The sequence below is a fragment of the Rhodococcus sp. IEGM 1318 genome, from assembly GCF_033142465.1.
GTDB lineage: Bacteria > Actinomycetota > Actinomycetes > Mycobacteriales > Mycobacteriaceae > Rhodococcus_F > Rhodococcus_F qingshengii_B.
Genome location: NZ_JAWLSC010000011.1, coordinates 230,687 through 275,250 on the forward strand (window position 1 = coordinate 230,687; position 44,564 = coordinate 275,250).

At 62.7% G+C, this 44,564-nt stretch carries 46 protein-coding genes and 1 pseudogene (1 of these 47 cut by a window edge); 20 read left to right on the forward strand and 27 right to left on the reverse strand.

Going from position 1 to position 44,564, the window contains the following annotated elements:
• Positions 1 to 285, reverse strand: the beginning of a protein-coding gene (locus tag R4P65_RS24400) for an isochorismate synthase (protein WP_317828451.1). The gene continues 804 nt to the left of window position 1, outside the view; 285 of the gene's 1,089 nt are visible here — the first part of the coding sequence; the start codon lies at positions 283 to 285; the stop codon falls past the left edge of the window.
• A 45-nt stretch (positions 286 to 330) separates the two neighbouring features.
• Positions 331 to 798: a universal stress protein gene (locus tag R4P65_RS24405; RefSeq protein WP_230815001.1), complete on the reverse strand. Its 468-nt coding sequence runs from the start codon at positions 796 to 798 to the stop codon at positions 331 to 333.
• 101 nt (positions 799 to 899) lie between these two features.
• On the opposite strand from R4P65_RS24405, the gene R4P65_RS24410 reads away from it, so the two are divergent.
• Together R4P65_RS24410 and R4P65_RS24415 are read left to right on the forward strand one after the other, a co-directional pair.
• Positions 900 to 2,084 (forward strand): glycoside hydrolase family 3 N-terminal domain-containing protein, encoded by a 1,185-nt coding sequence (locus tag R4P65_RS24410; protein ID WP_317828452.1) that lies wholly within the window; start codon positions 900 to 902, stop codon positions 2,082 to 2,084.
• 72 nt (positions 2,085 to 2,156) lie between these two features.
• Positions 2,157 to 2,756 (forward strand): TetR/AcrR family transcriptional regulator, encoded by a 600-nt coding sequence (locus R4P65_RS24415; RefSeq protein ID WP_230815003.1) that lies wholly within the window; start codon positions 2,157 to 2,159, stop codon positions 2,754 to 2,756.
• Positions 2,757 to 2,857: 101 nt separating this feature from the next.
• Here the strand turns inward: R4P65_RS24415 and R4P65_RS24420 are convergent, their stop codons facing one another.
• Together R4P65_RS24420 and R4P65_RS24425 are read right to left on the reverse strand one after the other, a co-directional pair.
• Positions 2,858 to 3,721: a MaoC/PaaZ C-terminal domain-containing protein gene (locus tag R4P65_RS24420; RefSeq protein WP_317828495.1), complete on the reverse strand. Its 864-nt coding sequence runs from the start codon at positions 3,719 to 3,721 to the stop codon at positions 2,858 to 2,860.
• Complete coding sequence (locus R4P65_RS24425; RefSeq protein WP_003945596.1) at positions 3,721 to 5,067, reverse strand: 3-oxoacyl-ACP reductase; 1,347 nt, start codon at positions 5,065 to 5,067, stop codon at positions 3,721 to 3,723. Before R4P65_RS24425 ends, R4P65_RS24420 begins: the two co-directional genes overlap by 1 nt.
• A gap of 130 nt (positions 5,068 to 5,197) precedes the next feature.
• Here R4P65_RS24425 and R4P65_RS24430 point away from each other — a divergent pair, with 130 nt between their 5' ends.
• Both R4P65_RS24430 and R4P65_RS24435 read left to right on the forward strand, forming a co-directional pair.
• Positions 5,198 to 6,553 (forward strand): acetyl-CoA C-acetyltransferase, encoded by a 1,356-nt coding sequence (locus R4P65_RS24430; protein WP_003945465.1) that lies wholly within the window; start codon positions 5,198 to 5,200, stop codon positions 6,551 to 6,553.
• Between the two features lie 293 nt (positions 6,554 to 6,846).
• Entirely contained in the window at positions 6,847 to 9,096 is a 2,250-nt protein-coding gene (locus R4P65_RS24435) for a VanW family protein (protein WP_317828453.1), read from the forward strand.
• Positions 9,097 to 9,100: 4 nt separating this feature from the next.
• On the opposite strand, the gene R4P65_RS24440 is transcribed toward R4P65_RS24435, so the two are convergent.
• The 3 genes from R4P65_RS24440 to R4P65_RS24450 form a co-directional block, all read right to left on the reverse strand.
• The gene (locus R4P65_RS24440) at positions 9,101 to 10,084 is read right to left on the reverse strand and encodes an LLM class F420-dependent oxidoreductase (protein WP_317828454.1); all 984 of its coding nucleotides are present in this window, start codon (positions 10,082 to 10,084) and stop codon (positions 9,101 to 9,103) included.
• A gap of 85 nt (positions 10,085 to 10,169) precedes the next feature.
• Entirely contained in the window at positions 10,170 to 10,658 is a 489-nt protein-coding gene (locus R4P65_RS24445) for a hypothetical protein (RefSeq protein WP_317828455.1), read from the reverse strand.
• Complete coding sequence (locus R4P65_RS24450) at positions 10,655 to 10,900, reverse strand: helix-turn-helix transcriptional regulator (protein WP_019747144.1); 246 nt, start codon at positions 10,898 to 10,900, stop codon at positions 10,655 to 10,657. The genes R4P65_RS24445 and R4P65_RS24450 overlap by 4 nt, the downstream gene beginning before the upstream one ends.
• Before the next feature lie 65 nt (positions 10,901 to 10,965).
• Here R4P65_RS24450 and R4P65_RS24455 point away from each other — a divergent pair, with 65 nt between their 5' ends.
• Positions 10,966 to 11,538, forward strand: coding sequence for a nucleotidyltransferase family protein (locus R4P65_RS24455; RefSeq protein ID WP_317828456.1), 573 nt, complete (start codon positions 10,966 to 10,968; stop codon positions 11,536 to 11,538).
• 2 nt (positions 11,539 to 11,540) lie between these two features.
• On the opposite strand, the gene R4P65_RS24460 is transcribed toward R4P65_RS24455, so the two are convergent.
• Together R4P65_RS24460 and R4P65_RS24465 are read right to left on the reverse strand one after the other, a co-directional pair.
• Positions 11,541 to 13,553, reverse strand: a complete 2,013-nt coding sequence (locus tag R4P65_RS24460; protein WP_317828457.1) for a YhgE/Pip domain-containing protein — start codon at positions 13,551 to 13,553, stop codon at positions 11,541 to 11,543.
• Between the two features lie 5 nt (positions 13,554 to 13,558).
• Positions 13,559 to 14,281, reverse strand: a complete 723-nt coding sequence (locus tag R4P65_RS24465; RefSeq protein WP_317828458.1) for an ATP-binding cassette domain-containing protein — start codon at positions 14,279 to 14,281, stop codon at positions 13,559 to 13,561.
• A 179-nt stretch (positions 14,282 to 14,460) separates the two neighbouring features.
• Between R4P65_RS24465 and R4P65_RS24470 the strand changes: the two genes are divergently transcribed.
• Entirely contained in the window at positions 14,461 to 15,081 is a 621-nt protein-coding gene (locus R4P65_RS24470; protein ID WP_317828459.1) for a hypothetical protein, read from the forward strand.
• A 69-nt stretch (positions 15,082 to 15,150) separates the two neighbouring features.
• Here the strand turns inward: R4P65_RS24470 and R4P65_RS24475 are convergent, their stop codons facing one another.
• From R4P65_RS24475 to R4P65_RS24490, 4 genes are all read right to left on the reverse strand, one after another.
• The gene (locus tag R4P65_RS24475; RefSeq protein WP_317828460.1) at positions 15,151 to 16,986 is read right to left on the reverse strand and encodes an acyl-CoA dehydrogenase; all 1,836 of its coding nucleotides are present in this window, start codon (positions 16,984 to 16,986) and stop codon (positions 15,151 to 15,153) included.
• 89 nt (positions 16,987 to 17,075) lie between these two features.
• Positions 17,076 to 17,708 carry a class I SAM-dependent methyltransferase gene (locus tag R4P65_RS24480; protein WP_230815012.1) on the reverse strand — a complete coding sequence of 211 codons (633 nt, stop codon included), beginning with the start codon at positions 17,706 to 17,708 and terminating at the stop codon, positions 17,076 to 17,078.
• Positions 17,709 to 17,729: 21 nt separating this feature from the next.
• On the reverse strand, positions 17,730 to 20,213 hold the full coding sequence (locus R4P65_RS24485) for an ABC transporter permease (protein WP_317828461.1): 2,484 nt from the start codon (positions 20,211 to 20,213) through the stop codon (positions 17,730 to 17,732).
• A complete protein-coding gene (locus R4P65_RS24490) occupies positions 20,213 to 20,995 on the reverse strand; it encodes an ABC transporter ATP-binding protein (RefSeq protein WP_317828462.1) in 783 nt (260 codons plus the stop codon). Before R4P65_RS24490 ends, R4P65_RS24485 begins: the two co-directional genes overlap by 1 nt.
• A gap of 109 nt (positions 20,996 to 21,104) precedes the next feature.
• On the opposite strand from R4P65_RS24490, the gene R4P65_RS24495 reads away from it, so the two are divergent.
• The 4 genes from R4P65_RS24495 (at position 21,105) to murJ (ending at position 25,896) form a co-directional block, all read left to right on the forward strand.
• Positions 21,105 to 22,343: a sensor histidine kinase gene (locus tag R4P65_RS24495; RefSeq protein WP_317828463.1), complete on the forward strand. Its 1,239-nt coding sequence runs from the start codon at positions 21,105 to 21,107 to the stop codon at positions 22,341 to 22,343.
• Positions 22,331 to 22,972: a response regulator transcription factor gene (locus R4P65_RS24500; RefSeq protein WP_003945784.1), complete on the forward strand. Its 642-nt coding sequence runs from the start codon at positions 22,331 to 22,333 to the stop codon at positions 22,970 to 22,972. The genes R4P65_RS24495 and R4P65_RS24500 overlap by 13 nt, the downstream gene beginning before the upstream one ends.
• A gap of 161 nt (positions 22,973 to 23,133) precedes the next feature.
• Positions 23,134 to 24,162 (forward strand): beta-ketoacyl-ACP synthase III, encoded by a 1,029-nt coding sequence (locus tag R4P65_RS24505; protein WP_317828464.1) that lies wholly within the window; start codon positions 23,134 to 23,136, stop codon positions 24,160 to 24,162.
• Between the two features lie 117 nt (positions 24,163 to 24,279).
• Positions 24,280 to 25,896: a murein biosynthesis integral membrane protein MurJ gene (murJ, locus tag R4P65_RS24510; protein WP_317828465.1), complete on the forward strand. Its 1,617-nt coding sequence runs from the start codon at positions 24,280 to 24,282 to the stop codon at positions 25,894 to 25,896.
• On the opposite strand, the gene R4P65_RS24515 is transcribed toward murJ, so the two are convergent.
• From R4P65_RS24515 to R4P65_RS24525, 3 genes are all read right to left on the reverse strand, one after another.
• Entirely contained in the window at positions 25,882 to 27,036 is a 1,155-nt protein-coding gene (locus R4P65_RS24515) for an alkaline phosphatase family protein (protein WP_317828466.1), read from the reverse strand. The two genes, murJ and R4P65_RS24515, sit on opposite strands and share 15 nt — an antisense overlap.
• Before the next feature lie 73 nt (positions 27,037 to 27,109).
• Positions 27,110 to 27,883 (reverse strand): VOC family protein, encoded by a 774-nt coding sequence (locus R4P65_RS24520; protein ID WP_317828467.1) that lies wholly within the window; start codon positions 27,881 to 27,883, stop codon positions 27,110 to 27,112.
• Positions 27,884 to 28,144: 261 nt separating this feature from the next.
• Complete coding sequence (locus R4P65_RS24525) at positions 28,145 to 29,089, reverse strand: alpha/beta hydrolase (protein ID WP_317828468.1); 945 nt, start codon at positions 29,087 to 29,089, stop codon at positions 28,145 to 28,147.
• Between the two features lie 65 nt (positions 29,090 to 29,154).
• Here R4P65_RS24525 and R4P65_RS24530 point away from each other — a divergent pair, with 65 nt between their 5' ends.
• Entirely contained in the window at positions 29,155 to 29,448 is a 294-nt protein-coding gene (locus tag R4P65_RS24530) for a hypothetical protein (RefSeq protein ID WP_230815021.1), read from the forward strand.
• Here R4P65_RS24530 and R4P65_RS24535 read toward each other — a convergent pair.
• On the reverse strand, positions 29,430 to 30,191 hold the full coding sequence (locus R4P65_RS24535; protein ID WP_230815022.1) for an SDR family NAD(P)-dependent oxidoreductase: 762 nt from the start codon (positions 30,189 to 30,191) through the stop codon (positions 29,430 to 29,432). The genes R4P65_RS24530 and R4P65_RS24535 overlap by 19 nt on opposite strands.
• A gap of 205 nt (positions 30,192 to 30,396) precedes the next feature.
• On the opposite strand from R4P65_RS24535, the gene R4P65_RS24540 reads away from it, so the two are divergent.
• Complete coding sequence (locus tag R4P65_RS24540; protein ID WP_003945944.1) at positions 30,397 to 30,525, forward strand: hypothetical protein; 129 nt, start codon at positions 30,397 to 30,399, stop codon at positions 30,523 to 30,525.
• A 114-nt stretch (positions 30,526 to 30,639) separates the two neighbouring features.
• Here R4P65_RS24540 and R4P65_RS24545 read toward each other — a convergent pair whose 3' ends face one another.
• The gene (locus R4P65_RS24545) at positions 30,640 to 31,011 is read right to left on the reverse strand and encodes a hypothetical protein (protein ID WP_317828469.1); all 372 of its coding nucleotides are present in this window, start codon (positions 31,009 to 31,011) and stop codon (positions 30,640 to 30,642) included.
• Between the two features lie 522 nt (positions 31,012 to 31,533).
• On the opposite strand from R4P65_RS24545, the gene R4P65_RS24550 reads away from it, so the two are divergent.
• Together R4P65_RS24550 and R4P65_RS24555 are read left to right on the forward strand one after the other, a co-directional pair.
• Positions 31,534 to 32,769 carry a cytochrome P450 gene (locus R4P65_RS24550; RefSeq protein WP_317828470.1) on the forward strand — a complete coding sequence of 412 codons (1,236 nt, stop codon included), beginning with the start codon at positions 31,534 to 31,536 and terminating at the stop codon, positions 32,767 to 32,769.
• Entirely contained in the window at positions 32,766 to 33,329 is a 564-nt protein-coding gene (locus tag R4P65_RS24555) for a helix-turn-helix domain-containing protein (protein WP_317828471.1), read from the forward strand. The genes R4P65_RS24550 and R4P65_RS24555 overlap by 4 nt, the downstream gene beginning before the upstream one ends.
• Before the next feature lie 117 nt (positions 33,330 to 33,446).
• Here the strand turns inward: R4P65_RS24555 and R4P65_RS24560 are convergent, their stop codons facing one another.
• The 4 genes from R4P65_RS24560 to R4P65_RS24575 form a co-directional block, all read right to left on the reverse strand.
• The gene (locus R4P65_RS24560) at positions 33,447 to 34,067 is read right to left on the reverse strand and encodes an L-threonylcarbamoyladenylate synthase (protein ID WP_019747165.1); all 621 of its coding nucleotides are present in this window, start codon (positions 34,065 to 34,067) and stop codon (positions 33,447 to 33,449) included.
• Between the two features lie 26 nt (positions 34,068 to 34,093).
• Positions 34,094 to 34,519, reverse strand: coding sequence for a MerR family transcriptional regulator (locus R4P65_RS24565; RefSeq protein ID WP_230815026.1), 426 nt, complete (start codon positions 34,517 to 34,519; stop codon positions 34,094 to 34,096).
• Positions 34,520 to 34,554: 35 nt separating this feature from the next.
• Positions 34,555 to 36,054, reverse strand: coding sequence for a SulP family inorganic anion transporter (locus R4P65_RS24570; protein WP_317828472.1), 1,500 nt, complete (start codon positions 36,052 to 36,054; stop codon positions 34,555 to 34,557).
• A 197-nt stretch (positions 36,055 to 36,251) separates the two neighbouring features.
• A complete protein-coding gene (locus tag R4P65_RS24575) occupies positions 36,252 to 36,545 on the reverse strand; it encodes a hypothetical protein (protein ID WP_317828473.1) in 294 nt (97 codons plus the stop codon).
• Between R4P65_RS24575 and R4P65_RS24580 the strand changes: the two genes are divergently transcribed.
• From R4P65_RS24580 to R4P65_RS24590, 3 genes are all read left to right on the forward strand, one after another.
• Entirely contained in the window at positions 36,539 to 36,730 is a 192-nt protein-coding gene (locus R4P65_RS24580; RefSeq protein WP_317828474.1) for a hypothetical protein, read from the forward strand. The two genes, R4P65_RS24575 and R4P65_RS24580, sit on opposite strands and share 7 nt — an antisense overlap.
• A gap of 83 nt (positions 36,731 to 36,813) precedes the next feature.
• A complete protein-coding gene (locus tag R4P65_RS24585; RefSeq protein ID WP_317828475.1) occupies positions 36,814 to 37,452 on the forward strand; it encodes a hypothetical protein in 639 nt (212 codons plus the stop codon).
• A 306-nt stretch (positions 37,453 to 37,758) separates the two neighbouring features.
• Entirely contained in the window at positions 37,759 to 37,929 is a 171-nt protein-coding gene (locus R4P65_RS24590) for a hypothetical protein (RefSeq protein ID WP_317828476.1), read from the forward strand.
• A 31-nt stretch (positions 37,930 to 37,960) separates the two neighbouring features.
• Here R4P65_RS24590 and R4P65_RS24595 read toward each other — a convergent pair.
• From R4P65_RS24595 to R4P65_RS24605, 3 genes and pseudogenes are all read right to left on the reverse strand, one after another.
• Positions 37,961 to 38,704 (reverse strand): annotated as a pseudogene (locus R4P65_RS24595) (HNH endonuclease family protein); the annotation flags it as partial.
• A gap of 45 nt (positions 38,705 to 38,749) precedes the next feature.
• A complete protein-coding gene (locus tag R4P65_RS24600; protein WP_317828477.1) occupies positions 38,750 to 39,148 on the reverse strand; it encodes a pyridoxamine 5'-phosphate oxidase family protein in 399 nt (132 codons plus the stop codon).
• 109 nt (positions 39,149 to 39,257) lie between these two features.
• Positions 39,258 to 39,626: a hypothetical protein gene (locus R4P65_RS24605; protein WP_230815032.1), complete on the reverse strand. Its 369-nt coding sequence runs from the start codon at positions 39,624 to 39,626 to the stop codon at positions 39,258 to 39,260.
• Between the two features lie 704 nt (positions 39,627 to 40,330).
• On the opposite strand from R4P65_RS24605, the gene R4P65_RS24610 reads away from it, so the two are divergent.
• Positions 40,331 to 40,813: a hypothetical protein gene (locus R4P65_RS24610; protein ID WP_317828478.1), complete on the forward strand. Its 483-nt coding sequence runs from the start codon at positions 40,331 to 40,333 to the stop codon at positions 40,811 to 40,813.
• Between the two features lie 7 nt (positions 40,814 to 40,820).
• Here R4P65_RS24610 and R4P65_RS24615 read toward each other — a convergent pair whose 3' ends face one another.
• Entirely contained in the window at positions 40,821 to 41,744 is a 924-nt protein-coding gene (locus R4P65_RS24615) for a DUF2797 domain-containing protein (RefSeq protein WP_317828479.1), read from the reverse strand.
• Positions 41,745 to 41,836: 92 nt separating this feature from the next.
• A complete protein-coding gene (locus R4P65_RS24620) occupies positions 41,837 to 42,499 on the reverse strand; it encodes a DUF305 domain-containing protein (RefSeq protein ID WP_317828480.1) in 663 nt (220 codons plus the stop codon).
• A gap of 145 nt (positions 42,500 to 42,644) precedes the next feature.
• Here R4P65_RS24620 and R4P65_RS24625 point away from each other — a divergent pair, with 145 nt between their 5' ends.
• Together R4P65_RS24625 and R4P65_RS24630 are read left to right on the forward strand one after the other, a co-directional pair.
• On the forward strand, positions 42,645 to 43,232 hold the full coding sequence (locus tag R4P65_RS24625) for a helix-turn-helix domain-containing protein (protein WP_317828481.1): 588 nt from the start codon (positions 42,645 to 42,647) through the stop codon (positions 43,230 to 43,232).
• A 45-nt stretch (positions 43,233 to 43,277) separates the two neighbouring features.
• On the forward strand, positions 43,278 to 44,414 hold the full coding sequence (locus R4P65_RS24630; RefSeq protein ID WP_317828482.1) for a GIY-YIG nuclease family protein: 1,137 nt from the start codon (positions 43,278 to 43,280) through the stop codon (positions 44,412 to 44,414).
• Positions 44,415 to 44,564: the final 150 nt, after the last annotated feature.

The window sequence follows — 44,564 nt, forward strand, 5'->3', positions numbered from 1 at the left end:
TTCCACCCGACGGAGATGCTCCGACGACGACGGGATCTCTCGGCCGACCCGGGTCGTGGGCAGTGCCTGGGGATCAACCGGTTGCCACGGACGGGGCGTGATCGTTGCCTCGGCAGGCTCGTACAACGCCGTGGCGGCAGCCGGGTCGAAAGGGAGAGCACCGACGATCAACTTTGCCGAACCCGCCGACAAAGCGTTGGCAGCCGCGTCGGAGCTGTCGAAGCTGCGTCGTACGCCGCGGGTGACCACGCTGTGATCGGGGCGCGAGAGAACAAAACCATCCATGGTGCATTCGACACTAGTCGGCCGCGGATCAGGAATGCGCGAAGGTCACTTACCGGGAGGGACGATCAACACCGGCCGATGACTGTGACGCAGAACATGATCCGCGACGCTGCTCTGCAGAAGCGACCGCAAACCCGTCGTACCGCGGGTGCCGGTCACGATGATGTCGACGTCCAATTCGTCTGCGGTTTCGACGATTGCAGACCAGATCGCGGATCGGCACTCGGCGCTTCTACCTTCGACGGTCAGGCCAGCGGCTTCGGCCAGCGCGACGCCCTCGGCGAGGGTGACTTTGGCGTCGGTGTACGCGATGTCCTCGACGTCGTCGTCGGGAACCCACTCCGGTTGCATCACCCCGGACAGGCCGGACATGCGAGCGGCCTGGCGAACCATCGGCTCCCAGGCGGTGACGAGAACAGCGCGATTGGCGGAGAGGAAACGCCCCGCATAGTTGACGGCGCGCTTGGCGTTGTCGGAACCGTCGTACGCGATGAGCATCAGACCTTGTGGCATCACGACCTCCTCGTCAGCGGGGGAATCGGTTCTCTTCCAGGCTACCGTCCCGATGTGCCCGTGAGGGAGTGTATGGGTACCGGGTCCGTTACGGTCGAGGTATGCGGATCAAGTTTCTGAAGGCTGCGACGACCATTGCTTTGTGCGGAGGGTTGGTTGCGGGGTGCTCAGGCGAAAACGGGACCGCTGATCCTGTTTCGAGCGCCACACCCAGCACCAGCACAAGCACCGAGATCACGTCGACGCCTGCGTCATCCAGCTCGGCGCCCGTCGCCGCGTCGTGCGGTAGCGACCTTCTGGCTTCGCTGTCCCTACGTCAGAAACTTGCCCAGCTGCTCAACGTCGGCGTCACCGGGACCGACGACGCGTTGTCGATCGTGCAGAACGAGGAGATCGGCGGTATCTTCGTCGGAAGCTGGACTGATCAGTCGATGCTCACCAATCGCGAAGTGCCGCAGGTTGCTTCGGCGTCGAAGTTGCCGTTGATGGTGACGATCGACGAGGAAGGCGGACGGGTTTCGCGCGTCGCGGACATCCTCGGTCCCGATCCGTCGGCCAGGGAAACTGCGCAGACCATGACAGTGGAACAGACGTACCAGATGGCACTCGAGCGTGGACGCGGTTTGAAGGATCTCGGGATCACGGTCAACTACGCGCCCGACGTCGACGTCAGCAGTCAACCCGACGACTCCGTGATCGGTGACCGCTCGTACTCCGACGACCCCGAGACCGTGGTTGCCTACGCCGGTGCGTACGCGCAAGGCATGCGCGACGCGGGAATCTTCCCGGTGATCAAGCACTTTCCCGGGCACGGCAGCGCGTCGGGTGACTCGCACCGAGGTGAGGTGACCACGCCGCCGCTGCAGGATCTGATCGCGTCGGACCTGATTCCCTTCCGTGAACTGTCGGGGACCGGAGTCGGCGTCATGATGGGCCATCTCGAGGTTCCCGGTCTGACTGAGCCTGGCACGCCTGCCAGCATCAGTCCCGCCGCCGTTGCGTTGCTTCGAGGCGGAGTGGGTTACGGCGCAGCGCCGTTCACCGGTCCGGTGTTCACCGACGACCTCAGCGGTATGCAGGCGATCACCGACCGATATGATATTGCCGACGCCGTTCAGGCTGCACTTGCGGCAGGAGTCGATCAGGCATTGTGGCTGACCACCGACGACGTACCGCGGGTTCTCGACCAACTCGAGCAGGCCGTCGCGTCGGGTGCGCTTCCGCAGGCCCGAGTCGATCAGGCCGTCGTCACGGTTGCCGCGGCCAAAGGTGTCGTGACCTGCTGAGTCGAAGCTGCGATTCGACGCACAATCTTACCGTAGAGTAAGATCGACATTTACCCTGTGGTTGGAGGAAGCATGGCCGGCGGTACCAAGCGACTGCCACGCGCAGTGCGTGAGCAGCAGATGCTCGACGCAGCTGTGGACGTGTTCTCCGACAGGGGGTTTCACGAAACTTCGATGGACGCCATCGCGGCCAAAGCCGAGATCTCGAAGCCGATGCTATACCTGTACTACGGCTCGAAGGAAGAGCTGTTCGCGGCGTGCATTCATCGTGAAGGACTTCGCTTCCTCGAGGCACTCGCCCCGGCCGGCGCGCCTAACCTGACTCCGCGCGAACAATTGCGCGCCGCTCTCGAGGGCTTCCTCGGGTTCGTGGGCGCAAACCGCAAGTCGTGGATGGTGCTCTACCGTCAGGCCGTCGGGCAGCAGGCTTTTGCGGGAACGGTGCAGTCCAGTCGCGATCGGTTGATCGAGTTGACCGCGCATCTGCTCGAGTCCAGCACCAAGGATCCTGATGCCGCGCACGATTACGGGATCATCGCCATCGCGCTCGTCGGTGCCGGTGAGGCGGTAGCCGACCGAGTCGCGGGTGGGGAAATCGAAGTGGATGCCGCAGCGGACCTACTCGAATCCCTCGCGTGGCGCGGTCTGTCGGGCAAGAAGAAGTCCGAGTAGCCCCCAAAACGAATCTGAGCGAACGTACCTTTCAGCGCATCCAAGGCGCCGAAAGGTACGTTCGCTGAATTGGGGTGGGTGGGAACCCGACAAAACCTAGGTCAGCGCAGCGTCGCAGTGACGTGCGGGTAACCCTTCTTCGGGTGACGCAGCGACAGATCCCAGCCGTCATCGGTGCGGTCGGCGTATGCATTCAGCGTCGCCGGTAGCAGAATCGGCTTGCCGAAGCGCACGCTGTACGTGACCTTGTCCGCGACAGAACCCTCGACGGTCCGCAGAAGGGCTGCAGCACTCCACATTCCGTGAGCAATGGTCTTCGGAAAACCGAAAGCCTTGGCGCCCAGGGACGAGACGTGAATCGGATTGCGGTCGCCGGAGACTGCGGCGTACTTGCTGATCGTGGTCTGGTCGACGCGGATGGTGCTCATCGGCATCGGCGGGACCTCGTCGGCCTTGGGCTCCGGTCCGGGCTGGCCGGACAGGGAGGTCTTCTGCTGGTTCAGGAAGCTCGAGGTCTGTCGCCAGACCAGTTCGCGTCCCACCCGAATTTCGGTGATCACGTCGATCAGCAGGCCCTTGCGGTGCTCACGCAGGTTCTCGGCATGCACCGAGAGGTCCAGCGGTTCGCTGACGGAGATGGGCCGCAGCGATTCGATGACGTTCTCGGCGTGAACGGAGCCGACGGCGGCGAAGGGGAAGTCCTTCGACACCATCAGCTTCATCACGGTCGGGAATGCCAAGGTGAAGGGGTAGGTGATCGGCAGAGTGTCGCCGAACCGCAGTCCGGTCACGCGGCAGTACGCCGCCAGGTTGTCGGTGTCGACTTTCAATCCGGTGAGGGTGAAGGTCTGCTGTGGCACCGAGCGTGAGTTGGACTTGTTCCACGGCAACAATCCGATTACCGCGCGGGAGTATATGTCGAGGGTCTTGGGCTGCTCGGTGAGCGCGACGGTCTTTGTTGCCATCATGCGCCCAGGAGGCTCTGGCCGCAGACGCGAACGACCTGTCCCGTAACGGCATTGGAGGCCGGGCTGGCGAAGTATGCGACGGTCTCGGCGACGTCGACGGTCTCGCCGCCCTGCAGGAGCGAGCTCATGCGGCGGCCGGCTTCGCGGGTGGCGAAGGGGATGGCTGCGGTCATGGCGGTCTCGATGAAGCCCGGTGCGACGGCGTTGATGGTGATGTTCTTCTTCGCCAGGACGGGAGCTTCGGCGTGTACGAGGCCGATGACGCCGGCCTTGGAGGTGCCGTAGTTGGTCTGGCCGCGGTTGCCCGCGATGCCGGCGATGGAGGAGACGTCGACGACGCGGCCGCCTTCCTTGAGGGCGCCCTTCTCGACGAGGTGCTCGGTGATCTTCTGCGGTGCAAGAAGATTGACGTTCATGACCATGTTCCAGCGGCCCTCGTCCATGTTGGCGAGGGTCTTGTCGCGGGTGATGCCGGCGTTGTGGACGATGATGTCCGCTCCACCGTGACGCTCGAGGAGGTGAGCTGCGAGGACCTCGGCTGCGTCGGCTGCCGTGACGTCGAGGGCGAGGGACGTGCCGCCGACCTTGTTCGCGGTCTCGGACAGCGCTTCGCCGGCGGCCGGGATGTCAGCGCAGACGACGTGCGCGCCGTCGCGGGCCAGGACCTCGGCGATGGTGGCGCCGATACCGCGGGCTGCGCCGGTGACGACGGCAACCTTGCCTTCGAGCGGCTTGTCCCAGCTTGCGGGCGCGACGGAATCTTCAGCGCCGACGACGATGACCTGGCCGTCGACGAAGGCGGACTTTGCCGAAAGGAGAAAGCGCAGAGTCGATTCCACGCCGGAGAGTCCGGTGGATGCCTTGGGGGAGACGTAGACCAGCTGAGCGGTGGAGCCGCGCTTGATCTCCTTGCCGACGCTGCGGGTGAAGCCTTCCAGAGCGCGCTGCGCGACATGCTCGTCGACGCTCGACGTTTCTTCCGGCGTCGTGCCGAGAACGACGACGCGAGCCGACGGTGCGAGGTTGCGGATTACGGGCTGGAAGAACTCGAACAGCTGCTCGAGCTCGCTGACCTGAGTGATTCCGGTGGCGTCGAACACGAGTCCACCGAAGCTGCTGTCGTGTGCCTGAGCCGCCGGGTAGTCGGAGAGCAGTACGCGAAGTGGTTCTGCGAGTCGACCCTTGCCGCCGATGAGGACAGGTCCGGCGAGTGCGGGTTCTCCTGCTTTGTATCGACGCAGGTTCTCGGGCCTGGGCAGGCCGGCCTTCGACGCGATGAATGCGCCGGGGGCGGACGAGAGGAACTGTGAATAGAGGTCGGGAGCTCCCTTGCTGGCTGCCACGGTCCTACCTTCTGTTGTGTTTCGGGTTGTCTCTCACCGGGCAATCGAAAGAATGCGGCGATAGACAAGTAACTTACTACTGAGTAAGAATAGTCTTCAACAGGTAATCGCACCATCCTTGGAGACGCAAGTGACAAGCAAAGCCCGTTCAAATGCAAAGCCCGCCGCACCGCGCACTGCACCGGCCGCAGCCGCTGCAAATTCTGCAGGTCAGCGCCGTCCGGTTGCGATCGTCGGCGGAAATCGCATTCCGTTCGCACGCTCGGACAAGGCGTACGCACAGGCGTCCAACCAGGACATGTTCACTGCGACGCTCGACGGTCTGGTGAGCCGATTCAATCTGCAGGGCGAGAAGCTCGGCATGGTCGTCGGCGGTGCGGTGCTCAAGCACAGCCGTGATTTCAATCTCATTCGCGAGTCCGTTCTCGGCAGCGCGCTGAGCCCGTACACGTCGGCGTACGACCTTCAGCAGGCGTGTGGCACGGGACTGCAGTCGATCATCGCCGTCGGCGACGCCATTTCGGCCGGCCGCATCGATTCGGGCATCGGCGGCGGCACGGACACCACGTCCGACGCCCCGATCGGCGTCAACGATCAGGCGCGCGAGTTCCTGCTCTCCCTCAATCGCGCGAAGTCCACGGGCGACCGCATCAAGCTGCTCGGCAACGTCCGTGCGGGCATGCTCGGCCTGGAAATTCCGCGCAACGGCGAGCCTCGCACCGGCAAGTCGATGGGTGACCACGCTGCGATCACCGCCAAGGAATTCGGCATCAAGCGCGAGGACCAGGACGAACTTGCCGCTGCCAGCCACAAGAACATGGCAGCTGCCTACGACCGCGGTTTCTTCGACGACCTCGTCACCCCGTTCCTCGGCCTGACCCGCGACGACAACCTCCGTCCCGGTTCGACCGTCGAGAAGCTGTCAACGCTCAAGCCGGTGTTCGGAACCAAGCTCGGCGACGCGACGATGACGGCCGGCAACTCGACGCCGCTCACCGACGGTGCTTCGGCAGTGCTCCTCTCCACCGACGAGTGGGCCGCCGAGCGCAATCTTCCGGTTCTGGCGCACCTCGTCGATTCCGAAACCGCTGCCGTCGACTACGTCCACGGCAAGGACGGGCTGCTCATGGCTCCCACGTACGCGATCCCGCGTTTGCTGGCCCGCAACGGCCTCACCTTGCAGGACTTCGATTACTACGAGATCCACGAAGCCTTCGCTTCGGTGGTTCTCGCAACCCTGCAGGCTTTCGAATCCGACGAGTACTGCAAGGAACGCCTCGGCCTCGACGGCGCACTGGGCTCGATCGACCGAAGCAAGCTCAATGTCAACGGATCGTCCTTGGCTGCAGGTCACCCGTTCGCGGCAACCGGCGGACGTATCGTCGCTTCCCTCGCCAAGATGCTCGCCGAAAAGGGTTCGGGCCGCGGCCTGATCTCGATCTGTGCCGCCGGCGGCCAGGGCGTCACGGCGATTATCGAGCGGTAACCGCTCCACAATCTCCCCTCGCGTGTGAAACTGCGCTCACCTGCAGTGATCGGTGCGAGGGGATGCGTAATCGGGGATCCGGCCACGAGGGGTGGCCGGATCCCCGAACCCTTTGCAAACTTTTTCACGAAGGCGTGTAACGCTGCAGAATAGCTACCGATATTCATGACAGCCCCGTGTTGCTGCCTGACCCCCGACCTGGCAGCAGCGCGGGGCTCTCGTATGTCCGGATATCCTGTATTGAGTTGTCGGTGAGCGCCGCAGCGACGGTTGATGCAGCGAGGAGCCAACAGGTGAGTGACGAAGAGGGTCCGTCCGTCGAGAAGACGAACAGCGAGGACTCGTCCCTCCCAGAGCAGGAACTCGAGTCGGTCGAGGAACCTCAGGCGGTCGAAGAGGACGAATCGGTCGAGGAAACCCAGACCCCTGAGGACACCGAGGCAGTTGTCGAAGCTGAAACAGTAAAGCCTGAACCGGTCGAAGCACCGAAGCCTGTCGACGAAGACGCAATCGATTCCACAGAAGCGACCGTCGACGAGCCAATCGTCGGCGAGCCGGCCCACTACCAACTGACCGATGACGAATCGGCAAACGAGGTCACCACCGTCATCCCTGTCGTCCCGGCGGACGACGCACCGCCGACGGAAGTTGTCGACTCGGCTCCGGCGACAGAAGCCATCGGCGAGCAGACACAGCAGTTCGAGCCCCCGGCAGTTGTGGTTCCCCCGAAGCCGCCGCGCCCCGAGTTCGTGCAGCAGTACGACACGCAGCAATTCGAACCCATCCAGCAGCAGTACGAGCCTGTTGTCCGCGAACCAGAGGTAGTTGCACCCCCGCCACCGCAACAACCGGTGGCGCCCGCTCCGGCGTCTTCCCGCAAGTGGGTCAAACCGGCGATAGCAGTCGGCGCCATCTTTGCCGTCGCAGTGATTGCCTACGGAGTGGACATCTTCACGTCGTCGGGGAAAACTCCCCGAGGCACGCAGGTCGCCGGGGTCGACATCGGTGATCTCACGCCCGCCGACGCGGAAACCACGCTGCGCTCCGAACTCGGCCCAAGGCTTGTCGAACCCGTAGCCGTCCATGCCGGCGGCGTCGACTCCGAGATCGTTCCTGCGTCTGCGGGTGTTGATGTCGACTGGTCGGCCACGTTGTCCGGTGTGAACGCTCAGCCCATCAACCCGATCACCCGCATCACGTCGTTCTTCGGCTCCCGCGAGGTTCCGGTCGTGTCGACCGTCGACCAGGGGGCGTTGGACGCCTCGATGTCGCAGCTTGCGGCAAACAGCGATCGTGCGCCCGTCGAAGGTGCAGTCGTGTTCGAGGACGGTAAGGCGACGGGTATTTCGCCCGCCGCCGGCCAGGCACTCGAAGCGCAGCAGGCGGGAGCCACGTTCGCCGCCGAGTGGTCTGACGGTGGCGTCGTCGATCTTCCAGTCGACGAAGTGCCGGTCACCGTCACTCAGGCCGGTGTCGATCGTGCACTGCAGGAGATCGCTATTCCGGCCGTCTCGGGTGACGTCGTGGTCAACGGCCGTGACGGCAAGGTCGCGACGCTCGGCGTCGACCAGATCGGCGAGGTGCTGACCTTCACACCCGACGGCTCGGGTGGGCTGACCCCGCAGTACAACACGGATGCCGCGATCAAGATTCTGACTCCGCAGTTGGTGTCGACGGAAGTGCAACCCAAGGATGCGTCGTTCACCTTCGCCGGTGGTAAGCCGACGGTTGTGCCTGGTGTTGTCGGAGATCTGATCAACTGGCCGGACACGGTCAAGGAACTTCCGGTTCTGCTGGGCAGCACGGCTTCTCGGGCAACCCCTGCCGTGTACGGTCCGGTTCCGCCGGCGCTGACCACCGAAGCCGCGAACGCACTCGGCATCAACGAGGTGATCGGCGAATTCACCACCGGTGGTTTCGAATACGCGTCCGGTGTGAACATCGGCCTGGCTGCGTCGGCGATCGACGGTGCGGTCATCAAGCCCGGGGATACGTTCTCGCTCAACGAATACACCGGTCCACGCGGTGCCGCTCAGGGGTACGTCGAGTCAGGGATCATCAACAACGGGCGCCCGGACAAGGCTGTCGGCGGCGGTATCAGTCAGCTTGCGACGACGCTCTACAACGCGACGTACTTCGCTGGCATGGACGACGTTGCACACACCGAGCACAGTTACTACATCTCGCGGTACCCGGAGGCTCGTGAGGCGACAATCTTCGATGGTGCGATCGACCTGCAGTTCCGTAATCCGGCGAAGACCGGCGTGATGATCGAGACGATTGCGACGTCGTCGAACATCACCGTTCGGATCTGGGGAACCAAAACCGTCGATGTCGCTTCGACGACCGGCCCGCGTACGTCGCCGACGTCGCCGAACACCGTGACGTTGCCGGAGGGGCCTGGCTGTGTGGCTTCGAGCGGTGCGCCCGGATTCACGGTCAGCGACACTCGCGTGATCACCGACCACGCGAGTGGTGCCGAGATTTCCTCGAACACCCGGACCGTCAAGTACGACCCGGTGCCGATCGTGAAGTGCGAGTAGGGAACTACTTGCCGACGAGTGGGCCGAGGGTGCGGCCCGCGAGGTCGACGATGCCTGGCTCTTCGCCGTTGGTGATCAGGTTGATCACGACGCCGTCGATGCCGTGGTCGAGGATGCGCGTCTGAACTTGCTCGGCGACGTCGTCCGGGCTGCCCACGAAATGACGTTCGGTGGCCTTGGCGACAACGTCCTCCGGCGCCGTGGTGATGTCGAGACCACGTTCCGCGAGGAATGTCCGCTGATGCGCGCGAGCTTTGTCACCGTCCTCGTCGATCATCATGAACGTCAGGAAGCTGGTCTCGAGGGTCGCGGGGTCGCGGCCGGCTTCGTCGCAGCGTGCCGCAAGTGCTTCCATCTTGCGCGGCAGTTCGGACGGGCCACAGATGATGTTGAGATGATCCGCGAAGCGAGCGGCGAGCCCGAACGTCTTCTTCTCTCCGCCGCCGCCGAGCAGGATCGGCAGGTCGTCGCGGACGCGAGGCTCGTTGATGGCGTCCTTGACGTGGTACCACTTGCCGTCGAAGGTGGGCCGCTCACCGCGGAGCATCGGCGCGATGATCTGCAGTGCTTCGTCGAGTCTCTGGAAGCGTTCGGTGAAAGTTCCGAACTCGTATCCGAACGAATTGTGTTCGAGTTCGAACCAACCGGCGCCGATACCCAGGATGGCCCGACCGCCGCTCACCACGTCGAGGGTGGTGACGGTCTTGGCGAGCATGGGCGGATTGCGGTAGGTGTTTCCCGTGACCAGTGCAGACAACTGGATGGTCTCGGTGGCCGTCGCCAGCGCGGAGAGCGCGGAGTAGGCCTCGAGCATTGGGGCGTCCGGCGCTCCGATTCCGGGGAGTTGGTAGAAGTGATCCATCACGAATGCAGTGTCGAAGCCTGCGGCTTCGGCTTCGCGGGCCTGCGCTATGACGGTGGGGAAGAGGTCCTTGACCGGACCGCCGTAGCTGAAGTTGGGCATCTGGTATCCGAGGCGAGTGCTCACCGTTTCGACGTTACTCGCGATCGGTTGACCTGGCACGATTTTACCAACTCTATGGATTCCGTTGTGCCGGGCAGACTTCCGGAAGTCAGAGAAGTTCTTCGGCCGCTTCGCGTCGCTTGGCGCGCTGTTGGTGGTGCTTTACGGCTAGGGCGGCTGCCGTGACGCCGACGAGTGCACCGACCCCAGCGCCGGCCCAGGTCGCGATTCCGTCGCCCGGACGAGTTACGAGTTGGGCGACGACGCCGATCAATGCGATCAGATAGACGGACCCAGCCACGAGAGATCGGGGCTGCAGACCTTTCATGCTCGCGTAGACGTCGACGTCGTGAGCCTGCGCGTAGCGGAGCACCACCATCGAACAGATAAACCATCCGATGACCAGTCCCAATGAAATCCATGCGCCGGTTCGGCCGGCAACCCACGGGAGAATCGCCGCTGCGATCAACGCAATCCAGTAGGCGAATTGGAAGCCCACCGCCGAGGCTTCGTTCCAGACGTCGCGCTGGCGCTCGTCCTTGTAGAAGTCGTCGTCCAGATCTCCGACGAACCGCATTGCCTTCATCATGGTGCTCATGCCGTCTCCTCTGGAATTTCTGCGGTGAGTGCCGATTCGGGTAGGGGAAAGAGCGCTTCGACGGTGGTCCCCAGCGCCAGTGCCAGACGAAGTGCCAGGTAGACGCTCGGTGCGTAGTCACCACGTTCGACGGAGACGATGCTCTGTCTGCTCACCTGACCTGCCGTGGCCAGTTGCGCCTGGGTGAGGCCGGCGAGGCGTCGGTGCTCCCGTACGTTGTTGTCGCCGGCCTTTCCAGTCATGGGAAAAGTAAAGAATACTTGTCAGGGAATGTCAAGTTTGCTTGTCATATGAGAGGCTGAAGAGCATGCGTGAACGATTTCTCGAGATCGCCCTGGCCAATCCAGTGGTCGCAACGATCGTGGATCGGGCGCCGAAGTTGGAGTTGGCTGAGTGGTACCTGACCGCAGGTGGGCTCTTCCAAACCGTCTGGAATCACATCGACGGCCGTGACCCCGGAGCCGGAATCAAGGACTACGACCTCTTCTATTTCGACGCCGGCGATCTGAGCTACGACGCGGAAGATCGCGTGATTCGTTCGGCCGCAAAACTGTTCGCCGATGTGGATGTCGATGTCGAAGTGCGCAACGAAGCCCGCGTGCACCTGTGGTACGAGCAGCACTTCGGGATTCCCGGCGTTCCGTTCACCAGTTGCCGCGACGCTATCGACCACTTCGCTTCCACAACTTGCTGTTTCGGGATCAGCAAGGCATCGGACGGCACCGTCGACGTGTATGCCCCGCATGGATACGACGATCTTTTCGGCATGATCGTCCGCCCCAATCCGGTGCTGGCGCCGAGAGAGGTTTACGAGGCCAAAGCGGCACGGTGGCGCAGGGAATGGCCTGCACTGACCGTGGAGCCTTGGCCTGAGACCTAAACCTAGACCTCGATCGGCGGATGCAACCTGTCCATGGTCCATTGCCGATTTCGGCGTGCAGCAAGTGAACTGGCGCCGAGTGAGGCGACGAGAAGGCCACCGAGGACGGCGATCGAGACCCACAGCCTCGAGTCGATTCCGCCGACGGTGAGTTGTCGTAGCCCGTTCACCGCGTAGGTCATGGGGTCGAACGGGTGGATGATCTGGAACGGTTTCGCAGTGGTTTCGACGGGATAGATGCCGCCGGCCGAAACCAGTTGCAGCATCAGGAACGCCAGGGTGATGACGCGTCCGACAGAGACTCCGAAGATGGCGTTGAACGCCTGGATCAACGCCATGTAGGTGGCAGTGATGAGCATCAGGAATCCGACAGTGCCGAGGGCGTGTGTGGGGTGCAGACCGACGGCAAAGTGCACGACCAGGTACATCACGATCACCTGGCAGATGCCGATGAGCAATGCCGGCCAGTACGAGGAGAGGACCACTCGCAGCGCACCGAGCCCGTTTGCGATGGGCCGGTTCTGGAGCGGCTTGAGCAGCATCCAGGTGATGATGCCGCCCACGAACAGCGCGAGGGGCAGGAAGAACGGAGCAAAACCGGTACCGAAGGTGCTGGCCCGGTTCTCGTACGTCTCCTGTAGTTCGACCGGGCTGGAGAGCGTTTGAGCGGTTGCGGTTCGCTGTTGATCGGTCCAACTGGGAATTTGGCCAGCACCCTCGGTGAGTTTGGTTGCAAGTTCGGAGGACCCGGCGCGAAGTTGCTCGGTGCCGTCGGCGAGTTTGGCCGCACCGTCGGAGAGTTGGACGCTACCGTCGGTGAGTTGAACCAGTCCACTACTGAGGGTTTGAGCGCCGTCGTTGACCTGTTGACCGCCGTCACGAAGCTGCACCAGACCGTTGCGGAGTTCACCGCCGCCGTTGGCCGCGGCATTCAGCCCGGCTCGGAAGGTGCTCGACGGATCGTCGAGTTGGTAAGCGAGTTGTTGTGCACCGCTCTTGAGTTCGCTCAGTTGGCCCATGGTCGCTTCACCGAAACCCTGAGTGCGCAGCATGTCCTGGGCAGGCGCTAGGGCATTGGCGATCTGTTGGCTGACCGGATCCGGGTTCAGTCGAAGACTGGCCACTGCCTGCCCGACCAGCTGTGCGACGTCTGATTGTGTGTTCCCGAGGACGCTCAATTGGTCGACGACCTGGGTGACGCCACCACTGAGTTGGCTTGCGCCGTCGCCAAGTTGAACAGCTCCGAGATCGAGTTGCCCCAAACCGTCGGTCAGTGCGAGGACACCGTCCGTGGCGGTGTTGATACCGGTCGAGAGTTGCGCTGTACCGCCGGCCAGAGTGGCTGCGCCGTCACGTGCGGTAACCATGTTGTCTGCCAGAGTTTTCGAGCCCGACGCCAATTCGCCGGCTCCGGCATTGGCAGTGTTCACTCCGGCCGAGAGCTGGAGTGCTCCGTCGGCGGCCTGCTTCAAACCTGCACCCGCATCGGTCAATCCGACCAGAACCGTCTCGACGGATTGCGCGCCGATCTTGTCGCTGACTTGACTGAGAACCTGCTGGGCGGCATTTTGGCCGATGATGGTGCCGAGGTAGTTGTTGACGTCGTTGAAGGTGAACTGCAACTGAGCTTTGTGGGGGTCCTTGGACGTCGGGGAGGCAACGGCCTCGCTGAAATTCTCGGGCAGGGTGAGAGAGAAGTAGTACGTGCCGTCCGAGACTCCCTGTTCGGCTTCCTGCTGTGAGACCAGGTGGAGATCGAGCTCACCGGAATCGAGAAGTGCTTTGCTGACTTCGTCGCCCGCCTTGAGCTCTTGACCCTGCACCATTGCGCCACGGTCGGTGTTGACCAGCGCTACGGGGACCTTGTTGACCTCACCGAATGGATTCCAGAAGGCCCACAGGTACATCGCGCCGTACAGGAGCGGCATCAAGATGATGGTGACGAGTGCAATTCTGGGCATCGCGCCGCGGGAGAACCGCTTGAGTTCGGTTCCGAGAGACATTCCAGCGAGCATCGCGGTTACCTAGCGCCTTCTTGGTCGGGATTGGTGACTTCTTGGAGCAGGGTGACGGCTTCGATGGGTGATCCGTCGGGCAGCGGGTTGACGGTCGACGCGATGATGGTCTGGTAGCTCCCCATCTCGACGAGTCGCTCGACGAGGTATGCGCGTTCGGAGTCGCGCCGCACCTGTTCGAGATCGTCGACGACAAGCAAGGCCGGCTTCTTCGTGTTCGCGACGGCGATACGCAGCAGGGTCGCCTCGAGTTCCCCGAGATCGCTGACGTACCGGCCGAGCACAGGTAACGGATGATCGCCGAAGACGGGAGCGCACACCGCTTCGAGTTCGCGGTCACCGGCACGTCCGATGAGCTTGTACCAGGGCGCATCCCAGCGAATTTGTTCGGTGATCAGATCTCGGACGGTGACGGACTCGGCAAGCTCGTCGATGTCCTCGAACCCGGCGACCCCGGCGATCTCGAAGATCTCTCGGGGACGCGTTCGACCGAAGACGGACAGAGATCCGGAACTGGCTTTCATTCGTCCGCTGAGTGTCAGAAGTAAGGACGTACGTCCTGAACCGGCCGAGCCTTCGAGGATGGTCACACCGCCCGCACGAATCTCGAGATTGACGGGTCCGAACACCGGCCCCCATGGGCCGTCGAGCGCCAGGTCCGTGGCGGTCAATGCCAGTTCTGGGGCGTAATCGAGTTGTGCGTGCTCTGGTGCGACCACCATGATCACCTATCTGTCGCTGTACTCGGTCCGATACCGAATCCGAGTGCCGGTTCAGTTGATGTTGTGCTCACCCAATCACATCGGTAGCGGGCGAGCGGTCCCATGAATGGGATGTGTCGGACACCTTCGGTAACTTGGAGACCGAACGGTATGTATTCTGTTGGAAATGGGACGGGGGAGTCGAGGTGCCGGTTCGTAGGCGCGGTATGTGCGCGGTACTAGTCATGGCCGCCCTCTCGGTTGCCTCCTGTGCCGGTGAGCGCGAGTCGCCCCCGTTCGTGTCCAGCGAAGAGCGTTTCGCGTTCACCGGACGCAATCCGGCTGCTGGTCCTCCGAATGTTCCGACCTTGCCTGCCGAAGATGCGCCATACGGAGCGATAAAGCTGTCGGGGGCTTGGACGGGCGCTGCCAAAGTCTCGGTGCCCGGATCTGTCACGTGTATCGAATCGGGTTCCGGCGATGCCACTCCAACTGGCTACCGTCAATGGACGTACGAGGTGCACACGAGTTCGTTCTACGAATACGACGGAGGCGGCGAGTATCCGGGACGCGATTTTCACTTGTACGTAATGGTGAACGAGAGTCCGGAGCAAGGGCGATCCGGAGCGATAGTGAAGTTCTCCGATCAAAGTGGAGAGTTCGTGTCTTTCGGTATCAGTGACGACTCGCCCTTCGAGATGACCGGTTCCTCGGACCGAACGCGTCTGGCAATCGCAATGACCGGAACGGCGGCGAGAGCCGGCGAACAACCGACGACGTCCGTACTGTCCGCACAGATCAGTTGCCCGACCGTCGAGCGCAGATGACCGCTGACAACAAAAATGCCGGCCCCGAAACATTCTCGGGACCGGCACTTTTCATGAATCAGGAACGAATCAGAATGCTGCTTCGTCGATCTCCATGATGTCGTTCTCGGTGTTCGCGACGATCTCGCGCGAAGCGGTGAGCTCCGGCAGGACGTTCTTGGCGAAGAAGGACGCGATGGCGACCTTGCCCTCGTAGAAGCTCTTGTCCTTGTCGGAAGCGCCGTTGTCGAGTGCTGCGAGAGCGATCTCGGACTGACGGAGCAGCTGCCAGCCGATGAGCAGGTCGCCCACGGACATCAGGAAGCGGACGGAGCCGAGGCCGACCTTGTACAGCTCGGTGGGCTGCTCCTGAGCTCCCATGAGGAAGCCGGTGAGCGTGGCAGCCATGGCCTGGACGTCTTCGAGTGCGGTGGCGAGCAGTGCGCGCTCCGCCTTCAGACGGCCGTTGCCGGCTTCGCTGTCGATGAAGGTCTTGATCTGTCCGGCAACGTGAGCGAGCGCGACGCCGCGGTCACGGGCGATCTTGCGGAAGAAGAAGTCCTGAGCCTGGATGGCCGTGGTGCCTTCGTACAGCGAGTCGATCTTGGAGTCGCGGATGTACTGCTCGATCGGGTAATCCTGCAGGAAGCCGGAGCCACCGAGGGTCTGCAGGCTGTCCGTCAGGTACTGGTACGCACGCTCGGAGCCGACGCCCTTGACGATCGGGAGCAGCAGGTCGTTGACGCGGAACGCGGTGTCCTTGTCTGCGCCCGAGACGAGCTTGGCGACAACCTCGTCCTGGTGTGCTGCGGTGTAGAGGTACACCGCGCGCAGGCCTTCGGCGTATGCCTTCTGCATTGCCAGGCTACGACGCACGTCGGGGTGGTGCGTGATGGTCACGCGCGGCGCGGCCTTGTTGGTCATCTGGGTCAGGTCTGCGCCCTGCACACGCTGCTTGGCGTAGTCGAGAGCATTGAGGTAACCGGTGGAGAGGGTGGCGATTGCCTTGGTGCCGACCATCATTCGAGCGTGCTCGATGACGTCGAACATCTGGGCGATGCCGTTGTGGACCTCGCCGACCAGCCAGCCCTGTGCGGGGATGCCGTGGCCGCCGAAGGTGACCTCACACGTGGCGGAGACCTTCAGGCCCATCTTGTGCTCGACGTTGGTGACGAAGGCGCCGTTGCGCTCGCCGAACTCTTCGGTCTCGAAGTTGAAGTGCGTCTTCGGGACGAAGAACAGGCTCAGGCCCTTGGTGCCGGGTCCGGCGCCTTCGGGGCGAGCGAGAACGAGGTGGAAGATGTTCTCGAACAGGTCGTCCGAGTCGGCCGAGGTGATGAAGCGCTTGACTCCCTCGATGTGCCAGGAGCCGTCGTCCTGCTTGACTGCCTTGGTGCGTCCGGCACCGACGTCGGAGCCGGCGTCGGGCTCGGTGAGGACCATCGTGGCGCCCCATCCGCGTTCGACGATGGTGGCGGCCCACTTCTTCTGCTCTTCGGTGCCGTTGTTGAACAGCACGTCCGCGAAGGCGGGTCCGGCCTGGTACATGTGCGCTGCGGGCTGTGCGCCCAGGATCAGCTCACCGATGGCCCACACGACGGAGCGGGGAACCGGCACGCCGCCGACCTCTTCGCTCAGTCCCATGCGGTACCACTCGGCATCCCACAGAGCCTTGAACGACTTCTTGAAGGATTCCGGAAGTGCAACGGTGTGCGTCTCGGGATCGAAGACAGGGGGGTTGCGGTCCGCGTCGGCGAAAGATTCGCCCAGCGGTCCCTCGGCCAGGCGTGCGACCTCTGCCAGCATGTTGCGGACAGTGTCGGCATCCAGGTCGCCCCAAGCGCCTTCGCTCAGTGGCTTCTCCAGTCCGAGAACCTCGAAGAGGTTGAACTCCAGGTCCCGAACGTTGCTCTTGTAATGGCCCATGTCTTCTGCTTCTCCCAGTGAGGTGGTGCGGTCCAGCACTCCTAGTACCGCCCGAAGTTTATTACTCGTCGGTAACTTAATACATGTTACTAGCCGTTCTTTGCATTGCCAACACCGGATTTGCGTCCGATGACCAGCGCGTCGATCGCGATTCCCGTTTCGGTGTGTCTGTGGGGATTTCCGGCGATCTCGAACTCGAGCTGTCCGCGGAACTCTTGCATCAATTCTTCTGGTGTGTAAAGGATTTCGGGATCTTGCGGCCCGCCGACGCCGTAGTCGATGTTGCTTCGGTCGTGACCCAAAATCATGAGGATTCCATCAGGTTTCAGAGAATTTATGGCACGGTTCACAACCAGGGTGCGTTGTGGTGCGGGCAGATGAAGGTAAAGAAGCAGGGTCAAGTCGTATGCCTGCCCGTTTCCGGGGGCGTAATCCGCGACGGTGACGTCGCCGCATCGGTAGTCGAGACGGTCGAGGACCGATCGGGGTGACCGGGCCGCGATCGTGCGGGCTTTCTCGATCGCGACGGCCGAATAGTCGACGCCGGTCACCTCCCAACCGCGAGTTGCGAGCCACAACGCGTTACGGCCCTCGCCACACGCCAGGTCCAGTGCCTGGCCGTGGGGGAGGGCCGTTGCGTATTCCACCAGTAATTCGTTGGGAGGAGCGCCCCAGACGAGCTCGGATTCTTCGTACTTCTTGTCCCAGGCGGCCGCATCCATAGATGACGACGGTAGTGGCACTCAGTTCTTGCGGACACCGTCCATCGGGTTCTTGCGCAGGGCGGCGCGAGTCGGGATCGCGATGGAGACAAACCCGAGAACCGCGGTCACGGCGACGATGGAACCGTAGATCACCGGTGAAATCGCCGGGATCGGCTGCCCGGACACCGCCACGGCGATGCCCATCAGCGGCGGCAGGGCGATCAGCGATCCGACCACGACGGCGATTCCCACCACCATCAACGATTCGATGCGCATCATCGCTCGGACCTGCTTCGTCCGCGAGCCCACCAGCTGCAGGAGCGCGAACTCGCGGGAACGCTCGGCAGTGGCGGCGACCAGAGTGTTCACGACGGCGACGGCCAGATAACCGAGTAGGACGAGGACGGCGAGGATGCTGACCCACGACTGCATACGCCGCTGATCTTCGCCTGCGGCGCCGAACTGGTCCTGGTTCATCGCGGCGATCGAGGAGAAGGACTGCAACGACCGCTGTACTTCAGTCGACCGTCCGGGTTCGGCAGTAACCAGAACGGTGTCGATCAGGGCGTCGGTGGAGTGCTGACGCAAAGTCTCGATCGGCATGGTCACGTCCCCGAATCCGAGGCCGCGACCGTATTTCGCGACGACCATCGGATGCACCAGCGTTCCGTCACCCAGATAGAGGTCGACGCGCTGGCCAACCTTGGCTCCGAGTGTGAAGGCGCCGTCTTCGCTCACGGCAACGGTATCGCCGGTCAGAGCGCTCAGGTCGCCTTCGGTCACCGCGAGATCGAGGGTCGCGTCGGCACTGGCGGCGTCGATGCCCTGGGCCGCGATCGCGCTGTCGGCTGAGCCGCCTTCCTCGCCACTCGGTACCGGTAAGACCTGGCTGCGCACCACGGGGTTTGCCGCACTCACACCGGGCACCGCTGCAATCGAGTCGAGGAGCGAGGGAGCTATACCGGCCGGAGCGCCGACGATCAGGTCTGCGGTGACGCCCTTGATCGACTGATTGGTCGCCTCGGCTGCGACGGTGCTCTGGCTGAAGAACTGCACCGAGCCCAGCGCGATTGCGAGAGCCAAGGGAACAACGGCCGACGAGAGTCGCCTCGAGTTGGATTCGGCGTTGGCGGCAGCAAGAACTTTCGACGCCGATCGGCTACGGCGCAGCGGGCCGCCGAGGACCCTGATGATGCCGCGCACCAACAACGGGCCGAGCAGCGCGACCGAGAAGATCAAGAGCAGCGCGCTCGAACCGGCTCCGGCGGCTGCCACGCTGCCGGGCAGGAAAGCTGGGAGGATGCACGCGCTGAGGCCGGCGGCGCCGAAGATCAGCCCGGTGATGATGCGTCCGAGGCCCAGTTTCGCCGGGCCGCTTTCGGATTCGCGGAGTGCTTCGACAGGGTCGAGCTTTGCCGGCCGACGGGCAGCGATCGCAGCGGCAGCGCGGGCAGTGAGTACGCAGATCAGGAATGCCGCGATCGCCGGAAGGGGGCTGTAGGCCAACGCGAAATCTGTGGGCATGACCCCGGCTGCGGCGAACTGTGCGCCTAGAACTCGGGCGAGCAGATATCCGGGCACCGCGCCGAGGGCCGCAGCAGCTGCAGCAACGAGCAGCACTTCACGCCCGATCATGACGTGGACCTGCCGAGTGGTGGCTCCGATCGCACGCAGCAGAGCGAACTCTCGGCGCCTGGCGTTGATCGAGAGCGACAGCGTGCTGGAAACGACGAACATGCTGACCATCAATGCAAGGCCCGCAAACGTGGCGCAGAGCACGATCAACTGAGTCCGCGCAGCACCGGCGTCGAGGAATTCGATGCCTCCGCGCGCAGTGCCGGTCGAGACCTCCGCGCCGGTTCCGGCGAGTGCATCGCGGGCGAGAGCGGCAGCATCCACGCCTTCGGGAGCGATCAATCCGACTGCGGTGACAGCGTTCTGGTGCGGCCACAACCGTTCGGCCTCTGCGTCGTCGAGGAAGACGAGTGCCGGACGGTCGGGTGACGGCACCGAGGCCGAATCAGCTGTGCCGACGACGGTGTACTCGTCGGCTATCGCGCCGTGAGCCAGCGTGATTCGCTCGCCGAGCGCGGCGCCCGTGGTCGAGACCACCTCGTCTCGGCTCTGCGGAGCGCGACCTTCGGTGAGCGAGTACGGCGCCAATTGTGCTGTGTTCCAAGGATGTGCATCGAGTACGACGCCCTCGGCGGTGCTGACGGGGACGGAGATGTCGGGAACCACGGTGACATCGAGTGCGTCGAGCTTGCGGACCGTATCGCTGTCGAGGAGAACTCGCTCGGCAAAAGGCTGATCGGCGTCTTCCTTGACCTCGAGCGCCTGTGGCGCACTCACGACGGCGTCGGCACCGGCGTAGAGATGTGGTGAGACGCCGCCTCGCACTCCCGATTCCAGCAGCACACCCAGACCGCAGGTGAGGAGAGCCGCGCAGAATACGGAGACGAACACGGCGACGAAACCGGCCCGATGCGCTTTCAGGTGCGCAAAGGTGTGCGCTTTCATCATCACCAGTCCCCGAGGTGTGTCATGCGCTCGGCGATCTGCTGCGGCGTCGGTCGGTCGATGTGCCCGACCAGTTTCCCGTCGGCGAGGAACAGCACACGATCGGCGTACGACGCGGCCACCGGGTCGTGCGTGACCATGACGATGGTCTGATCGAACTCGGCGGCTGTCCGGCGCAACAACTCCAGAACCTGCTTGGCGCTGCGGGAGTCGAGGGCGCCGGTCGGTTCGTCGGCAAAGAGTGCGTCGGGGTGGGTGACGAGGGCGCGCGCGATGGCGACGCGTTGCTGCTGACCGCCGGACAGTTCGGAGGGTTTGCGCTTTCGGTGTGATCCGAGTCCGACGGATTCGAGGACGAAGGTCAGGTACTGCTTGTCGGCTCGTCGTCCGGCGAGCAGTAGCGGGAGCGTGACGTTCTGCTCGACGTCGAGAGCGCCGAGCAGGTTGTAGGCCTGGAAGACGAAACCGATGTGATCGCGACGGAAGATGCTGCGGGCCTTCGGCTTCAGCTGTGAGATCTCGGTGTCGCCCAGCCACACCGATCCGCTGCTCGGTCGATCGAGGCCCGCGGCGCAGTGCAGGAAAGTGCTCTTGCCCGATCCGGATGGGCCCATCACGGCGGTGAAGGTGCTGCGAGGCAGGGTGAGGCTGATGCTGTCGAGGGCGGTCACGGCGCCGCGGCCGTTGCCGTAGACCTTGCTGACGCCTTCGAGTCGCACGGCGGATGTTCGGGCGGCCGTGGCACCAGGAGCCGGCGAGGTGAGGACCGAGTGTCGATTCTTCATGGGATGAACGCTATGGAGATTCGGCATTCGTCGACATCCAGCAGAGTCCCGAATCGATGGTGTAGCCAGCTGTAGTGGATCGTGCGGTGCGGTGCGGCATGCTGGTGCAGTGAAGAAGAGAACCAGGGCTGCGGTGTACGTACTCGTCGAGGGTGCGGCAGCTGTGGTCTCCTTGTTCCTGTTGATGGTCGGTCTCATTCTTTTGTCGCTCTCGATTTTGATCGTCGGCTGGTTGCTGTTGCCGTCGTACGTGCGAGTGCTCCGGTGGTGGGCGTGCCTGGCTCGAGGGCGAACGGCTGCGTACACCGGGCGCCCTGTTCTGCAGCGATATCCGCCGATGCCGAGCAATCCGACATTCGGGGACTGGAGCAGGTTCCTCACCGATCAGTCGACGAGGCGCGACGCGGCCTGGTTGTCGATTCACGGTCTGGGTGCTTTCGTCGCGGCGATGCTGACAATTGCGCTGCCACTCGGTGCACTCAATGCGATTGCTGTCCCGCTGTACTGGCAGCAGATGCCCGCGGGCGAACCCGTCAACAACCCGTACCCCGTGACGTCGTGGTTGGGCGCTGCCGGAATGCCGTTGATCGGCATCCTGTACCTCCTGATCGCGTGGTGGTTGATCCCCGCGATGGCGAAATGGATCAGCTGGTCGACCACGACTTTGCTTGCGCCGGATACGCGTTCGGACCTCTCGAAGCGCGTCACCGCCCTGACGGCCAGCCGCGCTGCGGCGCTCGACGCGCATTCGGCCGAACTCAAGCGCATCGAGCGGGATCTGCACGACGGCGCGCAGAACCGTCTGGTCGCGGTGGTGATGATGTTGGGGATGGCCGAGCGGTCGTTGCAGAACAATCCGGACCAGGCTCTGCCACAACTGCATCGGGCCCAGGATGCGGCCACCGAGGCGTTGAGCGAACTCCGGACGTTGGTGCACGACATCTACCCGCCGATCCTCGACGAGTTGGGTCTGGAGGGCGCGATCTCCGCGCTCGCCGGGCGCTCCGCCGTGCCCTGCGTACTCGAGATCGACGAACTCCGCCGTGCCCCGGCTGCCGTCGAGGCTGCTGCGTACTTCGTCGTCGCCGAGGCCTTGACCAACGTCGCAAAACACAGCGGAGCGCGCAGGGTCACCGTCACGGCACGGACGGAGACGTCGGACGACTCGTTGGGTGAGACGATGCTCATCGATGTGATCGACGACGGTCAGGGCGGCGCGAACGAACGCCCGGGCGGCGGCGTGGCGGGTATCCGACGCCGGGTCGAGGCTTTCGAAGGAACCGCAGTATTGGAGAGCCCGGAGGGTGGACCGACAACGATGAGGGTGGAACTACCGTGCGGATTCTGATTGCCGAGGACGACGCTCTCCTGCGAGAGGGGCTGGCACTGCTGCTCCGCGGAGAGGGCTTCGAGGTGTCTGCCGTCTCCGACGCCGCACAGTTCCTCACGGTGTTCGAGGAGACAGCCCCCGACGCCGCGGTGCTCGACGTCCGGATGCCTCCTACTTTCACCAACGAGGGGCTTCGAGCGGCGATCGAGGTGCGCAAGCTTCGCCCGGGCTTTCCCGTCCTGGTCCTTTCTGCGTACGTCGAGGATCGCTACGCCGGTGAATTGTTGGCCGGAGGCGCCGGCGGGGTCGGGTACCTGCTCAAGGAACGGGTCGGCAAGGTAGCCGAGTTCGTCGACGCATTGAACCGGGTCGTCGACGGCGGAACCGTGATGGATCCCGAGGTCGTATCCCAACTGATGAGCCGTCGACGCGCCGACGATCCGATCAGATCACTGACCCCACGCGAGTCCGAGGTTCTCGGCCTGATGGCGGAGGGGCTGGGAAATCAGGAAATCGCCAGGAAATTGGTCGTCAGCGACACTGCTGTGAGCAAGCACATAGGAAATATCTTCGCAAAACTCGGCCTGTCGGCTTCCGAAAGCGGGCATCGTCGTGTTTTGGCAGTTCTAGCTCATTTGCGCGCCTGATCGTGGATCTGGACTACATACCTGACCGAAGCGTAATGTGAGCCAGCCTCATGTTGTTGCCGTGATCGAACGGTGACCTGAGAGGCAGGGGCTTATGTCCTGTACGTAACGTGTGATGTCGAATGCGCGTCATCACCAGAAACCAACGAGGAGATCGATCAATGGGTAAGCCGATTGCCAGTGTGGCCGGAGGTCGGCAGTCCGTCCTTCTCGGGCTCGGCGTTCACCGCCCGGAGCGAGTCGTGACCAACGACGAGATCTGCGAGCTGATCGATTCCACCGACGAGTGGATCCAGACGCGATCGGGTATCAAGTCGCGCCGGTTCTCCGGCGAAGGTGAAGGCATCCTCGCGATGTCGATCAGCGCGGCCCGTAAAGCACTGGACGTCAGTGGCATGGCGCCCGAGCAGATCGGCGCCGTGATCATCGCGACGTCGACGTGGGACTTGCAGACTCCTCAGGCTGCGTCCATCGTCGCCCACGAGCTCGGTATCAAGGGTCCGGCTGCATTCGACGTCGCAGCAGGTTGCGCCGGTTTCTGTACCGCCCTTGCGGTGGCCAGCGACCTCGTTCGCGGTGGCACCGTAGATCACGTTCTTGTGGTCGGCGTCGAGTTGATGAGCGAGGCCACCGAGCCCACCGATCGCAGCGTTCGCTTCATCTTCGGTGACGGCGCAGGCGCAGTTGTCGTCGGCCCGAGCGATACCGTCGGAATCGGCCCGGTCGAGTGGGGTTCCGATGGCAGCCAGTCCGACGCCATCGTTCAGGAGCCGAGCTGGCTCGACTACACCAAGGACCCGACCGGACCTCGGCCGTGGATCAAGATGGCCGGTACCGCGGTGTTCCGCTGGGCTGCCTTCGAGATGGGCAAGGTCGCGACCCGGACGCTCGAGAAGTCGGGGCTGGGTATCGAGGACATCGACGCTTTTGTGCCGCACCAGGCAAACCAGCGCATCAACGAGGTCATCGCTCGCAGCATGAAGCTGCCTGAGGGCTTCCCGGTCTCCAACGACATCGCCGAGACAGGCAACACGTCCGCGGCGTCGATCCCGCTCGCTATGGAGCAGATGCTGCGCGACGGCCAGTGCAAGGCGGGCGACAAGGCCCTGCTTCTCGCCTTCGGTGCCGGTCTGTCCTTCGCCGGTCAGGTTGTTGTCATGCCGCCGTTGGCTGGGGCAGAATCAGCCTGATCTTCACGCGTACGTACTGAGCGCCTCGAACTTCGGTTCGGGGCGCTCAGTCGTTTCCAGGAGGGCGGTCGTTTCCGGTCCGGCGCGTTGAGCACTGCGATGTGGCACCCTGGCGAGATGGTCGAGAGCGTGGGGGAGTCCGAACGTACGGGTGAGACGGGCGGCAGCTTGGCAAAGATGGGCGGGCAAGTGGCGCTCGCCAGCACGGTCAGCCGGATCACCGGTTTCGTCCGCACCCTTGCCCTTGCCGCTGTCCTGGGCATTGCCCTGGTCAGCGATGCGTACAACGCGGCCAACAGCTTCCCCAACATGGTCTATCAGCTCCTCCTCGGCGGGATTCTCGCCAGTGTCCTGCTTCCGTATCTGACGCGGCAACGACGCCGTGGGCGGAAGCTCGAACGTGAGCAGACGCAGCGCGTCCTCACTGTGGGAGCGCTTGCTCTTGCTCTCGTGACGGCAGTGGCCGTGGTGTGCGCGCCGCCGCTGGTCTCGGCCGTGATCGATGATCCGGCTCAACGCGAGCTCACGACGCTCTTCGCGTATTTGCTTCTGCCGGAGATCTTCTTCTACGGCATCACGGCGATGATGACGGCTGTGCTCAGTGTTCGATCGGTGTTCGGTGCGCCGGCCTGGGCGCCGGTGATCAACAACGTCGTCCTTCTGGTGACGGTCGCAGTCTTCCTGTGCATCCCGGGGCCGGTGGCTCTGACTCCCGAGTCGATGACAATGGCGCAGGTTCTGGTGATCGGTATCGGTACTCTGCTCGGGATCGTGGCGCAAACCGCCGTCGTTGCTCGAGCGCTGCACCGCAACGGGTTTCGGTGGCGCCTTCGCGTGCGGGTCGTCCCGCACACCTGGCGCCCGGTGCGCGTCGGGGCGCCGTTGCTCGGGTGGGCTCTGGTGTACGTCGTTGCCGGTCAGGTTGGGGTGTGGGTGACGATGAAGGTGACGCTCTCACGTCACGTCTACTCGATGTACACGCACGCGGATCTGCTGTTTCAAGTGGCGTACGGCGTTCTCGGTGTGTCGTTGTTGACGGTGCTGATGCCGCGGATCGCCAGGTCGGTTGCTGCGGGATACGACGACGGCGTCGTATCCGACCTCGGCCGGGGAGCTCGGTATTCGGTGGTGGCGCTGATTCCGGTTACCGTGGCGCTCATGGTCTTCGGTCCTTCGTTGACCACCCTGATCTTCTTCGGCCGAGTAGACGGCAGCAGCGCCCGGTTGATCGGAACTGCCGTGGCAGTCAGCGCATTCGGGCTGGTGCCGTTTGCGATGGTCATGCTTCAGCTCCGAGTGTTTTACGCCGACAACAACACCCGAACTCCCGCGGCGATAGCCGTGGTGATGGTAGTTGCCAAGACGGCGCTTGTTCTTCTTGCGTCACTGTCGGCGAGTGACGAAACGCTGGTCCTGGCCGTCTGTGCAGCCGGCTCGTTCTCCTACGTGTGCGGAGCGGTGCTGGGCCACGTCCTGCTTCGAAAGCGATATGGACTGTTGGGATTCCGCCACGTGCGGGCCACCGTCGGAAGGATTTCGACGGCGGCAGTTCTGGCAGGCGGTTGTGCGCTGGCTTTGGTGGTGGCGGTTCAGAATCGAGTCCCCGAGCCCAGGCTTGCTGCTGTTATTTCATTGTCGGCGGGTGCGGCCGTTGGTGCCGTCGTCCTGTTGGGCGCATGCAAGGTCGTCGGGGTTCCCGAGATTCGCCGGGCGCGAGCCCTACTGCTGTCCTGAGGACAAGAGCGGTACCAGCAGTTCATCCGGAGTGAGGGCGCCGTGCTGTCCACGGAGGCCGGACAGTCCCGATTCGACAGATCGACGTACGACGGCCACGTCCCCGGAAGCAATGGCGATGACATCACCGATCCGGCCGTGATACTCGGAATGCACTGCGGGCCCGAATAATCCCGCGACTATGCCCTCGGATCTGGTCCCGATCCACATGCGGTCACCAAGTTCGGCACGCCAGCGGTCCGCAACATCTTGCGCGGCGCCTTCTCTGGTGTGGATGTGACGACAACGCGGTTCACCGGCAAGAGCGAGTACGTCTTTTGACAGAATCGGAGTGTTGTCGAAGTCGATCTTGTTCTCGTCCAACACGTCGACCATTCCGTGGTCAGCCGTCACCAGCAATCTGACGTCCGGACCGAGAGCCGCGGCGAGTTGTTCGACCAGTCGATCGACAAGCATCAGTTGGAATGTCCACGGTTCGGACTCGGGCCCGTAGACGTGGCCCAGCGCGTCGATCTCACTGATGTAGCAGTAAGTGAATGTCCGGTCCGCGGATTTCGACGCGGCCACCGTGCGAGCGAGGAGGTCTCCGTACGCCTGGATCCCGGCGAACTGGGCACCGCGCATTCCCGCCCGGGTGAGGCCGCTGCCGTCGAATTTAGACGGAACGACGGTAGTGACGGTGATGCCGGCGGCCGCTGCGCGATCGAAGGTCGTGGCCTGCGGCTGCAGGGTCTCCGGGACGATGGAGTCGGTCTGAGAATCCTTCTTGCCTGCGCTGTGCCAGCCCAGCCAGTTGAACACCGAATCGGCTTCTTCGACGTAGGACTGGTAGCCGGTGATGCCGTGCGCTCCCGACGGCAGACCGGTCCCCAGCGAGACGATGCTGGTGGCCGTGGTCGTGGGGAATCCTGCCCGTATGGGCGTTCCGGCGAGCGAATTCAGGAATGGTGCATGTTCGGCGTTGCGGGCGAGCAAATTCGCGCCCATCCCGTCTACCAGCAGAATGACGGTCTTTTTGCTGGGCTGCAGATCGAGACGGTTCGCTTCGCCGCTCACGCCGAGGGAAGCGAGTACCGACGGCGCAAGCGTCGACAGAGTCGGCTGGGAGTACACATCGAGGAGAGGTGCGGGGGCGGGCATCCCATGAGATTAGGCGTTGGACACAGAAAACTGCATACCTTCTGGGCGAGTGTTCAAATCTGCGCGCGGAAGTTCACTCCATGATCGTCGAGATCTGGAACTTGGCACCGAGAGGATCGGCAACCGATGCGAGACGGCCGAAGGGCGTGTCCTCGGGGTCGCGCAATACGCTGCCGCCGAATTCGACGACCTTGGCGACTGCAGCATCCGTGTCGTCCGCCCCGAAGTACACCTGCCAGAACGACGGCACCTCCGCCGGGAGGAACGAGCTGGCATCCATCAAACCGGCGACGACGGTGTCGCCCTGCTTGGCCTGTGAGTACCGGAACTCGTCGCTGTCGCCGATGGACTCGTAGGTCCAGCCGAACACGTCGGTGTAGAACGGCAGAACTGCGGCGTAGTTCTTGGACAATGTCTCGTGCCACACCGGTGTGCTCGCCTCGCCCACCAGCCCGAAGCCATTGTGCTGATCTGCCTGCCAGATACCGACGACGGCACCGGCCGGATCGCCCACGATCGCCATGCTGCCCTGGGGACCGACCTGCATCGACGGCATCATGATCATGCCGCCTGCGGCTTCGGCCTTGGACGCCGACGCTGCCGCATCAGCAGAGGAGATGTAGGTGGTCCAGACGTCGCCGTACGGGTTTCCCTCCTGCTGGGGGCCTAGCCCGGCGATGGGCTGACCGTCTTTGCTGAAGATCGCGTAGCCGCCGTACTGCGGGTCGTCGTTTGCGTCAGCCTGCCAACCGAACACGTTGGTGTAGAAGGATTTGGCAACCGCGGTGTCTGAGCTGGTGAGGTCGATCCAACAGGGCGTTCCGTCGAGCGCTGTACGTGCGGGCATCTGAAAACTCTCCTTTACCGAAACGGATACACAAGCAAGGGACACAGAGCGGGCTGGCCAATGAAGGCGCGATTCTCACGCTACGCGAGTACCCCGACACATTCCCAGGGCTCGAGAGCTTTGGAGTATTTGACCGTTCGCGCTTACCTGTGGGCCGGACCTGCCAATGTCATCTTCGCCGGATCGTCCTCGGGATACCGAAGTTGATGGGGCACTTGCTCGATCGGCAAGGACGTTCCACCGTTGTGGTGCCGGTACGGGTCAGTTCGTGATCAACCCCGTGCGATCGAGCCACGCGAGCGCATGGCGTGAGAACTCGTCCGGAATCTCCAACTGAGGGGTGTGGCCGGTATCGCCGAGAATGATGGTGGTCCAGTGTGGATGAGCGGCAGCCGCTGCCCGTGCGGCCTCGACCGGGACCAGTCGATCGCGGTCGCCGTGCATCAGGAGCGTCGGAGTCATGATCTCTCGCAGGGTCTTTCGATACGAGGCCGGGCGGGCGAGGGTCCTCAGCAGTGACCGTGCTGCCTGGAGGAACTCGGCATCCTGAGCGGGTTCGTTGCGGCGAATCGCCGTCAGCGCGGCGCCCGCTTCGAGAACCGCGGGGTCTGCTCGCGTCGGATCGGCGAAACACAATCTGGTCATCTGTGCGGCCAATTGGTGGTCGGACATCTTCCGGCGTCCGAAGCCGAGAACCTGCTCGCCGACGTACGGCATCGAGTAGAGCGTGAATTGTGCCGCGACGGTCAGGTCGGGAAGTTGGACGGGCAGGGGGAGTGCCGGATCCACCAGGACCAGGCCGGCCACTGATTCGGGACTGGCGTGGGTCGCCATCGCGGAGACCATTCCGCCCATGGAATTGCCGAACAGGACGGCGGGTTCACCGACCACCGTGTCGAGAAAGCGATTCAGGAGTGCTGCGTTGGCATCGACGCCGGTGTGTCGCCCACGGGCAGAGGTGAGTCCGAATCCCGCGAGGTCCAGTGCGTACACACGCGTGTGCGCCGCCAGTGCTGGTGCCACCCGTACCCAGTTGAGGTGTGAGCCGCCCAGTCCGTGAACGAGCACGATGGGCGGCGCTCCGCTGGGACCGCCGAAGTCGATCCAGTGAACATCACCACCAAGATCGGTGTTGTTGCTTGTCCCGCCCCACGGGTGCGTAAGGGTGCTTCCGTCGGCGACTTGGGCCGAAACAGCGGATTCCATACCTGACAGGATGCACCGAGGTGCGGTGGTAGTCACGCGCTCGTCCCAGTTCGAGATCCGAAATTGTGCGCTCGATCACGGGTTTTCGAGAAGCTCACGAAACGGTCAAAACGGAATTTGACTGGTACCAAGCATTTTTCGCGCTCGGTTCACGAAGTTCGAAGGCGCCCGGCGCGCGTCTCGACGATGTGGGTTCGGGCATACTGAAAACCATGTGGTGGATGGTCGGGCTCATAGTGCTAGCCGCGTTGGTTTTGGCATCCGTTGTGGTCGGTTTCGTTTTCCGCCGCCCGATCGCCGAAGACAAGTCGGCGGTGCTTGCCTTCGACGACGCCACCTCTCAGCCCCAGCGCGACTGACCACCGTCGAGCGGAATTGTTGCTCCGGTCAGATAAGCGGCGTCCGGGCCGACCAGGAAAGCCACCGCAGTGCCGATGTCCGTTTCGCAGTCTCCGATCCTCCGCAGCGGAATCCCGGCAACAAAGGCGGCAGCCTCTTCCGGGCGCGCATCTGCCCAACGCTGTAACCCGGGTGACGACGCGTGTGGCGCCACCGCGTTGACACGGATCCCGTCGACGCCCCATTCGCACGCTGCTGCGCGGCTGAGGGCTCGGACGGATTCCTTCACGGCCGCGTATCCGCCGTAGCCGGCAGCGTCCCAGCGGACGGCCACGGAACTGACCATGTTGATGATCGCCCCGCCTCCGCGCTCCTTCATGAACGGATAGCACGCTTGCATGGTTCGCAGCGTCGCGACGGGACCGGATGTCAGTCCGTCGGCAAGGCGCTCCGGAGTGAGGTCGAGGACGTTGCCGAGCGGGTTGAGGCTGGCGTTGTTGATCAGAATGTCGACGCCGCCGAACAGTTCCACTGTTCGCGACACGGCGGCGGTGATGGAATCCGCGTCGGCGATGTCCACGAGTACCGGTTCGGCACGGCCGCCGCGTTCGGTGATTTCGTTACATGTGACGACGAGTTTCGACTCGGTCCGGCCCGCCACGGCGACGGAAGCACCTTCCTTGGCGAGTGCCAACGCAACTCCCTGGCCGACGCCTTGCCCTGCACCAGTGATCAGGGCCACTTTTCCATCCAACTTGCCCACTGCTGTTCTCCTGCTCGTCATTCAACGGTTCCCGAAGCGTTGTCCTAATCGCGCATTGTTACTCGTGGGTTCCCGCTGGATGAGATGTGAGTTACGTCCCACTTGGTGGCACCACTTTAAAACTCGGCTGTCTTACGTATATTGTGAGCGCCGTTACATACCGGGCGCGCGGACCGCGTACACATTCCATGATGAGGAGATAGACATGGGTTCCACAGCAGACGACCTCAAGGCTTGGGAAGCAATCGGCAAGGGCATCGGCGGAGTTGCCGGTCTCTTCGCTGGTGTTATCGCAATCATTTCTGCAGTCACCGCTGCGCAGTCGCTTTCCTGATCCGTTTTTCGGATAGGTAGCACTCCGGCCCGCGACCTGAAGGCATTGCCTTCGGGGCGCGGGCCGGAGGTTTATCCGTACCCGAGTATCTGTGTCTTGCAGGAACATTCATCTTTATGGTAGGTCGACTGCCGCTGCTATATCCACACCTTCTTCGTAGACCTGGGGCCCGAAGTTCGGCAGCGGAGTGAAGTCGAGTGTCGCTTCCGAACCGCGGTAGTGGCGGAAGTAGTAAAGCGATCTGTCCGGCCGGACCAACGTGTCGGGTTCGGTTGTCTTCCAGGCCCAGTGGACGTCTGCTCGCAGAATCTCCGACAGCCGCAATATGTTCTTGCAGCCGTGCCTTTGTAGCCCAAGACATTTGAGCGTGTCGACGTCTCGTAGTTGCCCGTCGCGCGTCCACCTGGATTCGTAGACCAGAGCATCGAGAACCACATGGTATGAACCCGCTTGAGCGACGCCGTCAAGTAGAACCTCCCAGTCCAATCCTGTTGCGTGTTAGAGGTATTCGTTGGCGTCGATGAGTGCTGCCCGCGCGACGGTGTCGCGGTATCGACTCACGTAATCGTCGTAGGCCTCCACCTGTCCGTGCGCGATCCGACTCTCCGCGTCGCGCGGTTGCCAATCGATGATCGTCGCCGGAAGGTCGTGCAGCTCTTGCGGAACGTGACCCGAACTTCACTGTCCGACATCGATCGAGTGAAGGCGCCGTAAGAATTGCCGCTCTTGTCCTCGCTGCGTCCGTGCCAGTGGTTGAGGCTGAATGCGCTTGTCTTGCGGGTGGACCCGGCGGAACCGGTGTTGTCGTAGAGGGCAACCTCCCGGCCTTGCCCGATGTGGTGCAGGCACCAGTCTCTGATGAAGGGGAGATGCTCGCGGGGAGCAGGACCGCAACCACTGCGCGTCGTCCGGAGTGCTCTGCGCGGATGTGAGTTGCTCGATACTGATCGTAGGAACGGTTGATCGTAGAACGTTGACACATCTGACTATTTGTCTCATAGTCGAGTCATGCCAACCGCCGTGTCACAATCGCCACGATTTGTTCCTTCCACCGGGGAGTCCTGGCGTTCGCCGTGGGCAATGTACGACGCATTGCGCGAGAACGATCCTGTTCACAATGTTGTGCCGGAAGCTGCGGCGCAGGACGATTACTGGGTGCTCACCCGTCACGAAGACGTCTACAACGCTGCTCGCGATTACGAGACATATTCGTCGGCAAAGGGATTGACCACTGTCTACGGTGAACTCGAGCAGATCGGGATGCAGGACAATCCGCCGTTCGTGATGCAGGATCCGCCCGCGCAGTCGGAGTTCCGGCGCATGGTGTCGAAGGGGTTCACCCCGCGTCAGGTGTCGGCGGTCGAGCCGATGGTCCGCGAATTTGTCGTCGAACGTATCGAGGCGTTGAAAGCGCGTGGCAGCGGCGATATCGTCGTCGAATTGTTCAAGCCGTTGCCGTCGATGGTTGTCGCACATTATCTGGGTGTGCCGGAATCGGACCGTGATCAGTTCGACGGCTGGACCGAGGCCATTGTTGCTGCCAATTCGGCGGGTGGTGTGGCCGCAGCGGCGACGACGGCGCAGGCCGCCACCGGTGAGTTGATGATGTACTTCGCTTCGCTGATCGAACGCCGCAAGGTCGAACCGGGTGACGACACGATTTCGCACCTACTGGCCGCTGGGCTCGGTGAAGAAGGCGACATGTCAGGCTTACTGTCGATTCTGGGCTTTGCCTTCACTATGGTGGCCGGTGGAAACGACACCACAACAGGAATGTTGGGCGGATCGGTGGCGATGCTGACCGAACGCCTCGACCAGCGTCAGATCCTGTTGGACGAGCCCGCATTGATCACTGACGCAGTCGACGAACTGCTTCGACTCACCTCACCGGTCCAAGGTCTGGCACGCACCACGACGCGGGATGTGGCCTTGGGTGGCAAAGTGATTCCGGCAGGACGCAAGGTTTTGCTGATGTACGGTGCGGCAAATCGTGATCCCGACAAGTACGGACCCGACGCGGCGGAGTTGGACGTCTTGCGCCGGCCACAGAAGATTCTCACCTTCAGTCATGGCGCCCACCATTGTCTGGGTGCGTCGGCCGCTCGGATGCAGGCACGAGTTGCGTTGGAAGAGTTGCTCTCCCGGATTCCAGACTTCCATGTAGACATCGACGCGATGCAGTACGCACCCGGCAACTACGTCCGCCGTCCGCTCACCGCCCCGATCTCGGTTAGCCGGCCGTGAGCAACGACTGGCTCGGTGAGGGCCGCGCTTTGGCAGCAGCCGAGAAGATCCTCGACAGCGCGGCACAATTGTTCGTCGAAAAGGGCGTCGCAACGGTCGGTATGGCGGAGATAGCGTCTGCTGCAGGATGTTCGCGGGCCACCCTGTATCGGTACTTCGAGAATCGGCAGGCTCTACACATCGCGTTCGTTCACCGCGAAGCTCGCAGACTGGGAACTGCGATCGCGGAATCGGTAGCAGCCATCGACGATCCGAGCGAGCGCCTCGAAACGGCGATGCTCGCGGCTGTGTCCGCGGTACGCAGCACGCCGACGTTGGCTGCATGGTTCACCCCGGGAGATGCGAGTCTTGCCGGTGAACTTGCCAATTCATCGGACGTCATCAACGGACTGGGGGTTGCGATGCTCGGTGAGACCGGTGCCGAGGTAGCCACTCGAGCACGCTGGATCGTGCGAGTGATCCTCTCGCTGCTCATGGTGCCGGGGGCGGACCAGAACGACGAGCGAGAGTTGGTGCGTGAGTTCGTTGCTGCGCTGTTGACCGCAGGAAGGACCGCCTGATCATCCCTTCCGGGTGATGTGCGAGACCATCTTCGAAGAGAGGGCGATTCCGCTCCTCGTCCATCGATGCGTGGCTCGACAAACGTCCACCCCGAAACACGAAGCTGATCTGCGCGGTCATTCGAAACGAGAAGGATCTCCCGCTCCGACGCGCACGATCTCGGGGGCACCGGACGAATAGTCGACGACCGTGGTGGGTTCGGTTCCGCAGTCACCCGAGTCGATGACCGCGTCGAGTTGGTGGTCGAGTTCTTCCTTGATCTGCCAGCCGTCCGTCATCGGCTCCTCGGCGCCGGGCAGCAGAAGGGTGCTGGAGAGGATCGGCTCACCCAATTCCTGAAGGAGCGCACGCACGACCGGGTGGCTGGGAATGCGCACCCCGACGGTCTTCTTCTTGGCGTGTGCCAGCCGCCGCGGAACTTCCTTCGTGGCGGGAAGGATGAAGGTGTATTGGCCCGGTGTGGCCGCTTTCACCGCCCGGAACGCCGAGTTGGTGACGTGGACGAAGTGCCCGAGCTGCGCGAAGTCGGCACAGACGAGCGTGAAGTGGTGATCCGACCGCAGATGGCGGATCTCGCGGATCCGATCGGTGCCCGAGTGATTGTCCATTCGGGCGCCCAAGGCATAGCAGGAATCGGTGGGGTAGGCGATGACCGCGTCGTTGCGCAGCATTTCGACGATCTGGCTGATCGCGCGCGGCTGCGGGTTTTCGGGATGTACGTCGAAGTATCGGGCCATCAACCCAGCTTAGTTCAGCCGGCAGATCACGAATGCCGTTCACCGTTCAGACTGTGGTCGGCGAGCAATCCTGTCAGTTCTTCGGCGTAGGCGAGTTGCTTACGCAAGTGTATGCAGCTTGCTTCCGCTCGGGTATGGCAGGCGGTGACGAATTCGGTTGCACCGGTTCGCATCGATGCGTCCGAAGCTTTGTCACCGAGCACTGCCAGAGAATCGAGGAGCTGTTTCATTTCTTCGAGACTGAATCCGAGCGGCTTCATTCGTCGGATCACCAGTAGCCGCTGGACGTCGGCCTCGGTGTACAGGCGGAAACCTCCGGCGCTCCGCTCGGACGGGGTCACCAGACCGACCTCGTCGTAATGACGGATCGTCTTGATCGACAGTTCGGTGCGCTCGGCAACCTGACCGATCTGCATGTTCTGCCCCTGGCCCGCGTGTTCCGGCTCAGACATCACTCCCACTTTCGTCGCGCTCGGCCTCCATCCTCTCAGTGACTGTCGCCCAGACGACCGGACAGGCGCAGATGGCGCTCGGCCGACGCGCCGTCGAGGCCCACGATCTCGACCTTCTTTCCTCTGGTCGCGTACTTGGTGGTGACTGCGTCCAGGGTCGCCACGGTCGACGCGTCCCAGATATGAGACTCGGAGAGATCGATGACAATGTTCTTCGGGTCGCCGGCGTAGTCGAACTGGTAGATCAGATCGTTGCTCGATGCGAAGAACAACTCGCCCCGAACCGCATAGACGCGGGTGTCCTCGTCCGGATGCGCTACGTCGACAACTTCGGTGAGGTGCGCGACGCGGCGGGCGAAGATCACCATCGCGGTGATCACTCCGACGATCACGCCGTAGGCAAGATTATGGGTGGTGACAGTGACGGACACTGTGACCAGCATGACCACTGTTTCGCCGATCGGCATGCGGCGCAGTGTCTTCGGATTGATGCTGTGCCAATCGAAAGTGCCGACCGAGACCATGATCATGACGGCCACCAATGCGGCCATCGGAATCAACGCCACGACGTCGCCGAGGCCGACCACGAGTATCAGCAGGAACACGCCTGCGAGGAAAGTCGAAATCCGAGTGCGAGCGCCGGAGACCTTCACGTTGATCATGGTCTGGCCGATCATCGCGCACCCTCCCATGCCTCCGAAGAAGCCGGTGACGATGTTCGCGACGCCTTGGCCCCACCCTTCTCGGGTCTTGTTCGAGTGGGTATCCGTGACGTCGTCGACGAGCTTGGCGGTCATCAACGATTCGAGGAGTCCGACGAGCGCCATCGCCAACGCGTACGGAGCAATGATCGACAGTGTGTGCACGTCCAGAGGGACGTCGGGGAACAGGAGCGTCGGCAGGCTCGACGGAAGTTCGCCCTCGTCGCCGACGTCGGGAACGTCGAATGCGAAAACGACTGTGGCGGCGGTCAGTAGCACGATCGCCACCAGTGGAGCCGGGACCGCGTTCGTCAGTTTCGGCAAGAACACGAGGATCAGGAGGGCGACGGCCAGGAGTGGGTAGACGAGCCACGGAACATCGATCAGATGGGGGAGTTGGGCGATGAAGATCAAGATGGCCAGTGCGTTGACGAATCCCACCATGACGCTGCGCGGGATGAAACGCATCAACTTTGCGACGCCGAGGAGGCTCAACACGATCTGGAGAAGGCCGGCCAGAAGGACTGTCGCAATCAGGTAGTCGATTCCGTACTCGCGCGTCAGAGGAGCGACGACCAGTGCGACGGCGCCGGTGGCCGCGGAGATCATGGCAGGTCGTCCGCCGACGACGGCGATGGTCACAGCCATTGTGAACGACGCGAACAGTCCCACCCGCGGATCCACCCCGGCGATTATCGAGAACGAGATCGCTTCGGGGATCAATGCCAATGCCACGACCAGTCCGGCCAAGACTTCGGTTTTGAGTCGGCGAGGTGACCGAAGCGCGGCCCGTACCGAGTTGTCGTTGGTGGATGAAGCGGTGGTTACTGCCATGAGATTCCGTCCTGACGAGGTTCTCAGACTCTACCCTCCCGTAAGGGTAGAGTGTGAAACGGAGAATTGACAGCGCCTCTTACCAGATATCTACCTACTGAATGCTGCGCTGCTAGCGGCCTCTTTGCCGGTGGAACCGCGGTGGCCGTGATTCCGGCGACCGCGGCACCCGTTGTTGAAACCACGTCGACAACTTTTCAGGCCACGTGCCGCGCAGTTCCGAGTGCGTTCTCCGAGCCGTCGTCAGACGGAAAGCCTGCCACGGTGCGGGTTTCGGCTTCTGCGGTCGTAGCGCCAGGTCGAGTCTTCGACGTCGACCTAGATCCGGGTAGCGTCCAGATCCCGAACGATGTGAGCGGCGCAATCGTCAAGAAGATCTCACGTTTGAAGATCGATCTTCCGATTCCGGCCAACGCAGAGTTCGTCTCGGCGACGGTGACCGATCCGGGCAATGCTGTTGCCGGGAAACCTGCTTCGGTGGTTCGTGTCAACGAAGACGGCACTCCCGCAGCGGACGGTCCGACTCCGATTGTCCGGCGCAAACGAAGCGATCGGCAACAGTCCGTCATCGTCGTCGGGTGCGCACGGCGGGCTTGCGATCAATGCTCAGTCCGGTGCCGAGACGAACATCGGGGACATTTTCTCGAAGCTGCCGACGGGTTCACTCGGAGGCTGAGTCACCTCGTCAGGCTGGGAACGTCGACGTTTCGGCTTGAAATACGGGTGTGTGATCGAATACTGGAATGACAGGTTCGAATCGTGCCGAGTAGCCGCAACCCCGGCGTTCCCTATTTTTCGCAATGGGAGTCTCCTGAGCTTGTCGACGACATTCTGTCGGGCCGGATCCGGACGGAAGACGATCCGGCCTGGTCTGCATCCGGCGCAAGTACTCCGCAGGACTACGCATTCTGGTCGTGGCGTGGATGCGGGATCGCCTGCCTTCGAATGGTATTGGCGAATTCGGGAGTTCTGCCGCCACCGGCAATGGTCCTCATGCGAGAACTGGAAGCTGCGGGTGCATACCGGCGAGACGGTGATCGGGTTGTCGGAATGATCTACCAGCCGTTCGTCGAGTACCTCTCGACACAATCATGGGGCCTCGAGGCAACCTCCGTCGCTCCACTACCTTTGGATCAACTCAGCGATCACCTGACCGCACCGGATCGTTTCGCCATGGTGTCCGTGCATGCTTCGATTCGTGATGCGGAATCCGGTACGCCCCCGCCGAGTCGGATCGGCGGTCACCTCGTTCTGGTCACCGATTGCACCGACGAGGGCGTGACGTTTCACAACCCCTCCGGTAGGACGAAGGAAACGCAATCCGATGTATCGATGGGATGGGAGACGTTCGATCGGTATTTCGCGGAGCGCGGGATACTTCTGACCGCGCACGGATGAGGTCGAGGGTCTCGAACGCTCGGCGCGCCGATGCCGTCGTTCGTCTCGAGTTTTCGACCACTCGTCGCATCAGTCCACGAGCAGGGACTTTAGCCCCCCGGCAATTACCTACCACTCGGTATATTCTGCGAAGGTACGGACTTCGTGAACCGATGTGAGTTGGCTCCGGGGGACGTGCCGGCCTCGCAGGACCGCCCGCAAAGTCAGCCCGGTGAGGCCACCAGAAGTTCGCGTATTTCGACAGATTGCCGCTGGGTCCGTCCGCTACGAGGGGAGCGGACGGACCTGACAGCACGAGAGAGTGCCATGCCTGAACGTGGTCAAAGCAGAGTAGACGCGGGGATCATCGCTGTTGTCGCGATCATTACCGGTGTGTTCGTCGCGGTGACCGGTTACGGTCTGGTTGCAGCGCTGGCCACCGTGTTAGGCCTCGCGCTCGGAATGGCGATTGTGCGGTATCTGATCAAAGGCCGCTGATCACTGGCCGAAGATCACCGCGAAAGTTTCAGCAGGTCGCGAGAATGTCTGCGATGGTGTCGTGTTCGGCTTGGGTGACCCACAAACCGTATGCCGCTTTGACTTCCACTTGAGCAGTCACGTACTGGCAGCGGTAGGCCTTGTTGGGTGGCAGCCACGACGCCGCGTCGGAATCCGACTTCTTCTGGTTCGTGGGTCCGTCGACAGCGCGCAGGTTTCGAGGGTCGTTGGCGAGATTGGTTCTCGTTTGCGTATCGAGCTGTTGTGCGCCCTTCTGCCAGGCGTCCGAGAGTGCGACAACATGGTCGATCTGGACTGCAGAAGACGTGTCCTGGCCGCGAGTGAACGCGATGGTCTTGTTCGTGTACGGGTCACGGAGCGTTCCGGTTTGGACCGAGCAGCTTTTGGAGCCATCCTTGAATGTCAGGTCGGTGAGGTCGCGGCGCAGGATGTCGTTGCGTGTATCGCAGCCGTTGTGGCCGAACTCGACGGTGACGTCGTCCGTCCAGGCCGTACCGAACAGGGCGCGGTCGTATCCGGTCTTGGGTGCGCGTCCCTTGATCGGGATCTGCGCCAGCAGTTCAGCTGTGGCGGACGACGGCGTCGAGGCGCCGGCCACAACCGTCGTCGTTACGCCGGATCCGATTCCTGAACCGAGAGAGGATGTTTCGGGTGCTGCGGCCTTCGAATTGGCGCAGCCTCCCAGCACGATCACGGCAGCGATGCCGATGGTGACGCCGGTGATGCCGCGCCTGTGATGTGCCGTGCGTGCCATGTGTGAGAGTCCATTTCTGCGAGAGATGAACTACAAGTATGTCATTCACGACATTTCGGGCCGAACCGGCACTGTCTGTCGGTCCGGTCGAAGGAGCCACCGAGTCACCGGGACCGAGATGAGAACCCGCGGGCCGTCGGGAGTCTCGTCCGCGGCATCCCAGTCGTCGTACTTCTCGCCGAAATGTCTCAAGAGATCGCCGAATTCGCCGACGTCGTGATGAATTGTCCCGAGTCCCTGTGCGACCCACGGGTCGCGTGTGGAGCCGTCGACCGCCAACGAGACCCGAGGGTCGTCCAGCAGGTTCCGAACCTTCCGATTCTTTTCGGCGCTCGGAATCCAGAATGTGTTCTGACGCAGCAAGAACCAGACTGGAGTCGTGTGCGGCGAGCCGTCACTTCGGAGGGTGGTCAACCACACGCAAGGAGTGTCCGCGATAGTCACGGTCTCAGTATCGGTGCCCGCAAGTCGTATGCAAATCGATGGTGCGAAACGAACAAGGCCCGGGTGTCGCCGTTCGGCGATCTCCGGGCCTTGTCGAGGAGGGGAAGCTTCAGATCTCGATCTTTGGGGTCTGTTCGCCCAGCTTGTGGCGAGCGAGTGCCAGGTTCCCACGTGCGCGGTCCAATACGAGGTACACGAACAGCGTCGACAGCCCAGGGGTCTCGAGTACACGAATGAGGTGGTACTGGCTGCTCAGGGTAATCAGAATGTCTTCGAGAGTGTCGGTAATCCCCAAGTTACTCATCGTGCGGAGCTTTGCTCGCACCACCTCGGAGTTGCCTGCGCCGGCGTACTCGAGGCTGAATGACGGGTTGCCGCTCATACCGAGAACCATGCCGCTGTCGGCGTCGACTACGGCTGCACCGCTGGCGCCGTCGATGCGCATCAATTCGCCGAGGATTTTGTCGATGTTGCTCATTGCTTCTCCTTGGTAGGGCAGAGCCGCGCGGGGCGACTCCAGGTGATGCTTCGGTGGTGAAGTCATCGGTACATTTCGAGGTGGAATCGTTGGTTGCGGCATCGGCGGCGGGCCAGACGGCAACGGTTCAGCTTGTGAGATTTGAGGACTTGTTCCGTTCGGTGCAGATGAGCGGCCATTCGACGACTCGAATTCGTCGATTCGGTCGGCGGGTAGCCAGCCGTCCCCGGAGGGTGTGTCGAGTGGCCATCCGGTGTCTGGCGAGTAGTCCGGTGTCGGCGACTGGAGTTGCGGGTAGACCGGCGCGGTCAGCGGCCGCTTGTACGGAACCGGTTGACCGCCCGCGTCGGCGACGTTCGCGAACCACGCGGCATACCCGGGGTCGCTGCGATCGAGGTTTTGCCCGCGATCGTCGTCATCCTCCCGGGAACCTCGTCGACGAAAAAGTCCCACTCGTTCCAGCCCCTTAAAGACGAAGTATTTCCGATCGGAGCGTTCCGGATGAACGCGGCAGATCGGACAATCCCACCCATAGTTACTTTTTAGTTAAGTCACGGTAGTATGGGTTCGTGGAGGGGGCATACAGTCCAATCGAGCAGTTGGGCGGACGAGGCTCCCGGATTCGACGGTCCGCATGGACGATTCTCGCCGGCAGGTTAAGCCGGTCCGTTCATACGCCGGCTGCCCTCTGGCATCCTTGAAGGATGAAGAAAACGATCACCGGGTTCATCGGTGCCTGCTCGCTGGTGGCGCTGGTCGCCTGCGGTTCTGACGGAGACAAGCCGACCGAGGTCGGAACACTTACTTCCTCCCCTTCGGCGACTACCACGGCGACTACCACGGCGACGCCGACGGCGTCATCCGAGGCTCCGGCGACGTCGTCGGACCTGACTACCGAGGCACCGTCGGTCGAGTCGAGCGCTCCGGCGGAGATTCCTTCGGGCCCGAATGCGAGCTCGGCGCTGCCGCGGACCTACGCGCAAGCCTGCGCCGACGTACTCCGGTACCTCGACGCGTACCAGCCTGCAATCGATCAGTCGGGCGAGGAAATGGGTATGACGCGTGAATCATTGGCAAACGACATGATGACGTCCATCCAGGCTTATCCGGAATGGTCGAGCCTGTCTGCCGACGAACAGGCCGAGGTCACTCGCGGATTCGCCGCAGCGACCGCAGGAAGCTGCTGATTTACTTTCAGAACAACGATTCCTGAATCGCCACGCCAGGGGATACGAACTCGCCGACGGTGATGGTTCGACCGACCAGTCCGGACACGTCCGCGACAAAGCGTGGTGATTCAGGGTCGGGGTCGATCCGCAGCGATGCGATCGAACCGGCAAGGCCCTCCAAATACAGAGAATGCTCCCCGGACTCGAAAGTGTGCGGATACGCGATCAACGGTGCCGCATCGAAGACCACGTCGGCACACGCCGGCGCCGTCCATTCTTCGGGAACCTCCAGGATCTCGATTCCGTCGATGTCCGACCCGATGTCATTCAGGTCGTCTTTGACAGACGACACGAAGTGATGCAACGACTTTCGGAGTTTTTCGCGATCCAAAGATCCCGTCAGTGCTTCGATCTTTCGAGACGTACGTATGGCCTGGCTCAAGTGGAATTCTTCCGACACCCGGGCTTCGAGCGAACGGATGCTGTAACCGTCCGTCGACCGCGCTACGAACAATGCACAGACCGCTCCCTGCTCGGCGACTCGCGGATGCTTGCGGAACTCGGACGCCGTCCCCACCTTCATCTGACCGCCGGCGAATACGTCGACGTAGAGCCATTGTGGTTGTGCGAGGTAGGTACGCACGTTCGGATGAATGTGCGCGCCGCTGACGTGTGCCTGATGAACTGTTGTGAACCCCTCGCGATTTCGGCATCGGTCGCATTGGCCTCCTGCGGTGACCATGGCCCCGCGGTCGCACGGCGAGTGCCCCGGACCTTCGGCGGTGAGATCTCGCCAACCGAGGCAACGGCGGCCCTTCGCCTTGTCGACGGAGAATCGCAGTACCGAGTCGTGAGTGAAGAAGGTCGTAGCGGAAGTGGTGTCGTCGACGCAGCGAATCCGCGGTGCTGTCGGGTTCGACCAGTCGATTCCGCGAACGAGCAGGGTCATGATGAAGTGCCGATTCTTTCTGGACGAGGCGTCGTCGCGGTTGGCGCTGTAGTTCGCAGGTCGACACCTATCGTAGTCAGTGCACACGCGGGTCAGTGCAGTGGTTGTGCCCCACGTTGTCCGAGCATCAGCGCCATCAGCCCGGATTCCTGACTCTGGGTGTTGATCATGTCGCGGGCGGACTGTTTCACTGGCCCGCTCTCGAGTAGGGCATCGGCGGCCAGCGCCATGGCGATCCCGCCGCGGTGGTGGCGTTCCATCAGTTGAAGGAACAGGACCTCGGCATCGCTGCCTCGAGCGGCGCCCAATCTCTCGAGTTCTTCGGTCGTAGCCATTCCTGGCATGACTTCGGCGTCGGTCTCGATCGCAGTGGGTGCCGGGTGATGATGGCCATCGCCCGTGCCGCTCGCGGATGCTTCCATCCACTCCATCGGCGTTCTACTGTTCGGTGGCACATCCGCCAGTCGGAGCCAGCCGAGCATGACGCCGATCTCGGTTCGCTGAACATCGTCGATCTGCTGGGCAAGCCTCGTCACCGCCGGGTTCACATCAGGACTCAGACGCGCGAGGATGAAGAGGGCCTGCTGATGGTGGGTTGCCATGTCGTGCACGAATCCGATTTCGGTTTCGCTCAGAACAGCTGTCTGCGTGTGGTTCTCGGGCGCGAGCAGGGGACGCAATGCTGCGCCGAGTACGAGCAGCATCAGTGCCGCAGCCACCAGCGCGACGGCTTTGACCGACCGCGTAGCCGTCATGATCCGACAGTCGTTTTCTGGTTCGAGGGCGGCAGCACGGAGGGCAGGCGCGTGTTCGAGCGCTCACGACGGTCGGGTCGGGGTGTGAACCGGTGTCGGGCCGCAACCAACCGGACAATGCTGTCCGGTTGGTATCGTAGTGTGCGTGACATCGTCTGGCCGCGTCAATAGCGGATCCCTCAACAGAGGGCCGAGAGACGCGGCGCGCAATCGTGCGGCGCTCGTCTCAGCAGCACGCGAGGTGTTCGCCACTCAGGGTTTTGCTGCTCCGCTCAGCCTGATCGCCCGTACTGCAGGAGTCGGCCAGGGCAGCCTCTACCGGCACTTTCCCACGCGCGAAAGCCTTGCGCTCGCGGTGTTCGACGAGAACATCGTCGAGCTGCAGGACTTGGCTGCCGATCCGGATTCGACTCTCGACGATCTTTTTCGTTTGTTGGTCGACCAGATCACTACCTCGATCGTGTTCGTGGAGGTCATCAAGCCTGTCTCCTTCGGCGACTCTCGACTGAATTCGGCCGGCACACGTTTGACCGATCTCCTCGAAGGACGTCTCGAGGAGGCGCGTCGAGCTGGGAAGATACGCGAGTCCGTGACTGCTGAGGACGTGATCCTGGCGATCGCCATGTTTGCCGCGATCATGGAACGGACCGCCGAGAGCTCGCGAAGAGAAGTCGCGCACTCAGCGTGGAACCTTCTTGTGCAGGGACTGGCCGGGCCGGCAGCGGCGGGCTGAGTCGCGTTCGCCTCGCGTCTCGAAGTGATCGCCTAGGCTCGTGCCATGGCTATTGTCTGGACAGTTCCTCGCGCTATCGGCTCCACCCTGCTCGTTGCTCCGTTGATCAAGGAGTTCCTTGTCGAGGGTGACGGCACCCTCGATGCAAAACTGACTGCGGTCGGTACGGTCTCTGCATCTCTCGAGAAGCAAGTCGGCCGCACGTTCACCTCGATCAGCGCTGCTTCGGCGGCAATCTTTTCCGGTGCTGCCGGTTCCAGTAGCGTGCCCGACGCACTTCGTCTGGCCGTGATGCGCACTCTGTCCACCGAGGTCGTCGTCAGGAAGCCGGCTCCGCAGCCGTTTACCGAAAAGGTCGGGAAGAGGCTGGGGCAGTATGTCTTTGCTTTGCGCGACCCGCGCAACGACCAGGTATTTCATGTCGGGCACGGCACGGGAAACCAAGTGTTCGCGCCGGTATTCGAAGCGCTCGGTGAACTCGCGAATCTCGAAGGAGCGGACGGCCCAGCCGAGTCGAATACTGCTGTGACCGCAGCCAAGATCGCTCGGATCCGCGAAATTTACGACGCGGGGTCAGCGGTGGAGCACTTCGTACTCCTCCGCTCGGTCTCCGCCGCCACCGATTCGGCCGCCACAACCGGAGAAGTCGTCTGCGGAATCGTGGAAGCCTTGCGGATCACCGACGCGGGAGACGGCCTGACCAACCTCGCTGGCGATACCTCGGAAAAGGACGCCCGTGCGACCCGCGTCGAGGAACTCGCCTTGCGGTACTCGGCGGATCCCGCGCCGGAACTCCCGACACCGAGCATCGTCCTTCATGTACCGGCCTCCTCCCGTCCGGGAGCAACGCCGGAAGAGATCTACGAACTCGCGCGCGCCGAGTGGTCTGCCGGTGCGGCTGTCCGCGCCGAGATCGGCATCCCGGTTCTGGTGTTTGCGGACAGCATCATTCGTGGTGCATTCCGTGCTCAGTCATGGGAGGTGTCCACCCGCAATGCCGACGGAAGCCAACTGTGGCGGTTCAACGGAACCGTCGACGACGAGCTTGCTGCCAAGTACGTCGGAACGGAAGTCACCCCCCACAACGTCGGCCTGAAGAAGTGGCCCGTCAGTGGTTGGGTCACGAGGTTGACCACCGCCCGTCCAGGTGCGGCTATGCCGGGACCTCGTAAATCCAAGTAAGACAACAGTTCTAGGCAGGTAACACTGTGGGGGGGGGTCCCAACCGCTCACCCCCCCCCCCGGTTGTTGGTTTGTGACAATTCGGCGCGATCCCCGCAAAAACCCCCCCCCAAAGCAGGTCTACCCGCCTCCCCCCCGGCTGAAATAAAC

Bases quoted from the DNA above. Each gene is read 5' to 3' on its own strand.
- R4P65_RS24410 (WP_317828452.1), top strand. From the start codon at position 900: ATGCGGATCAAGTTTCTGAAGGCTGCGACGACCATTGCTTTGTGCGGA.
- R4P65_RS24610 (WP_317828478.1), top strand. From the start codon at position 40,331: ATGAAGAAAACGATCACCGGGTTCATCGGTGCCTGCTCGCTGGTGGCG.
- R4P65_RS24620 (WP_317828480.1), bottom strand. From the start codon at position 42,499: ATGACGGCTACGCGGTCGGTCAAAGCCGTCGCGCTGGTGGCTGCGGCA.
- R4P65_RS24565 (WP_230815026.1), bottom strand. From the start codon at position 34,519: ATGTCTGAGCCGGAACACGCGGGCCAGGGGCAGAACATGCAGATCGGT.
- R4P65_RS24540 (WP_003945944.1), top strand. From the start codon at position 30,397: ATGGGTTCCACAGCAGACGACCTCAAGGCTTGGGAAGCAATCGGCAAG.
- R4P65_RS24450 (WP_019747144.1), bottom strand. From the start codon at position 10,900: ATGACTGGAAAGGCCGGCGACAACAACGTACGGGAGCACCGACGCCTC.
- R4P65_RS24405 (WP_230815001.1), bottom strand. From the start codon at position 798: ATGCCACAAGGTCTGATGCTCATCGCGTACGACGGTTCCGACAACGCC.
- R4P65_RS24615 (WP_317828479.1), bottom strand. From the start codon at position 41,744: ATGACCCTGCTCGTTCGCGGAATCGACTGGTCGAACCCGACAGCACCG.
- R4P65_RS24460 (WP_317828457.1), bottom strand. From the start codon at position 13,553: ATGCTCGCTGGAATGTCTCTCGGAACCGAACTCAAGCGGTTCTCCCGC.
- R4P65_RS24520 (WP_317828467.1), bottom strand. From the start codon at position 27,883: ATGCCCGCACGTACAGCGCTCGACGGAACGCCCTGTTGGATCGACCTC.
- R4P65_RS24505 (WP_317828464.1), top strand. From the start codon at position 23,134: ATGGGTAAGCCGATTGCCAGTGTGGCCGGAGGTCGGCAGTCCGTCCTT.
- R4P65_RS24475 (WP_317828460.1), bottom strand. From the start codon at position 16,986: ATGGGCCATTACAAGAGCAACGTTCGGGACCTGGAGTTCAACCTCTTC.
- R4P65_RS24480 (WP_230815012.1), bottom strand. From the start codon at position 17,708: ATGGATGCGGCCGCCTGGGACAAGAAGTACGAAGAATCCGAGCTCGTC.
- R4P65_RS24605 (WP_230815032.1), bottom strand. From the start codon at position 39,626: ATGAGCAACATCGACAAAATCCTCGGCGAATTGATGCGCATCGACGGC.
- R4P65_RS24560 (WP_019747165.1), bottom strand. From the start codon at position 34,067: ATGGCCCGATACTTCGACGTACATCCCGAAAACCCGCAGCCGCGCGCG.
- R4P65_RS24445 (WP_317828455.1), bottom strand. From the start codon at position 10,658: ATGAGCACCATGATGAAGGCAATGCGGTTCGTCGGAGATCTGGACGAC.
- R4P65_RS24415 (WP_230815003.1), top strand. From the start codon at position 2,157: ATGGCCGGCGGTACCAAGCGACTGCCACGCGCAGTGCGTGAGCAGCAG.
- R4P65_RS24420 (WP_317828495.1), bottom strand. From the start codon at position 3,721: ATGGCAACAAAGACCGTCGCGCTCACCGAGCAGCCCAAGACCCTCGAC.
- R4P65_RS24515 (WP_317828466.1), bottom strand. From the start codon at position 27,036: ATGCCCGCCCCCGCACCTCTCCTCGATGTGTACTCCCAGCCGACTCTG.
- murJ (WP_317828465.1), top strand. From the start codon at position 24,280: ATGGTCGAGAGCGTGGGGGAGTCCGAACGTACGGGTGAGACGGGCGGC.
- R4P65_RS24525 (WP_317828468.1), bottom strand. From the start codon at position 29,089: ATGGAATCCGCTGTTTCGGCCCAAGTCGCCGACGGAAGCACCCTTACG.
- R4P65_RS24455 (WP_317828456.1), top strand. From the start codon at position 10,966: ATGCGTGAACGATTTCTCGAGATCGCCCTGGCCAATCCAGTGGTCGCA.
- R4P65_RS24590 (WP_317828476.1), top strand. From the start codon at position 37,759: ATGCCTGAACGTGGTCAAAGCAGAGTAGACGCGGGGATCATCGCTGTT.
- R4P65_RS24630 (WP_317828482.1), top strand. From the start codon at position 43,278: ATGGCTATTGTCTGGACAGTTCCTCGCGCTATCGGCTCCACCCTGCTC.
- R4P65_RS24485 (WP_317828461.1), bottom strand. From the start codon at position 20,213: ATGATGAAAGCGCACACCTTTGCGCACCTGAAAGCGCATCGGGCCGGT.
- R4P65_RS24550 (WP_317828470.1), top strand. From the start codon at position 31,534: ATGCCAACCGCCGTGTCACAATCGCCACGATTTGTTCCTTCCACCGGG.
- R4P65_RS24570 (WP_317828472.1), bottom strand. From the start codon at position 36,054: ATGGCAGTAACCACCGCTTCATCCACCAACGACAACTCGGTACGGGCC.
- R4P65_RS24490 (WP_317828462.1), bottom strand. From the start codon at position 20,995: ATGAAGAATCGACACTCGGTCCTCACCTCGCCGGCTCCTGGTGCCACG.